The sequence below is a fragment of the Flavobacterium sp. RNTU_13 genome (assembly GCF_046614455.1).
In the GTDB taxonomy this organism is placed as follows: Bacteria; Bacteroidota; Bacteroidia; order Flavobacteriales; family Flavobacteriaceae; genus Flavobacterium.
Map to the genome: position 1 here is coordinate 230,687 of NZ_JBKJHB010000005.1, position 43,400 is coordinate 274,086.

General features: G+C 40.6%; 36 protein-coding genes and 1 tRNA gene (1 of these 37 cut by a window edge). 11 read left to right on the forward strand and 26 right to left on the reverse strand.

Features of this window, described 5'->3' with window-relative positions:
- The 3 genes in view from leuC to leuB are tightly spaced (each overlapping or abutting the next) and all read left to right on the forward strand, a layout consistent with a single transcriptional unit that may run on beyond the window.
- On the forward strand, nt 1-1,177 hold the 3' portion of the coding sequence (gene leuC / locus ACLI08_RS13105; RefSeq protein ID WP_411428949.1) for a 3-isopropylmalate dehydratase large subunit. It extends 206 nt beyond the left edge of the window; only the last 1,177 of its 1,383 coding nucleotides appear in the window; the start codon falls outside the window, past its left edge; the stop codon is at nt 1,175-1,177.
- Nucleotides 1,177-1,764, forward strand: coding sequence for a 3-isopropylmalate dehydratase small subunit (leuD, locus tag ACLI08_RS13110; RefSeq protein ID WP_411428950.1), 588 nt, complete (start codon nt 1,177-1,179; stop codon nt 1,762-1,764). Before leuC ends, leuD begins: the two co-directional genes overlap by 1 nt.
- Nucleotides 1,761-2,879 (forward strand): 3-isopropylmalate dehydrogenase, encoded by a 1,119-nt coding sequence (gene leuB / locus ACLI08_RS13115; protein ID WP_411428951.1) that lies wholly within the window; start codon nt 1,761-1,763, stop codon nt 2,877-2,879. The genes leuD and leuB overlap by 4 nt, the downstream gene beginning before the upstream one ends.
- Before the next feature lie 58 nt (nt 2,880-2,937).
- On the opposite strand, the gene ACLI08_RS13120 is transcribed toward leuB, so the two are convergent.
- The 3 genes from ACLI08_RS13120 to ACLI08_RS13130 form a co-directional block, all read right to left on the reverse strand.
- A complete protein-coding gene (locus ACLI08_RS13120) occupies nt 2,938-3,783 on the reverse strand; it encodes a flagellar motor protein MotB (RefSeq protein WP_411428952.1) in 846 nt (281 codons plus the stop codon).
- A 63-nt stretch (nt 3,784-3,846) separates the two neighbouring features.
- Nucleotides 3,847-4,854 carry a glycosyltransferase gene (locus ACLI08_RS13125; RefSeq protein WP_411428953.1) on the reverse strand — a complete coding sequence of 336 codons (1,008 nt, stop codon included), beginning with the start codon at nt 4,852-4,854 and terminating at the stop codon, nt 3,847-3,849.
- The gene (locus ACLI08_RS13130; protein ID WP_411428954.1) at nt 4,847-5,302 is read right to left on the reverse strand and encodes a type I restriction enzyme HsdR N-terminal domain-containing protein; all 456 of its coding nucleotides are present in this window, start codon (nt 5,300-5,302) and stop codon (nt 4,847-4,849) included. Before ACLI08_RS13130 ends, ACLI08_RS13125 begins: the two co-directional genes overlap by 8 nt.
- A 45-nt stretch (nt 5,303-5,347) precedes the next feature.
- Between ACLI08_RS13130 and holA the strand changes: the two genes are divergently transcribed.
- The 3 genes from holA to ACLI08_RS13145 are packed head-to-tail and all read left to right on the forward strand — an operon-like array spanning nt 5,348 to nt 7,206.
- Nucleotides 5,348-6,346 (forward strand): DNA polymerase III subunit delta, encoded by a 999-nt coding sequence (holA, locus tag ACLI08_RS13135; RefSeq protein WP_411428955.1) that lies wholly within the window; start codon nt 5,348-5,350, stop codon nt 6,344-6,346.
- Between the two features lie 27 nt (nt 6,347-6,373).
- Nucleotides 6,374-6,793 carry an NUDIX domain-containing protein gene (locus ACLI08_RS13140; RefSeq protein WP_411428956.1) on the forward strand — a complete coding sequence of 140 codons (420 nt, stop codon included), beginning with the start codon at nt 6,374-6,376 and terminating at the stop codon, nt 6,791-6,793.
- Nucleotides 6,790-7,206, forward strand: a complete 417-nt coding sequence (locus tag ACLI08_RS13145) for an acyl-CoA thioesterase (protein WP_411428957.1) — start codon at nt 6,790-6,792, stop codon at nt 7,204-7,206. The genes ACLI08_RS13140 and ACLI08_RS13145 overlap by 4 nt, the downstream gene beginning before the upstream one ends.
- 125 nt (nt 7,207-7,331) lie before the next feature.
- Here the strand turns inward: ACLI08_RS13145 and ACLI08_RS13150 are convergent.
- A tRNA-Met gene (locus ACLI08_RS13150) sits at nt 7,332-7,405 on the reverse strand.
- 161 nt (nt 7,406-7,566) lie between these two features.
- Here ACLI08_RS13150 and ACLI08_RS13155 point away from each other — a divergent pair.
- On the forward strand, nt 7,567-7,959 hold the full coding sequence (locus ACLI08_RS13155) for an START-like domain-containing protein (RefSeq protein ID WP_411428958.1): 393 nt from the start codon (nt 7,567-7,569) through the stop codon (nt 7,957-7,959).
- A gap of 54 nt (nt 7,960-8,013) precedes the next feature.
- The gene (locus ACLI08_RS13160) at nt 8,014-8,853 is read left to right on the forward strand and encodes an aminotransferase class IV (RefSeq protein WP_411428959.1); all 840 of its coding nucleotides are present in this window, start codon (nt 8,014-8,016) and stop codon (nt 8,851-8,853) included.
- 11 nt (nt 8,854-8,864) lie between these two features.
- Here the strand turns inward: ACLI08_RS13160 and ACLI08_RS13165 are convergent, their stop codons facing one another.
- From ACLI08_RS13165 to ACLI08_RS13185, 5 genes are all read right to left on the reverse strand, one after another.
- The gene (locus ACLI08_RS13165; protein ID WP_411428960.1) at nt 8,865-9,425 is read right to left on the reverse strand and encodes a YqgE/AlgH family protein; all 561 of its coding nucleotides are present in this window, start codon (nt 9,423-9,425) and stop codon (nt 8,865-8,867) included.
- A 115-nt stretch (nt 9,426-9,540) separates the two neighbouring features.
- The gene (locus tag ACLI08_RS13170) at nt 9,541-9,816 is read right to left on the reverse strand and encodes an HU family DNA-binding protein (protein ID WP_411428961.1); all 276 of its coding nucleotides are present in this window, start codon (nt 9,814-9,816) and stop codon (nt 9,541-9,543) included.
- Between the two features lie 192 nt (nt 9,817-10,008).
- Nucleotides 10,009-10,956: a methionyl-tRNA formyltransferase gene (gene fmt / locus ACLI08_RS13175; protein ID WP_411428962.1), complete on the reverse strand. Its 948-nt coding sequence runs from the start codon at nt 10,954-10,956 to the stop codon at nt 10,009-10,011.
- Nucleotides 10,953-12,848, reverse strand: coding sequence for an ATP-dependent DNA helicase RecQ (locus ACLI08_RS13180; protein WP_411428963.1), 1,896 nt, complete (start codon nt 12,846-12,848; stop codon nt 10,953-10,955). The genes fmt and ACLI08_RS13180 overlap by 4 nt, the downstream gene beginning before the upstream one ends.
- Before the next feature lies 1 nt (nt 12,849).
- Nucleotides 12,850-13,389 (reverse strand): AAA family ATPase, encoded by a 540-nt coding sequence (locus ACLI08_RS13185; protein ID WP_411428964.1) that lies wholly within the window; start codon nt 13,387-13,389, stop codon nt 12,850-12,852.
- A gap of 211 nt (nt 13,390-13,600) precedes the next feature.
- Between ACLI08_RS13185 and ACLI08_RS13190 the strand changes: the two genes are divergently transcribed.
- Nucleotides 13,601-13,771, forward strand: coding sequence for a hypothetical protein (locus tag ACLI08_RS13190; protein WP_411428965.1), 171 nt, complete (start codon nt 13,601-13,603; stop codon nt 13,769-13,771).
- A gap of 148 nt (nt 13,772-13,919) precedes the next feature.
- Here the strand turns inward: ACLI08_RS13190 and ACLI08_RS13195 are convergent, their stop codons facing one another.
- From ACLI08_RS13195 to ACLI08_RS13245, 11 genes are all read right to left on the reverse strand, one after another.
- Nucleotides 13,920-14,570, reverse strand: a complete 651-nt coding sequence (locus ACLI08_RS13195; protein WP_411428966.1) for a flavin reductase family protein — start codon at nt 14,568-14,570, stop codon at nt 13,920-13,922.
- A gap of 15 nt (nt 14,571-14,585) precedes the next feature.
- Entirely contained in the window at nt 14,586-15,002 is a 417-nt protein-coding gene (locus ACLI08_RS13200; protein WP_411428967.1) for a DUF2452 domain-containing protein, read from the reverse strand.
- Nucleotides 15,003-15,154: 152 nt separating this feature from the next.
- Complete coding sequence (locus ACLI08_RS13205) at nt 15,155-16,528, reverse strand: exonuclease domain-containing protein (protein WP_411428968.1); 1,374 nt, start codon at nt 16,526-16,528, stop codon at nt 15,155-15,157.
- 479 nt (nt 16,529-17,007) lie between these two features.
- Nucleotides 17,008-17,910, reverse strand: coding sequence for a carbohydrate kinase family protein (locus ACLI08_RS13210; protein ID WP_411428969.1), 903 nt, complete (start codon nt 17,908-17,910; stop codon nt 17,008-17,010).
- Between the two features lie 11 nt (nt 17,911-17,921).
- Entirely contained in the window at nt 17,922-19,472 is a 1,551-nt protein-coding gene (locus ACLI08_RS13215) for a GH32 C-terminal domain-containing protein (protein ID WP_411428970.1), read from the reverse strand.
- A 7-nt stretch (nt 19,473-19,479) separates the two neighbouring features.
- Nucleotides 19,480-20,868: a DUF4960 domain-containing protein gene (locus ACLI08_RS13220; protein WP_411428971.1), complete on the reverse strand. Its 1,389-nt coding sequence runs from the start codon at nt 20,866-20,868 to the stop codon at nt 19,480-19,482.
- A gap of 17 nt (nt 20,869-20,885) precedes the next feature.
- Complete coding sequence (locus tag ACLI08_RS13225) at nt 20,886-22,580, reverse strand: RagB/SusD family nutrient uptake outer membrane protein (protein WP_411428972.1); 1,695 nt, start codon at nt 22,578-22,580, stop codon at nt 20,886-20,888.
- An 11-nt stretch (nt 22,581-22,591) separates the two neighbouring features.
- Nucleotides 22,592-25,690 (reverse strand): SusC/RagA family TonB-linked outer membrane protein, encoded by a 3,099-nt coding sequence (locus ACLI08_RS13230; protein WP_411428973.1) that lies wholly within the window; start codon nt 25,688-25,690, stop codon nt 22,592-22,594.
- Nucleotides 25,691-25,715: 25 nt separating this feature from the next.
- Nucleotides 25,716-27,284: a glycoside hydrolase family 32 protein gene (locus tag ACLI08_RS13235; protein ID WP_411428974.1), complete on the reverse strand. Its 1,569-nt coding sequence runs from the start codon at nt 27,282-27,284 to the stop codon at nt 25,716-25,718.
- Nucleotides 27,247-28,614 carry a sugar porter family MFS transporter gene (locus ACLI08_RS13240; RefSeq protein ID WP_411428975.1) on the reverse strand — a complete coding sequence of 456 codons (1,368 nt, stop codon included), beginning with the start codon at nt 28,612-28,614 and terminating at the stop codon, nt 27,247-27,249. The genes ACLI08_RS13235 and ACLI08_RS13240 overlap by 38 nt, the downstream gene beginning before the upstream one ends.
- A 237-nt stretch (nt 28,615-28,851) precedes the next feature.
- Entirely contained in the window at nt 28,852-31,578 is a 2,727-nt protein-coding gene (locus tag ACLI08_RS13245; RefSeq protein WP_411428976.1) for a substrate-binding domain-containing protein, read from the reverse strand.
- A 400-nt stretch (nt 31,579-31,978) separates the two neighbouring features.
- Between ACLI08_RS13245 and ACLI08_RS13250 the strand changes: the two genes are divergently transcribed.
- Entirely contained in the window at nt 31,979-33,169 is a 1,191-nt protein-coding gene (locus ACLI08_RS13250) for a T9SS type A sorting domain-containing protein (protein WP_411428977.1), read from the forward strand.
- A gap of 367 nt (nt 33,170-33,536) precedes the next feature.
- Here the strand turns inward: ACLI08_RS13250 and ACLI08_RS13255 are convergent, their stop codons facing one another.
- From ACLI08_RS13255 to ACLI08_RS13270, 4 genes are all read right to left on the reverse strand, one after another.
- On the reverse strand, nt 33,537-36,365 hold the full coding sequence (locus tag ACLI08_RS13255; RefSeq protein ID WP_411428978.1) for a type I restriction endonuclease subunit R: 2,829 nt from the start codon (nt 36,363-36,365) through the stop codon (nt 33,537-33,539).
- Nucleotides 36,366-36,369: 4 nt separating this feature from the next.
- Nucleotides 36,370-37,662, reverse strand: a complete 1,293-nt coding sequence (locus tag ACLI08_RS13260; protein ID WP_411428979.1) for a pentapeptide repeat-containing protein — start codon at nt 37,660-37,662, stop codon at nt 36,370-36,372.
- Nucleotides 37,663-37,748: 86 nt separating this feature from the next.
- Nucleotides 37,749-38,924: a restriction endonuclease subunit S gene (locus ACLI08_RS13265; RefSeq protein ID WP_411428980.1), complete on the reverse strand. Its 1,176-nt coding sequence runs from the start codon at nt 38,922-38,924 to the stop codon at nt 37,749-37,751.
- Between the two features lie 2 nt (nt 38,925-38,926).
- Nucleotides 38,927-40,489 (reverse strand): type I restriction-modification system subunit M, encoded by a 1,563-nt coding sequence (locus tag ACLI08_RS13270; protein ID WP_411428981.1) that lies wholly within the window; start codon nt 40,487-40,489, stop codon nt 38,927-38,929.
- 190 nt (nt 40,490-40,679) lie between these two features.
- Between ACLI08_RS13270 and ACLI08_RS13275 the strand changes: the two genes are divergently transcribed.
- Complete coding sequence (locus tag ACLI08_RS13275) at nt 40,680-40,820, forward strand: hypothetical protein (protein WP_411428982.1); 141 nt, start codon at nt 40,680-40,682, stop codon at nt 40,818-40,820.
- Between the two features lie 665 nt (nt 40,821-41,485).
- Here the strand turns inward: ACLI08_RS13275 and ACLI08_RS13280 are convergent.
- Together ACLI08_RS13280 and ACLI08_RS13285 are read right to left on the reverse strand one after the other, a co-directional pair.
- A complete protein-coding gene (locus tag ACLI08_RS13280; RefSeq protein WP_411428983.1) occupies nt 41,486-41,833 on the reverse strand; it encodes a hypothetical protein in 348 nt (115 codons plus the stop codon).
- A gap of 777 nt (nt 41,834-42,610) precedes the next feature.
- On the reverse strand, nt 42,611-43,400 hold a 790-nt coding region (locus ACLI08_RS13285), incomplete at its 5' end, for a T9SS type A sorting domain-containing protein (RefSeq protein ID WP_411428984.1).

The window sequence follows — 43,400 nt, forward strand, 5'->3', positions numbered from 1 at the left end:
CCAGCACCTGCCTATAAAGGATGAAATGTCGCGCAAGCAGATAGAGGAACTTACCATAAACTGTAATAAACACAACATTACGTTTTATGGACTTGGGCACAGGTATAACGGCATTGTACACGTTATAGCGCCGGAGCTTGGCATAACGCAGCCGGGCATGACCATAGTGTGCGGCGACAGCCATACCTCTACACACGGTGCATTTGGTACCATTGCCTTTGGTATAGGTACCAGCCAGGTAGCGCAGGTATTTGCCAGTCAGTGCCTGTTACTAGAGAAGCCAAAGTCACTACGTGTTAATGTAAACGGCACGCTTAAAAAAGGAGTTAGCCCTAAAGATGTTATTCTATATATCATTGCTAAACTGGGTACCAATAGCGGTACAGGCTATTTCTGCGAGTATGCCGGCAATGTGTTTGAGGAAATGTCGATGGAAGGCCGTATGACCGTGTGCAACATGAGTATAGAAATGGGTGCGCGCGGAGGATTAATTGCCCCTGACGATACTACGTATGCTTATGTGCAGGGACGTGAATTTGCCCCGAAAGGTGAGGAGTTTGAAAAGAAAAAAGCCTACTGGAATAGCCTTAGTACCGATGAGGGCGCCGTGTTTGACCAGGAATATTTCATCGCTGCCGAAGAAATAGGCCCTATGATTACCTACGGTACTAATCCTGGAATGGGTATAAGAATTACCGATGCCATTCCGCAGAGTGTAGATGCTTCGTCTGATAAAGCACTTGCTTACATGGGCTTTACCGGTAAAAACACGCTGATAGGCCAACCCATTAACTATGTATTCATAGGCAGTTGTACCAATTCACGCATTGAAGATTTCCGTGCGGTGGCAGATTATATAAAGGGTAAAACAAAGGCAGATAACATTACGGCACTTATAGTGCCGGGCTCACAGCAGGTGGTAAAGCAAATTGAAGAGGAAGGACTTACTGAAATATTTGCCGAAGCCGGTTTTGAAATACGTGAGCCGGGTTGTTCGGCTTGCCTTGCTATGAATGAAGACAAGATACCTGCCGGCGAGTACTGTGTTAGTACCAGCAACCGTAACTTTGAGGGCAGGCAGGGACCGGGCGCACGTACTATTTTGGCGAGCCCGCTAACAGCCGCTGCCATAGCTATAGAAGGTAAAATTATTGATTATACCCCAAATCTTAATTAATGGAAAAGTTTGTTAGTTACTCCGATACGGTTGTGCCAATTAATATTGCTGATGTAGACACCGACCAGATTATCCCGGCCCGTTTCTTAAAGTCAACAGACAAGGCAGGTTTTGGAGATAACCTGTTTCGCGACTGGCGTTATGATAAAGATAATAACCCGAATCCTGATTTTACCCTTAATAACCCTATTTACAAGGGTACTATACTGGTTGCCGGAAATAATTTTGGTTGCGGTAGCAGCCGCGAACACGCTGCGTGGGCACTTTCGGGTTACGGATTTAAGGTGATTGTGTCGAGCTATTTTGCCGACATATTTAAAGGGAATAGCCTCAATAACGGTCTGCTGCCGGTACAGGTAAGCCCAGATTTTTTAACCGCTGTTTTTGCTGCTGTTGCAGAAGATGCTGCTACGCCTGTAACGGTAAACCTTGAGGAGCAAACGATTAGCTTTGGAGGTTACAGCGAGCATTTTGATATAGACCCTTATAAGAAACTATGTCTGCTTAATGGTTATGATGATATAGATTTCCTGGTAAGCAGGCTGGATGCGATAACTGAATTTGAACAGAAAAACGCCGAATTATGATACTTAAAATTGCTGTATTGCCCGGAGACGGTATAGGCCCGGAAGTTACTAAAGAAGCCATAAAGGCGTTAAACGCTGTGGCAAAAAAATACGACCATACCTTTGAATATGAGGAAGCGCCTGTGGGTGCCGTTGCTATAGATACCTTTAATGATCCGCTGCCACCACATACCCTTGCGCTCTGTAAAACTACCGATGCATTACTGTTTGGTGCAATAGGCCATCCTAAGTATGATAATGACCCTACAGCGCCGGTAAGGCCAGAACAAGGCTTGTTAAGGCTACGTAAGGAGTTGGGACTGTTTGCTAATATCCGCCCTACAACCATATACCCTAAACTGGTAAACCAGTCGCCGCTGCGTCCGGAGCGCGTTGCCGGTGTAGACCTTACCATTTACCGCGAACTTACGGGTGGGATTTATTTCGGTGAAAAACAACTGAGCGATGATAAAACCCAGGCATCTGACTTATGTAGCTACAGCCAGGAAGAGGTGGAGTGTATAGCCCATATGGCGTTTCGTGCGGCACAAAAACGACGTAAAAAACTTACACTGGTAGATAAGGCTAACGTGCTGGAAACATCGCGGTTGTGGAGAAGGGTAGTGGCCGAAATTGGGAGCACTACCTATCCTGATGTTGCGCTTGATTTTTTATTTGTAGATAATGCAGCAATGCAATTGATACTAAATCCTACCCAGTTTGATGTAATGCTTACTGAAAATATGTTTGGCGATATATTGTCTGACGAGGCTAGTGTGCTGGGGGGGAGTATCGGCCTGGCGGCATCTGCTTCGGTGGGTAAAGTGCATTCAATGTTTGAGCCTATTCACGGGTCGTATCCCCAAGCTGCCGGTAAAGGCATTGCTAATCCCGTAGCATCTATATTATCTGCAGCCTTACTGCTGGAGCATTTTAATATGTATCATGAAGCAGGGCTTATAAAAGAGGCCGTGTCTTACAGTATAGAAAAGGGTGTAAGTACCCCGGATATTGTGGCAAACAGCATATACACCACACAAGACGTGGGGAATTTTGTGGAAAGCTATATCCTTAAAAAAGAAATACCGGCCCCTGTTTTAGACAATAAAACCATTGGTAAATCTACCATTATATAAAATAACAAAGCCGCTCCAAAATGGGCGGCTTTGTTGTATAATAGAAAATAGCAACAGATTATTTCTGAGTACCTTGTTGCTGGTTTTTCATTTCTTTTTCAATCATATCATAAAACTGATCGATTTTAGGCAGTACAAGAATCCTTGTCCTCCTGTTTGTAGCGCGGTTTTCCGGGGTATCGTTTGCTACCAGCGGCACATATTCGCCACGGCCAGATGCTACAAGGCGCTTAGGATCTATACCAAAATCAGACTGAAGGATGCGTACAATAGAGGTAGCACGTTTAACAGAAAGATCCCAGTTGTCTTGTAATACAGGGTTTTTAATAGGCACATTGTCTGTGTGGCCTTCTACCATACATTCAAAATCAGGCTTGTCCTGAACTATTTTAGCTACTTTTCCTAAGATAGTTTTAGCCCTGTCTGTAACCTGGTAGCTACCGCTTTTAAACAACAGTTTATCGGCAAGCGAAATGTATACAACACCTTTGTCTACGTTTACTTCAATATCAGGGTCGTTAACGCCTACTGCACGTTTAATGCTTGTTACAAGCGCCAGCGTTACAGAGTCTTTACGGGTAAGAGCGTCTTGTAAACGGGTAATTTTAAGGTCTTTTTCCTTTAAGCTTTCCAGCGATTTCTCAAGGTTGGCAGCTCCTTTAGAGCTAAGGGTTGTCATGTTAGACGCTGTGTTTATAAGGTCTGAGTTCGACTTTTTCAGATAATCAACCTGGCTGTTCAGCTGGTCTTTTTCAGATAAACACATATTAAGTTTCATTGTTGCTGCATTTAGCAGGTCCTGAATTTCCTTATTTTTCGCTTCCAGGGCGGCGATTTTCTTTTTGCTGCCGCACGATGTAAGCGTAAGGGCTGCTAATGAAAGTGTCAGGATGGCTCTTCTCATATCTAACCGGTTTAAAATTTTAACAAAAGTAGTACTTAAATGCTAAATAGTACGCTAACGGTGCTATAAAGTATTGTTAATAGGTTCTTCAAAAATCTTGCCGTTTTTAAGAAAATACTTAATAACTATGCTATCTGTTTTATAGTAATGGCGCTTTTGGTTTGATTCTCTTTTCTTTAAGAAATAAAATAACTTCGCGTAAAAAAAGTAGTGCGCTTTTAATATCGCTAAAAAATGTTTAGGCTCGCCCTGAGCTAAAAAGCGCATACCTGCAATACCGTCTAACACAAGCCTTGCAAATAATACAGGGAATAACTTTGCAGTAGGCAAGTTTTTAAGTAGCATCCACAGCGAGTTACGGAAATTTAAAAACGTTTTACGCGGGTTAGCCGTACTTAATGTGGCGCCGCCAACATGATAAATTACCGATTCTGGACAAAATACTGCCTTGTAGCCTTTATTAAAAGCCCTCCAGCACAGGTCTATTTCTTCCTGGTGTGCAAAGAAATCCTCATCAAACCCGCCTAACTCTCTGTAAACGTTTTTCCGTATGAAAAAGCAGGCACCCGACGCCCAGAAAATTTCGGCAGTTTGGTTATACTGGCCATGGTCTTTTTCAATGGTCTCAAAAATGCGACCCCTGCAAAACGGATAGCCGTACTTGTCTATAAATCCACCTGCTGCACCTGCGTATTCAAACATGGATTTGTTTTTATAGTCCAATATTTTAGGTTGCACTATACCTGTTTCAGCATCAGCATTAAAGAGTGCAAGGGCAGGTTTCAGCCAGTTTTCTGTTACCTCTACATCGCTGTTTACTAATACGTATATATCTTCTTCAACAAGTTTTAATGCTTCGTTATACCCTTTGGCAAACCCGTAGTTACCGCTATTTACAATCAGCTTTACGCTTGGGTAGTTTTGCTCTAAAAACGCTACAGAGTCATCGGTACTGGCGTTGTCTGCCACGTAAACAGTAGCGTTTGCAGAGTGTGCTATTACAGAGGGTAAAAATTCTTCAAGCAGTGCTTTGCCGTTCCAGTTAAGTATTACAACAGCTGTTTTATTCATATTGTGCAGTGTATGGAGGTATGTCCCTCAAAAAAATGTAGCGTTCGGCCTCATTATCCATTTGGCAAAAGTAGTGATTCAATCCGTTTGTAACCATAAGATAGCCGGAGTTAAGTGTCATGTTATAACGGGCTATCTGGTCAAAAGTTGCCTGGCTTATAGCTACAGAGGGTGCTTTACATTCTACAATAAGCAGTATGGTTCCGTTTGGGCGGTACACCACTATATCGTAGCGTTTATTCATGCCGTTTACTTTAACTACTTTTTCTACGTTTACATGCGATTTCGGGAAGTTTTTTGCTTTAAGTAAAAAGTGTACCACGTGCTGCCTTACCCATTCTTCGGGGGTAAGAATGATAAACTTTTTACGGATTTCGTCGAAAATCGCTACTTTATTTTCCGTATTTTTGAAACGGAAAGCGTATTCCGGAAAGTTCAGCTTTTGCATGGCGCAAAGGTAGTATTTTCAATCATATATCAATATACAGGCACGGTGGACGAAGTTACAAGAATTGTAAATGACATAAAGCAGGGCAATATAAAGCCCTTTTACTTCCTTATGGGCGAGGAGCCCTACTACATAGACAAACTTACAGAATACATAGAACAGAACATACTTGCCGAAGAGGAAAAAGGATTTAACCAAATGGTGCTCTACGGTAAAGATGTTACGGTAGAAGATGTAGTGGCTAACGCCAAACGATACCCCATGATGGCAGACCGCCAGGTGGTTATTGTTAAAGAAGCACAGGAGCTTTCGCGTACCATAGAAAAGTTTGAAAGCTATTTTGAAAACCCACAGCCTACTACAGTGCTTGTTATAGCCTACAAATACAAAACGCTGGATAAGCGTAAAAAAGTAACTAAGGTAGCTGAGAAAAAAGGGCTTGTTTTTGAAAGTAAGAAGCTGTACGAAAACCAGGTAGGCGACTGGATAAAACGCGTACTTTCGGGCCGGCAATATGCTATCGACCCTAAGGCTGCCGCTATGCTGGTGGAGTTCCTGGGCACAGATTTAAGTAAAATAAACAACGAACTGGAAAAACTGGCTATTATTCTGCCAAAAGGCAGTACCATAACCCCACAGCATATAGAGGAAAATATAGGTATAAGCAAAGATTATAATGTGTTTGAGCTCCGCAAGGCCATAGGTGAGCGCGACCAGTTAAAGGCATATAAGATAGCGGCATATTTTGCCCAAAACCCTAAAGACAATCCATTAGTTATGACGGTGGGCCTGGTGTTTGGTTTCTTTACGCAACTGCTGCAATATCATGGACTAAAAGACAAAAACCAGGCAGCAAAAGTGCTTAAGGTAAACCCTTATTTTATTAAGGATTATGAAATTGCTGCCCGAAACTACCCCATGCGAAAGGTAAGTGCCATAGTTGCCGCTTTGCGCGATGTTGATGTTAAAAGCAAAGGGGTAGGGGCTAATTCGCTCCCGGCAGACGACCTGCTGAAGGAAATGCTTGTAAAGATTTTTAATTAAGATAAATCGTTGTTGACAGAGAGATATATGTGGACATCAAAAATATTTGTTACGGTAGATGCTGTAGTTTTCAGACAAGCTGAGACCGGGTATGAGTTACTGCTTATTAAACGCCTGAAAGACCCGGATAAGGGTAAATGGGCGCTTCCGGGTGGGTTTGTTGATGAGAATGAAGATTTACCCGATGCTGCAAAGCGCGAGCTTTTAGAAGAAACAGGTGTAGTTATAGAGCAAATGGAACAACTGGGGGCTTTTGGTAAACCCGGGCGCGATCCTCGGCACCATACGGTTTCTGTAGTGTATGCAGGCTTTGCGCCGGGCGGAACAGAAGCAACAGGGGCCGATGATGCAGAGGAAGCGAAATGGTTTTCTGTTAAAGACCTGCCGTTGTTAGCATTTGACCATGATGATATAGTAAATTTGGCAATAGAAAAATATAAATTATGAGATTTCATACGCGCAAGTGGGTAAAGCCTGAAGACTTAAACCCAAACGGTACTTTGTTTGGTGGCAGGCTTTTAGAGTGGATTGACGAAGAAGCTGCTTTATACTCTATTATTCAACTGGAAAACCAGCGGATTGTAACCAAGCACATGAGTGAAATTAACTTTATGGCATCGGCAAAGCAGGGCGATATTGTAGAGATAGGTATAGATGTGGTAAGGTTTGGGCGCACCTCATTAAGTCTTAGGTGTGAAGTGCGTAACAAAATGACCCAGGAGAAGATTATCACGGTAGATAATATTACTATGGTAAATCTAGACAGTTTCGGCAGGCCGTCGGCGCATGGTAAAACGCAGATTGAATATGTAGACGACCGCATAGAACAACGCAGAAAGGAACAGCAAAAGCAGGATTAGATTGGTGTACATTTTTTACAGATGTACGATCAATAACTAAACAGTTGCATTTTTAGATCTATAAATACTTATATTATACCATAAAGAAAAAGGCTTTCAGATTTCTCTGAAAGCCTTTGTTTTTGTAGCGAAGACGGGAGTTGAACCCGTGACCTCAGGGTTATGAATCCTGCGCTCTAACCGACTGAGCTACCTCGCCATTTTTTCGGTTATTCAGTCAGCATATTTGCTTCCTGATTGCGGGTGCAAATATAGAACAATATTCTTTTTCTCCAAACATATTTTTCAAGAAAAATTTATTTTTTGAAATGTTTTTTTTTGTATGTTAATTATTATATATTTCCGAAAATTTAGATGACAATGGACGAAAAAATAAAATACGAAATCGAATTTCCTATAACTTCATCGCCACAACTACTTTATCAATATATATCTACGCCTTCGGGTCTCTCAGAATGGTTTGCAGATAATGTAAACTCAAGAGGAGAATTTTTTACTTTTATATGGAATGACAGCGAAGAAAAGGCACGCCTTTCTTCTAAAAAAACCGGAGAAAAAGTAAAATTCAGATGGGTAGATGATAATAATAAAGACGGTGAGTACTTCTTTGAAATGAAAATACTTGTAGATGAAATTACTAAAGACGTATCGTTACTGGTAACTGATTTTGCACTTCAAAACGATGTGGAAGAATCTAAACAGTTATGGGAAAACCAAATATCAGATCTTAAACATGTTTTAGGCTCTGTATAGGTAAAAGAATATTTATAGCGTATATTTGCCCTGAATTTTTTCAGGGCTTTTTTTATGGTAAATTACAACGGAAATATTGTACCAACAACAGGTTTAAGCTTAGAGGCTAACAGAGGATTTTTGTACGGCGACGCGATTTTTGATACCCTTAAGGTACTAGATGGCAAAGTGCTGTTTTCTGAAGATCACTACTTCCGTTTAATGGCTTCCCTGCGCATTGTACGTATGGAAATACCGTTGTATTTTACACTGGAATATATGGAAACCGAGGTGCTTAGTATTGTTGCTGCACTTAATCTTTCGGCATCGGCAAGAGTGCGTATCACTTTTTTCAGAAAGCCGGGCGGTAAGTATACGCCTGAAACAAACGAAACGGAGTTCGTCATTACTGCAGAACCCCTAGAAACGCTATTGTATGCGGTAAATGAATCTGAGTACGAAGTAGAACTTTATAAAGACTTTTATATTACTAAACAGCTTGTTTCTACGATTAAAACTACCAACAGGATACTCAATACCACAGCGGCAATATTTGCGTCTGAAAACGGCTATAACAGCTGCCTGATGGTTAATGATGATAAAAATGTTATTGAGGCAATACAGGGTAATGTATTTATGCTTACAGGGAATAGGCTGGTAACGCCCCCTGTTTCTGATGGATGCCTTAACGGTATAATGAGGAAACAGCTGATAGAAATAGCTAAGAAAATAGAAGGTATAGAATTTGTAGAGGCATCTATATCTCCGTTTGACCTTCAAAAAGCAGATGAAATTTTTATTACCAATGTAATCACAGGTATACAGCCGGTTACGCGTTACCGTAAAAAAACGTATAAATCAGACCTGTCTAAAGAATTGGTAAAGCGCCTTAACGCAAAAGTGAGGCTGGGATAATACCCTTTATTTTAGTTTAAAGAAGGATTTTCCGGCGCGTTACCCCATATTACATACTCTCCGCCAAGTTCCATTATTTTTTCTTTCCAGAAAGAAGAGCTTGATTTACCTATAATATCGCTTTTGTAACCGTTTGGTGTTACAATCCAGGCATTATCCTGAAGTTCCGCTTCAAGCTGTTGTGCAGACCATCCGCTATACCCTAAAAAGAACCTGATGTTGTTTTTAGACAGGCTTCCGGCATTTATAAGCGCTTTAGCACTTTCAAAATCGCCACCCCAGTATATACCGTTGGAGATTTCAATACTGTCGGTTATAAGATCAGGGACATTGTGTATAAAGTACAGGTTATCCTGCTCTACAGGCCCACCATTGTATATTTTAAAGTGTGCGTTAACCTCTGGCAGAAGGTCATTTATTGTGTATTCAAGAGGTTTGTTAAGAATGAAACCTACAGATCCTTCTTTCCCATGGTCTGCAAGTAACACAACCGAGCGATTAAAAGAAAGGTCTCCGAGCCCAGATGGCTCAGCTATAAGCAAATGGCCTTTTTGAGGTTTTATTGAAATCATGCTCTTACATTTTGGTTTGAATTTAACAAAAAAAAACCAATTTGTAAAATAATAATGCTGTTAAATAAAAAAAGCTCTCCTGGTGGAAAGCTTTTTCTATAATTTTTTGGTCAGTTTATCCGTTTACGTGAGAATCAAGTTCTGCTCCCGGTTTAAACTTAACAACATTTTTTGCTGCGATGCTGATCGTTTTACCGGTCTGAGGGTTTCTACCTTCCCTTGCTGCCCTGGCAGATACAGAGAATGAGCCGAATCCTACAAGAGACACCCTGCCTCCGCCTTTAAGACTATCGCTAACGTGAGACACGAATGATTCAAGAGCCTTCTTCGCTGCGCCTTTAGAAATACCTGCGTCAGCAGCAATCGCGTCGATTAATTCTGATTTGTTCATAATAAAATGTAATTAATTGTTTGGTTAAAAATTATCTTTTTTCCAATTCCTGTTCTACAAATTTAGCAGGATTTAGATACCAAGCAACTAATTTATAACATTTTGGTTTTAATTGTTAATAACTTTTGCCAGAATGTTAATAATCATACTTGTTTTATTCGGAATCCCTAATTCTACAGGGATTTTTAGGGATTAATAAGCCCTAGCTTCGGGTGTAAAGGTAAGACCGTTAAGCAATTCCGATGCGTTCATCCTGCGCTTGCCCGGCATTTGCAGGCTTTTTAATGTAATAAAACCATCTGTAGTGAAAACTTTTATCTGTTTACCCTCCACAACCAGCATACCGGTATGGTGTGTATGGGAAACCGGGGTAAATTCCGTTTCGTACACTTTTACATTCCATTCCTCACCTTTGTCTGATATGTAAGTCCACGCGGCAGGGTAGGGCGATAGCCCCCGTATTTGATTAAAAATAGTTGCCCCGGGTTTTGTCCAGTCTATTTTGCAGTTGTCTTTATTTAGTTTATACGCCGTTTTTATATCTTCATCCTGTGGTTGAATCGTAGTAACCACATTACCGGCCTCAATCAGCGTCAGGGTCTTTACAACGGCATCTTTACCCAGTTCCATAAGCCTGTCGTGTAACTCGCCGGCAGTTTCGTCGGGCTTTATTTCAGTTTCTTCTTTCAGTATCATGGCTCCGGTATCAATTTTATCGTCTATAAAAAACGTGGTAACCCCGGTGCGTTGTTCTCCGTTTATTATAGCCCAGTTAATAGGTGCCGCGCCCCTGTATTGCGGCAACAACGATGCATGCAGGTTAAACGTGCCCAGAGCCGGCATTTTCCATACTGCTTCAGGAAGCATGCGGAACGCCACCACAACCTGCAGGTTTGCTCCCATTGCTTTAAGCTCGGCCAAAAACGGCTCGTCTTTTAAATTGGTAGGTTGTAAAATTTTAAGATCTTTTTCCAGCGCATATTCTTTAACGGCACTGAATTTTATTTTTTGGCCACGGCCTGCCGGCTTATCAGGTGCAGTTATAACGGCGGCGATGTCATAATTACGCTGATATATAGCATCGAGTATACCTACGGCAAAGTCGGGCGTACCCATAAAAATTATCTTAAGCTTGTTCATGGTACAAGGGTATATTTATTATTAGTGTTAATGGCAATTTTTCCGGCATTTAAAAGCAACTGTAACGCCATTATTGTTTGCTCAGACGATAGTCCCAATGCATATTGGATTTCCTGCGAAGTTAATGGGTTTCTGCTTAACAGTTGTATAATTTTGGCAGTTACGTCGGGCGAATTATCTTTATTTTTCTTTTGTGTAATGCAATACGAGCAAATCCCACAATCCTTAGAATCGGTTTCGTCAAAGTACTCCAGTAAGATTCTGCTTTTACATTTTTGATTATCGGTTACGTACGAGATAACCCTTTCAAATCGCATTTTTTTAAGGTTATTTTGTTGCTCTAAAAATTTTGATATGCGGTTTATAGTCCTGTCGTCTTCCCTGATTTCGTTAAATACTATGGTGCTGTCATTACCCGTCATGCGCAGCGAAATTGCCCCGTAGGCGTGCAGTTTGTTTAAAATTTCAATCAGCTTTTCTGTTGTTATTTTTGCTTTGGTTGCAACACTGTTGCTATTAATAGCTGTTTCGTTATCAAAAATGCCTGTATACGTGCGTAAAAGCACTAAAATAGCGGCTTCATCGGCAGGATTAAGGCTATTATAACGGATGACTTCTTTACTGGAAATAAGGAACTGTACGTACGCTTTTTCTGTAAATTCCTGGCTTAGGGTTAATACTCCTTGCCGGTCTAAAAACTGCAATGCATTAAACGCTGTTACTGAGGGGAAGTTGTATTTTTTGCAGAAGTCGGTAAAATTAAACGGATATGCCTGCTCCGTACCTTCGCCATAGGCAATCTGGAAAAAGGCGTTCAGCTTTTTGTACACCTGTGACAGAAAAGTTTTGTCTGGCAACCCGTCCAGAAACTGTGCATTAGCCATTGCAATATCGGTGTGATGCAGTAAAACCGTGGCAAAACTTTTGGCACCGTTTCGGCCCGCCCTGCCGGCTTCCTGGTAGTAGCTTTCAAGGTTCTCGGGTAGCTGGATGTGGGTAACGGTTTTTACGTTAGGTTTATCTATACCCATGCCAAAGGCATTTGTCGCCACCATTACAGGGAGCTTTTCCGAAACCCAGGCTTCCATATTGGCCTTTTTTTCGCGCTGTTTTAAGCCTCCATGGTAGTATGTTGCTCCAAATCCCATGCTGGTAAGTTGGCGCGATACATCATTACAGGCTTTGCGGTTTCTTACGTAAACAATTGCAGGCCCGGAATTTTTTGTTAGTATTTGTGCAAGGCGACCAAGTTTGTCTTCGCACTCAAACACCATATAGGCAATGTTTTCGCGGGCAAACGACTTTTTAAATACCGCCGGGCTGCGCAGGGACAGTAGGTTTATAATATCTTCCTGAACCTGTAACGTTGCCGATGCTGTTAAAGCAATAAAGGGAATTTTTGGGAAATGTGTTTTTAGGTTGGATATCTTTAAGTAGGCAGGCCTGAAATCATGTCCCCATTGCGATACGCAGTGCGCTTCGTCTATCGCAATAAGATTAATGGGCAGCTCTTTGATACGGTCTGTAATCCACTCATTTTGCAGTCTTTCCGGCGAAAGATATAGAAACTTATAGCCGCCAAACTTACAATTATCCAGTTCATTACTTATTTCTTCAAAAGGCATAGCCCCGGTAAGCGCTACGGCTTTGATACCTTTATGTTTCAGGTTTTTCACCTGGTCGTCCATAAGGGCAACCAGTGGAGAAATTACAAGGCATAAACCTTCCTGCATGAGTGCCGGCACCTGAAAGCAAACAGACTTTCCGCCACCGGTAGGGAGTAGGGCAAAGGTATCATTGCCCTGTAATACAGACGCTATTATTTCTGCCTGAGGATACCTAAAGCTATCGTGCTGCCAATGTGTTTTAAGTATCTGTAAAGCTTCCTGCATATTATCGGGCAAGTTCCTCTAAAATAAACATAATCCTGTTTTCAGGAGTATCTTTAGGTACCTCTATTAAATCGTAGCCATAATTACGGTAGGTTTCCTGTAAATGGAGTGCAATAAGCTTCGCCTGCTCGTAATTTTCATATCGGGCATCGTCTGCGGTATAGATTTCTTCCCAGGGCGGCAAAAAGAAAATTTTATGGTATACGTGTTCTTTACACGCCTGGTCAAAAAACGGTGGATAAGCGTCACCTATGTAATGCATATAGGCTAAAACGTCAGGAATTCCCCGGTCTATAAAAACAATATCAGCATCTTCGGCTGCGGCGTCTTTAAATTGCTTTTTCCGGCCTTCAAGCAGCAACTCGCTAAAAAGTAAAGGCCTCTCCAGGAACAGTTGTTCTATTCCCTGTTTTCGCGCTTCCAGGGTTACTTCCCTTGAGATTTCAGGGTAGCATAAGTACCCTTTCTCTGTAAGTTTATCTATTAGTGTGGTTTTTCCGCTCCCCGGACCCCCAATCAGTACAACTATTTGTTTAGCCACTTTTGTTTCAAATAATAAACGGCAAAGGTAACCAAACCATATAAATTTCAAAAACAGCGATAAAACATTATTTCCCGACAGTGGAAAGGTGAATAAAATGCAATAAATGTTAATTTTTGGGTTAAAATGAGTTGTGTTTTGTTTTTATTATTGCAGATAACAGAAAAAATATTAACTTTATAGAAGAATATAATGATTAATGAAGTAAGCTATGAAAAAACTACTAACCTACGCCGGATTTGATTCTGTAGTGAACGAACGTTACAATAAAAAACGATACGCTCATTACCGTTCTTTTAAAACAAAAGATACATTAATAATGTATATACAAATTGCTGTTGCACTTATTGTAAGCGCACGCTTGTTGTATATTTTGCTGTAGGGAAATACCTATAGAAATACTAAAGGGAATGTTGATTAATCAATGTTCCCTTTTTTAGTATAAAAAACTGCTGAAATTCCGTACGGGAGCAGTAGTTTACTGAAATGATAAAGATATGGCGTAGCCTAAGATCTAAGTTGCTGATAAATTACTTATTAAGCAATGATATAATTGGCTTATCTGGTTTTGCATAACTAAGCCTGTCTAATTGCACGGTTTTGTGATAACTGTCTAACCCAGAACAGGTTATTGAGTTTGCCTTTTCCAGGTCTATAAAACCGTCATGGGAAAGGCAGTTTTCCGGTACAAAAACTTCGATGATTTCACCAATAACCATTGTGGTGTTATTAATAAGTAAGTCTACTTTTTCTTTGAATGCCACCCCTAACTGTATATTACTTTCCAGTACAAAAGGCGCTAAAAAGCCATTTTTATATTCTTTGGTTAGGCCTGTAACATCAAATTCGGAAATTTCTTTATCGTATCGGGCTGATGTTTGATGTGCTTGTTTGTAAATGGTTTCGTTAATGTGGTTAACGGTATAAAATCCGGTATTCAGGATATTCCTCATGGTGTCGCGCTCGGGTGGGCTTGGCCGAAAAATCATTCCTATAAGAGGCGGATGGGCACCAATATGAAAAAACGAGCTAAAAACAGAGAGATTGGTGCTACCTGAGGCATCAGCTGTACCTACCAATGCCACACTTTTAAAGCCGCCCAAGCTGTTAATAAAATGAACCCGAAACTGTTTTTCCATTTGTATCAGGTCGGCGCTTTTAAAGTTTATTTTCGTTTCCATATGTGGCAAAGTTTGTTATATAATATTGCTTTCGTGGTGTAACAATATCCATTTTCTATCACTATTAAGCTTAAAGGTGCCTAAATATTCTCTATTCCATTCACCTGGAGCAATTAAAGAAAGGAAATGAGTGCCATCTGTATCTTTATACAGGTGGTATATTTCTCCTACAACCGGCTCAAAAGAAAATTTGGCGTTGTATAGCAATTCATTCCAGCGAAATTCTTCTATCAGATTTTGGTATTGTGCCTTCAACTCATTAAACTTACTTTCCAGTTCCTTGTTTACACGATTTATTCCGGTAGTTTTCCATCCCGAAAGGTCGTCAGTCTTAATCACCGGAGCGCCCACATTGGTTGCATACGGTAAAAGTCGGGCGTTGTATCCGTGCTCATCAGAAAATACAATATTGTCAGGTTTTTCCGTTTTCATAGGCTATTGCAAATATGTGCTGTGTATTTTTTGTTTAATGTTTTTTCTTAAAAGTTAAACAAAAGTAGTTGTTTTTTATCTAACTTTTGTATTTAGAGCATAAATATTGAGTTAAGATGCTATTTGAGGTTGATAGTTTTAAAAACATATGTCTACAAATGTGTGTTTTGTAGGTAAACCTTCCTTGGGTATTTAAGTACATAGGCATTAATAAGTTGCATAATGTACCCGTTGCCGGAATAAGGTGTAATGTACTCTTTTAGTTCAGATATTTCAGTTATATTGACATCGTTGCTGATGTATCCCATACCGTAAAATTGACCTTTTTCTACCCACACGCAACTCCGTTCTTCATTATTTCTACCCTTATCTACAATGGCATAGGTGGTACGCGATGATTCAATGAAGTGCAACGCGTTATTTACCGCCTCGTTATGGTAAGTTACAGGAGGTAATTCTTTGATACTCCTAATCACGACACCTTCTGAGGTAGTTCCATAATGCACAAACCGATGATCAATATTAAAATCGCCGGCAAGTTTTAAAAGCATATTTACCCCTTCGTGCAGCGAGTGAAACTTTTCTATGTAACCCTGGTACGCTGAAATCTTTCCTATTGCCAAATATTTATATCCGTTACGTGCTTCATAACTATACAATCCAAATTTCGGCTCAAACTTTTTCAGTGCCCTGTTGTGTATGGGCCAAAGTTTTTTTATCTCGCAGCATTCTAATAACAAAGCCATAAACTCTGATGCACAAATTTCAAATGAAATTCCGTAAATATCACGCAAAAAGTTTTGCCGCTGTGCTGTAACGGCGTGGCCTGTAAAATGCTGCGCCACTCTCTTTTTAATATTCTTTGCTTTGCCCACGTACACCACTCTCTTATCTTTACTATAAAAATAATACACACCGGGCTTACTTGGTAGTGCGTCAAAATCTTCCGGCGGCAGGTTAGGCGGCAAGCGTTGATCTTGCGCATTTTTTTTTATCATTGTTTCGATTAACCCATGGGTGTCACATTCAAGTAGTTGCGATAGTAATGCAGCAGTAGCATCAGCGTCTGCACCGGCACGATGGGCACGCGATAAGGATATATTTAATGAACGACATAATTTACCAAGACTGTAAGAAGGTAGCCCTGGCATAATTTTTCGCGTTGCCCTTACGGTACACAGCTTGTGTTTTGCTGTCCACTTTATTCCTGCCCTTTCCAGTTCATGGCGCACAAATGAATGATCAAAGTTTACGTTATGGGCTACAAACACGCGTCCTGATAATAAGTCGTATACTTTTTTTGCAATGTGTTCAAATACGGGAGCATTTCTAACCATATCATTAGTGATTCCTGTGAGTGCAAAAATGGGCAGCGGGATTTCTTTCTGCGGATTAACCAGTGTTTCAAACCGCTCTAAAACTGTATTACCATCATGTATTATTATGGCAATTTCTGTAATACGACTGCCCCCGGCGTTCCCCCCGGTGGTTTCTATATCTACAATGGCGTACTGTATATTTTTCATATTAAAGTTCTTGCAGTTAGTACGCTTTTAAATACAATCCTGTTATTTGTTTATTCGAAAATAACTTCCTTAAAAAGTGGTCTAAGAGGTAAGTAAAGTTATTTAAACTTGTACTTGATTTGTTACTCAAATATGCTATTAATCAGCTCCTAAAAACAAGGATTACCTAAAAGTTACTGTGCAATTTTACTGGTTTTAATTTCAAATACCATGCCTTAAAATGTTAGAGGCGGTTGGATGTTTTTTGTACTAACCTTAAGTTTAAATATAAAGTTACTACTACTTGCATAATATGGTTTTAGAGTTTTTTCAGCGTATTAGAATTCCCTGAAACTGTGAATGATTTTGTAAAATACTTATTTGATGTAACCTGCATGGGCTAAAATTATTCGCTGATAGATTTTTCAATTACATAAAAAAGCTGCCTCAAAGAGGCAGCTTTCCTAAAAAAACCAAACTTTAACTATATCCAACCCAATTTAAGGTACACTTAAAGTCAACTCTTCAATTTGTTCGGCGCTAATCTCCGGATTTGCACCTGCTGATGATGCTACGAGAGCCCCCATGGCACAGGCATAGTTTAGCGCAATTTGCGGTGTTTCGTTTGCCAGTAGTTTCATTATCAGCGTAGCCAAAAAAGAGTCGCCGGCACCTACTGTATCTACAACATTAACTTTGTAGCCACTATTATTATAACTTTCCCCGTTCCACAATAAGGTAGCTCCATGCTTGCCCTTTGTAACACATATAGCTTTAACGCCCGTTTTATGGGCAATAAATTCTATGTTATCTTCCAGTAGGGGAGTTTGCGAGCCCAAACTGCGTGCAATTTCTATAAGCTCTTCATCGTTAAATTTAATGAAGTCGGCTTTTTTCATCAGTTGTAAAATGGTTTCCGTACTATAGTGTGGCGGACGCAGATTAACGTCGAATACCTTATACACGTTAAGTTCCAGCAATTGTAACAGGCTGGATTTTGAAACATTGTCCCTGCACGCAAGGCTTCCATAGATAAGTACATCTGCCGCGTTAACTATATTGTTAACTTCAGCGTTAAGGGATATTTTATCCCATGCCGATGGGTAACTTATTTCGTAGCTTGCACTGCCTCGTTCATTTACATATACCTGCACTAAGCCCGTAGGATAATTTTCTACCGTGATGATTCCTGAAGTAACAAGGCCTTTTCGGGTAACATACTCTATGATGTCTTCCCCGTCCTGATCGTTACCAATGGCACTGATCATGGCCGCCTCGCAACCCAGGCTCTGCATGCGTAATGCAAGGTTTAACGGTGCTCCACCTATTTTTTTACCATCGGCAAATACATCCCAAAGCACTTCTCCAAAAGATACCGCCTTTATTTTTTTACTAATACTCATTTTTGTGTGTTTTATGGTTTTTTAATTTCGAGTGCACCAAACGTAGCTTCAGCTCCACCGGTTACAAGAAGTCCCCAGCTTTGCTGATCGCGTCCGTAAATCCGGTTGCTCAGTACAGTTTTGCCATCTACATAAAGTTCGCAGATACTGCCATCCACAACCATATTTATATTGTGTGCATTGCCTTGTGTAATGGTAAGGGGAACTCGGGTTACCATATCGCCGTTACTGTTGTAGGCTGCTATGCGATTTTGTTGCGGCTCAAACATAATTTTGTACTGTGCACTGTTGCTTACATTGAAAAAGAAACCTGCAGAGCCCGATGTACTGTTTAATGTAAGTTGCGCAGTGGCTTTCATTTTTTTGCCTGACGATGCAAAAGTGGCTATAGCATTACTACTTAAAGCATTTAAGGTAAACGTAGTACTGTTTTGGCTTACATTACCCGATGTATTTTGTACAGTAATAGCCGCCGATTGGGTAAACAATTGATTTACTGCATCAGGGGCTTTTAGTCCAAGAGTACCATCTGCATTCTGTACTATTTCGTGTACTACAAGGTTACCTGCCCACTCTTTGCCGCCGGCATCATTTTCCGGAGCCTTACGGGCAGTCCACCCCAAAGCATAACGCTTATTTCCATCTGATGCAGTTTTGGCAGCGTAGTAGTATTCCCCATCCAGCATATCGTTTGACGGTTTTGTCCATGGGCCGTTTATTGAAGTAGCCATTCTGTAATGGGTACCTTTACTATTACTCCAGTTTTCACTAAAGGTAAGGTACCAGTAACTGCCCATTTTAAAAACATCGGCACACTCCATCATAAGATAGTTGTCTTCTGCTGTTGTGGTGTATAACGGCCCCTCGGGCGTCCAGTTGCCGGTTGTAGGATCAGCCGATGTAAATTTAAGCAAAACTGCTTTCCGTGATGGATCGGTCTGCGTGCTTACCAGCATCCAGTATTTACCGTCATCCGGGTTTTTAAATACTTGTGGATCACGAAAATCATAATTATAATAACCTGATGGGGCTGTCATCTTAAAAGAGCTTTGTTTGGTCCAGTGGACCCTGTCTGTACTTGTAGCGAGCAATACGCTTTCACGCGGGTTGTTGGCTATATAAGAAGCAATTTCGTTGTGCCCGGTGTAGTAAAAATAATACGTGTTACCTATTTTAATCATAGAGCCGGTACCTACGCCAAAATCAGGCTCGTTCTGTTCTCCGTATGGTATCATTTGGCCTTTGTAATCAAAATGAGCCAGGTCTGTTGTGGAGTACTCGTGTATGTCGTGGAAACCCTTACCGGCAGGCTTATTTATTGCATCATGCAAAAAGTATACATGAAACGTACCATCCTCATAAAAAGGCATGGGGTCTCCGGTATAACCGGCGCTAAAGTACGGATTGGTACCACCCATCCATTGCGATGGTGGGGTAGGGTATATGCTGCTTATTGCGCTTTCTCCGCCCATTATGGAGCCTCCAATGTATTTGTCGTCGCTATTGCAGGACATCAGCACTATAGCCATTGCAGGTAACAGGTATATATGTTTTATATTCATAGCAGTATTAGTTGTTTATAAGGTAATTGATGCTGTTTTGCGTTAGGGTTTTAATATTGTTTATATAAGCATTTGGCTGGCTTGGGTTACCGTTATTGTCAGCTTCATTATACCAGTCGTATGCTCCAAAAGCAATAATTACCACATTTTTATCTGTATCGCCCCATTCTGCTATACCTACACGGCCGTTAAGGCCTGTATCCCATGCTTCGCTAGCTAGGTTAACACCACCCGTTTGGGAGCGCCATCCGGCACCATCGCCATAACCTCCCCATTCCGGTAAAAACCACCAAGCGGTATGGTTAAGCCTGAAGGTGCCGTTTTGTAAAAGGTTTGCTTTATTACCGTCATACGTTTCAAGATTTTGAAAAATAGGGTGGCTTTCGTGGCCCGCAAAGGTAATCCCCCACGAGTTTGCCGTATCTATTCCGCCATTAGGTGGAAAATCGCCAAAAACATTATTCGGTCCTTTGCCTGAAGGCACTATGCCTAATGCATCTACATATTGGGTGGCAAAAGTAGTAAGGAACAGATTGCCTCCATTAGCCCTATAAGTACGCAACGCTGCTGTTACAGTAGGGTTTAGTGCTATTGATGGGAGATTCTGAGCGCTGTCGTAGTGCCACCAGATAACATCTATATCTGTAAGGCTGGTGCCCGAGTTAATTTGTGCAAATGAAAGATACTGCGCTCCCGGATAAGTAGCAAAAAGCCAGTCGCAGGCAGTTTTTTCGTCCATGTTTGTTATGGCCTCACGTGTTGCGGCAGTTCCTAGAAAAGCTACTTTTAGCCCTTCAACAGGTACCGTTACGCTAGCCGTATAGATAACAGATGTATTTGCAGTACTTACGGTAAACGCCACAGGATTTGTAAAATCTATGGTACTCCCTGAGGCCGGTGAAATACTTACACCTTCACTGAGTTCTATAACGGGTTGCAGTGCTGTCAGGTCCGTACCCGGAGGTAACGTAAGCAATATAGTGCGTGAGGTATTGTTTATAGTAGCCGCAACATCATTAATTTTAAAACTAATAATGGGGGAGGCTACTGATACGGTGACCTTATAATTTTTATACAGGTTACCATTTACCACCCTGAAATTTACCGGTTGTGAAAAATCTAAAGGCTGGCTAAAGTCTATATTTATACTAGCACCCGAAGGTAATCCTACGTCAGCAGTTTGGTTAGTAAGGCTACTTCCGTAAGGTAATATTACGCTTATAGCACCGGTACTTTGGTTAATATTCCCTTCAGTGCCGGCTATACTAAATGAAGTTACGCTTACCGGCACATTGGTTTCAAACCCCGTGTTGTCAAATCCATCCTCACATGAGAAAAGTGTGACAAAGAGTAGCAACAATGCGGCTATGAATCCTAATTTATATATTTTTTTCATAATGTTTTCTTTTGTGGTTAGTAACCCGGATTTTGGTGGTATACCCCCTGGCTAAAATTAATCTGCGCCAGTGGTATAGGGCAATATTCTTCCTTGTTACGGTCAAAATAGGCATCGTTATAGTACGCGCGTTTTGATTTTTCGCCGGCATAATAGGTATTCATTACCTCATCAGCAATACCCCAACGCACCAAATCAAAGAAGCGGCTGCCCTCCATAGCAAATTCCAGCCTGCGCTCCCAACGTAGTGCCTGCCTTGCAAAATCTTGAGTCCAGGTACAGTTTTGGCCGTTAATATAGGGGCTAATATTCGTATTTGTAGCGTAGCCTGATATTAAGCCGGTACTGTTTGCAGCACGGTTACGTACCTGGTTTATGAGTGGTAGCGCCTGGTCTTGCTGCCCCGTCTCTATAAGTGCTTCTGCCCTCATAAGTAATACATCGGCATAGCGTATCTGTATGCGGTTTTTAGCATTGCCGTAAAAAGGGTCTATGTTTACCGTACAGTTACACCCTACAGGAACGTTTTCTTTTAAAGACGCTGTATATCCGTATGTAGAAGGCGATCTGTTCCATGCCTCAACGTACGTGTACTCAGGGTCGTATTTCCAGGGTAATCCCGGTAGTGCTACGGTATGGTACAAACGTGGGTCTACGTTGTTATTATCTAACGCGTGATAATCCAGGTCTGTGTTATTAAAAGAATCAAACATTGGTAACCCGTTTGCTGTTGTTTTGTAGGCATTCATAAGGTTTTGGCTCGGCTTATGAAAATCACAGCAGCCAAGGCCTTGCGGTAAACTAAGCACATCTCCGTAATTAAGCCTGCCATAAAGCGTGCCATCGTCCTTGCTGAACTGGATGGAGAATATACTTTCTGGTCCGTTTTCATACTGCCCCGGAAGAAAGTTATTGGCAAAATCGGGTTCAAGGCTGGCTTTACCCAGCACCTGTCCCGTAGCTTCAATAACCTGCTGCATGTGCTGCTGGTTAACGCCCGTTACATTATAGTTTTCGTCTTGGGTATAAGCCTGATAAAGGCGCACTTTAGCTAAGTAAGCGTAAGCAGCCGTTTTATTAGCGCGCCCCACCTGTGTCTGTGTTTCGGGTAGCAGTGCTGCAGCATCTTCAAAGTTTTTGGCTATAGCTTCCCATAGCTCTTCGTTGTTCAGGTCTGTATTACTTATGCTGGAATATTGTTCGGCAGGGATGTCTTCTGTAATGTAAGGAATGTTCCTGTACAGTATTTTCAGCATAAAATAAAAATGGCCCCTTATAAATTTCATCTCCCCTATGCGTTGCTGCTTTAGTGGATATTGAGATTCGTTTAGTTGTTCCAGTGCCTTTAAGGCTTTGTTGCATCTTGAAATACCTACGTAATGCTGGTACCACAAGGCATCTAACTCGCCGAAATCAGGACGGATATTATTAGATATTTCAAAGAAGTGAAAATCCTGTATATCATTGGTACCGCTGCCGCCCTTGTAAGCGTCATCACTCCTTACATTTCCGTAAGGCCATAAGCTAAACGGAGTATCGTAATGGTCGTTTCCTAATGCCGAGTAGGCGGCGGTAACAAACCCGTCAACATTTTGTGGGGTAACCAGTTGTTCTTCATCCAGCACGCCACGTGGGCTGTTGTCCAGGAAATCGGTACAGGAAGCTGTAAGCATAAGGCCAAGAAGGCTGGCCATGTATATAGTTTTTTTCATGATGATTTTAGTTAAAGAGATACATTAATACCTACTGTAAACGTCATAGGAAGGGGATAGCCAAAAGCAGGGCTTTCAGGGTCTACCCCGGTAAAATTTTTACTGTTTATAATTAACAGGTTTTGCCCGCTTACGTACAGCCTGCAATTTTCAAGGCTGTATTTCTCGGCTATAGATTTTGGTACGGTATAACCCAGCTGCAATACGCGTAATTTAAGGTAGCTGCCATTTTCTACGTAGTAGGTGCTAAACCTGCTTTCGGCATTACGATCTACGGTTGTAAGAGCCGGTATAGATGAGTTGGGGTTGTCTACACTCCACGCATTAAGAAGTCGTGTACCTTTATTAGACCCTACGTCGTCTACACTCCAAAAGTCAGTTTGGTATTTTTTGCTGTTAATTACATCTACATTCCCTATGCCATCCCAAAACGTTGTGAAATCAAAGTTTTTATAGCTAAGGGCTACATTTATACCGTATTGAAAACCGGGGTTGGGGTTACCTATCCACGTTCGGTCTTTGTTATCTATAATCCCGTCTCCGTTAAGGTCTTTGTAGCGTATGCGCCCCAGTCCTTTACCGGGCTGGTCTGCGTAGTTGTCCACTTCATCCTGGGTTCGGAAAAGCCCGTCTGCTACGTAGCCGTACATTGAGTTAATTGGCCTTCCTAAAATATTGTCGTCTAATCCGTTTCCTCCGTAGTTGTTTCTTACTGCAGCCGGTAGCTTGGTAATCTTGTTTCGGTTAGCAGAAAAGTTGCCTGTTATTTCATATTTAAATCCGCTATCGGTTTGGTTACGGTAAGTAAGCAGTGCTTCCCAGCCGCGGTTTTCCATACTGGCACCGTTTACCCAACGGTTACCACCTTCGCCTATGGCACCCAGATAAGGCGGTTGTACCAGTATGTCGCTTGTTTTCTTCATATAATAATCTACAGATCCGCTTAGCTTTTGATTAAAGAATCCGAAATCAAGCCCTATATCAGTTTGTGTAGTGGTTTCCCATTTCAGGTTGTCGTTTCCGGTTTGTGTAGCAATATACCCCGATGGCAGCAGCCCGTTATTGTTACCGTTAATATCATACGCAGTTCCGTAAGATGTGGCCCATGTAGGGCTGCCCCCTGCGTAGTTAGCAAGAAATAAGGAATATACAGCGTTATTACTGATTTCCTGATTACCGGTTTGTCCCCAGCTGGCACGCAGTTTAAGATCAGATACCGGTGTATTTTCTATGTTTTTAAGGAAATTTTCTTCGCTGATACGCCATCCCGCAGATACGGCAGGGAAGGTACCAAAACGGTTGTTTTTTCCGAATCGAGATGAACCATCACGGCGCACAGTAGCCGAAGCCAGGTAGCGCCCCGCATAATCATAATCAAGTTTGCCGAAATAAGACAACAGTTTATAACGTGTAGAAGTACCACTGGTAAACGATTCACCCGTACCTGCATCAGGATACATATAATCAGGAGTTTCTACAACAAAGTCATTTTTCCGAAGCGTTGTATTGTCAAAGGTATCGCTGTACATTTCGTTACCGGCAAGGATGTTAAAGTGATTTTTGCCCAAGTCAAAATTGTAGGTGGCTGTATTACTCCACGTCCATTTGTCGCTTACGCTTTGGTCTATTGTTACCGATGTTTGGTTGTTTTGTAAATATCCTGATTTGTAACTGCGCTGTAGGGTACGTTTATTGTAATACCCGTAATCAATTCCGAAGCTGGATTTTACATGTAGGTTTTTAATTACCTCAAGATCAGCAAAGGCATTGCCAAATAAACGGATGTATTTGTATGGATTGTCTTTATTGTATTCTAAAAGACGCACCGGGTTTTGGCGGTCATTCATTCCCCCTACGGGGCCACCCCAGCCGGCACCGTCTACCGTGTGTACGGGTATAATAGGTAAGGCCCTCAGGGCAGGGTCTAATACACCGGGGTCTGTTACCTCGCGGGTACGGTTCATACTAAAGTTTTCCCCTATGGTAAGCCTGTCGTTAAAGTATTTGTATGAACTGTTCATACGGGCAGAAATACGTGTAAACTCGGTAGTTTTTACGATCCCCTCATTGTTATAGTAATTTAATGAGAACACGTAGTTTCCTTTTTCTGATCCGTTAGATACAGACAAGTCATAACTTTGGGCAATTCCCGTGCGGGATATAGCGTCGTACCAGTCTGTATTTGATGATTTTATGGTTTGTGCAGCATCCAGGTATTCAGGAACTAACACTTTATTAAGTGTGGGGCGGCCGTTTGCTACGCTCCAGTCAAATCTATAGCTTAGGTTATTGTTGTTTGGGTCTATGCCATCATTAACGTTGGCCTGCCACAATGCCTGCCCGAATTGTTCTGCATTTAAAACCTTAGTCCTGTTAGCATAAGATGAAATCGATGTGTACTGATCAAAATTGATACGCATACGGCCATTTTTACCTTTTTTAGTGGTTATGATTATTACACCGTTGCTGGCCCGTGACCCGTAAATACTTGCCGAGGCAGCATCTTTAAGTACCTGTATGGTTTCAATATCATTTGGGTTAAGTTCGTGCATGCCTGATTTTGTAGGCACACCATCTATTACCAGTAGGGGAGCGGTGTTATTAAGCGTACCTACACCCCGAATTACAATACCGGTATTACCCCCGCTGGGAGACCCGTCTGTACTTACGCGTACACCGGGAACGCGACCTTGTAATGATTGTACTACATTAGGTTGTTTTTGCTTATTGGCTTCTGCCATATCTACCACTGCTACTGCGCCGGTTATGTCTGCCTTTTTTTGGCTGGAATAGCCGGTAACCACTATCGTTTCCAGTTCGGTTTGGTCTTGCTTCAGAGTAATATTGATTTGTGGAGCCGCTGCAATCGTTTGCGGTTGATAGCCGACAAAACTTATGGTAAGCTGGCTTGTTGACGGCACATTTTTAAGGGTAAATGTACCGTCGATATCTGTTGTTGTTCCTGCCGATGTACCACTTATGATTACCGACGCACCCGGAAGAGGCATATTGTCTTCGGCAGATAGCACAGTTCCTTTTACTTCTATTCCTTGGGCTGTGGCCAGCAAAGGAAACCATAAGCAGAGGAAAAAAATAATGTTACATTTCATATTTAGTTTGGTTAAAGGTTATAGCCTATTTAAAATCAAGTTGATTGATAGTAAGATTGTCTATTTCAAAATTCTGGTTGCTCTCTATACTTAGTCTGGTAAAAGGGCTTTTAGTATAAAATATTTCTGTTAGTACTTTTTGCCCGTCATTATAAAACAGCTCTATAGACGTTTTGTCAAGTAAAAATCTTAGTTTGGTTTTCTTTTGCAAGCCCTCGAGTTTAGCTTTAGAACCCCATGCGGTAAATTTGTGGAACCCCGTGGCATTACTTGATTTAGAACGGTCTACAAAAAGTTCTTCTTTTGTGTTATCTATGCCAAAGCGAAGTTCATCACCATCTTCGTTAGATAGTACTAGTGTATACATACCTTTTTTTAGTTGACTCATTGTTAGACTGATGTCAGCTTTAGTAAAGTCGATCTTATTTTTAGTTAGTATATCAGCACTTTTTTTAACCGAAATTTTTTTCTGTACTTCAGTGTTAACAATATAGTTTTCAAGGTTTTTAACCGGTATAGTAGTAATCTTGTAACCCTGGTTGTCTTTTACAAGTTCCAGTTCTCTAACCACTGTGTTTGCACCACGCCAGGTTTGTGTAGGTACCACATTAGCGTAGTCCCAGTTTGTCATCCAGCCTATGAGGTATCGCTTGTATTGTTCGTCCGGAGTTCCACCCCAGGTTACTGCCGCATAGTTGTCGCGTCCGTAATCAAGCCATGCCGCTTTTTCTGTACTCAGGGTTTGGGCAAAGGTTTTGTCCAGCGTGAAATGTTTACCGTCAAAATCGCCGATAAAATACTGAGTTCCGCTACCTCCATTCGCCCCACCGGGATTAAGGCTTTGCAGTAGTACCCATTTTATTTCATTAGTACCTTTTACTTTTAACGGAAAGAAATCCGGACATTCCCACACGCCTCCATGTGCTCCCACGCCCAAACCGAAATCAGAAAGGTATTTCCAGTCTTTAAGGTTTTCAGATGCGTAAAATTGTGCTTTGTCTTGCGCGGCGAGTACCAGTATCCAGCGGTTGTTAATCCAGTCGCGGTTTACTTTAGGATCACGGAAGTCTCTTATTCCCGGATTTTTTATTATTGGGTTTCCTTCATCATATTTTGTCCATGTTTGCCCGTTATCTATGGAATAGGCAAGCCCCTGCGATTCTACATCTATCTTACCGGCTTTCTCTTTTACGGGATCGTGGTAGGTAAAAATGGCTACGGCAGGCGCTTTGCCGTTCTGCCCAAGTAGACTACTGTTTTGCGTATCGTATGCGGCACTGCCGGAGAATATGTAACCAAAACGATCAGGGTAGAGGGCTATGGGTTGTTCTTCCCATTTTACAAGATCTTTACTTGTGGCATGCCCCCAGTGCATAGGGCCCCATGTGTTTCCGTAAGGCCAATACTGAAAATACAAGTGATATACCCCCTCGGCATAAAACAGCCCGTTTGGGTCGTTCATCCAGTTGTTTTTTGGTGTAAAATGATAGTTTGACCTATATAAGGTTTCTTCGTTTTTAGCTTCCTGGGCAACAGCATTGCCCGTAAAATAAAGACTAGCTAGCCCGTACAGTAGAAGTTTTTTCGTATTCATTTTTATGACTTTGTCGGTTTTTATTGTGTGTTAATTCCCCACTGAGTTCTTCAAGTGATTTTCCTTTTGTTTCAGGCATAAGGAACATTACAAAAAGTAGCTGGAAAACCATCATTATGGTAAATATCAGGAAAACTACCGCAGGCCCTATGGCTGTAAAAAGCACTGGCACCATAGAAGGGATAATGGCGGCCAGTACCCAGTGTACTGAACTGCCAAATGCCTGGCCCGAAGCACGTATATGGTTAGGGAAGATTTCGGAAATAAATACCCATATTACGGCACCCTGGCCTATGGCGTGGGCGGCTATAAAGAGGAACAGGAACCCCGGCACTGCCATGCCGCCCCAACCAAAATAAAATGCTGCCGAAACTAAGCCTAATGATATAATATACCCTACAGAACCGATGTACATTAGTAACCTGCGGCCAAACTTATCTATAAGGGCTACGCCGATAAGGGTAAATATCAGGTTGATAATACCAATACCAATACTGCTTAATAGGGCAGTGTTGGCTCCCAGACCGGCTTCCTGAAAAATGCGCGGTGCGTAATACAGGAAAGCGTTAATACCCGAAAATTGGTTAAAAAAAGCTATCAAAAAAGCCAGTAGCACAGGAAATCGGTATTTTTTCGAAAACAGGGTTTCGTGAGCAGCATCTTGCTCCTGGTTTTGCTCCAGCATCAGGGTTTGTATATTTGCCTTTGGGTCTATTAGGGTGAGTACTTTGCGTGCTTCGTCGTATCGTAATTTTGAAAGCAGCCAGCGCGGGCTCTTTGGCACAGTTAGCATTAACAAGGTATAAATAGCTGCCGGGACAGCTTGTATACCCAGCATCCAGCGCCACGCGTTTTGGCCTATATCCTTTAAAAAATAGTTTGAAACAAATGCTATTAAGATACCCAATACAATATTAAACTGATACAAGGCTACAAGACGCCCTCTTTTTTCTGCAGGGGCAATTTCAGATACATAGGCCGGTGCTGCTATGGTAGAAGCGCCTACGCCCAGACCACCCAAAAAACGAAATGCAGCAAACATATAAGGCTCGTTTGCCATGGCTGAGCCTATGGCGGATATAAAGTAAAGTACCCCTATCCACAAAAGCGTATTTTTGCGTCCTATTGCGTTTGTAGGTATACCTCCAAAAATGGCGCCTACTACGGTACCCCACAAGGCCATACCCATAACTACAGTACCGTGAAACGCGTCTGAAGAGTGCCAAAGCTTTTGAAGTTGTTGGTCAGCGCCGGATATTACCACTGTGTCAAACCCGAATAGGAAACCGGCAAGGGCTGCAATAACCGACCAGATAATAATTTTGTTCATTGGTTGAAAAATTTAGTTAATCTGATGGCTAAAGTAGCTTTAAACACAATTGAGCTTCTGCGCTGATGTTACAATGATGTAACGTTTAACGATATTAAGACAGGCTTATGGTTTATTTTTATGAAAATCAAAACGTTATGCTTACGAAAACATTTTCATCTAAATCGTTGTAGTTATACTGATGTTACATATAGTATAAAAATGTTACTTATTTATACTTCGATATAGTACCTGATATTATCCGTTAGTTTTAAAATCTTTAGGAGATATACCATATTTATTTTTAAACGCTGTTGAAAAATAATTTGGTGACGAATATCCTAAGGCATACGCTACTTCGCTAACGTTAATATTTCCGCTTTTTAGCATCTCTGATGCACGTTCCAATTTTATGTTACTAATATGGTCGCTTATGTTAATGCCAAGTATTGCCTTTACTTTGCGGTACAGCTGAACGCGGGAAACGAGCATTTTTTCGGCAAGTTCTTCAACGGAAAATTTAGGGTCATCTATATTGTCTGAAATAAAGGCATTCATTTTTGAAATAAAGTCCTGCTCTAAATTTCCAAAACGCGTATCTGCGTCTACCTTGTAAATATTATTGATATAGTAGTATCTGAGTTTTTCGCGGTTAAACAACAGGTTCTCTAGGCTGCGTTGCAGCACCGATAAGCTGAATGGTTTGGTTAAGTAACTGTCTACGCCAGACTGTAGCCCTTTTATCATAGACTCTTTATTGCTCAATGCTGTTAGCATTAAAATAGGGATGTGTGAAGTACGCAGGTCTTTTTTAAGAACCCTGCTTATTTCAAAGCCATCTGTACCCTGAAGGTTTATATCGCATATAATGATATCGGGAATGTTTTGCAATGCAAGCGTTACTGCGTCAGATCCGTCGCTGGTGGTTACCTGGTAGTCACTCCCCAGTTTACTGCCCAGGAAGTTCACGAGATCAGGATGGTCTTCTATAATCAGAAGGCTGTATTTTTCGTCTGTGCCGTTTTTTGCAGGAACGGTAACGATTTCCTGCTCAGACAACAGGAAGTCCTGAAGTTGCAGTGCACTGTTTTTAAGCTCTTCTTCATGCCTGTTTATTTCAGAAACAGATAAATGACCGGTACCTTTTTGTAAAGACAAAATAAACGCGGTGCCATGCATGGATTTTACTTCAAGTTCGCCCTTATGAAGCAACACAAATTCACGCGCAAGGTTTAACCCTATTCCGGAACTGTTTTTAGTATTGTTAGATGCTTTAAAGAACGGATTGAAGACCTGAGAAAGTTCGGCTTCAGGTATTCCTATACCCGAATCACGGAAGGTAATCTTTACATGAGAGGTGGTCTCTTTAATTAAAATACTAATCTTTCCGTTATCTGGTGTAAACTTAAACGCGTTAGATAACAGGTTAAAGTACACCTTATCCATAAGCCCCCTGTCTATAAAAACGTCAGTGCCGCGGTTGTCGCATATTATCGTAAAATCTATATTACGCCGGGCAGCCTCTGCTTTAAAATTAGTCATTAACGCCAGTGTAAAATCATAAATATTGGTGCGTGAGGCAAGCAGGGTAAACTTACGCTCTTCTATTTTCCTGAAATCAAGCAATTGGTTTATAAGGCGTAGTAAACGGTTAGAATTGGCATATATAAGTTTCATTTCTTCCATTAAACGTGTGCCTTTTATCTTGTCATTTTCAATAAGCGATTCGGCATAACTTATAATTAAAGTTAGCGGTGTTTTAAACTCATGGCTTAGCCCCGTAAAAAAACTAAACTTAGCTTCATTGTTCCTCCTTGCTTGCTCGGCCATGGTTTCCAGTTCTGTATTTTGCCTGGTCACGGTGTTATTAAACGCTTCCAGTTGCCGTTTCTTCTTCTTTAGCGATACCGTGCTGTAAATACTGTACACCGCAAGGCCTAGTATAGTAACGAGGAAAAAACTCAGTAAGCGAACCAAATGTTTTTGCGAGCTAAATTCTTCTTCCTGAACCTTTATGGCATTAAGTTGTCCTTCAATAGTTTTTTGCTGCTGGTCTACCTTATCCATTTGGTTTTCAATAATTTCAGCGTTATTTTGATCGACCACAATGGTATTCAGAATATTGTTTTTGGCAAAAGGTTCTCTTTTGTACACCGTCATGGCTAGCTTTACAGCTTCGTTACCACCATTAGGATACAATATTGTTGCAACTAATATACCGTCTTTAACCAGTTGTATACCGCCATTAGGTGTATTAAGGGCGTCTACACCTATAATTTTTATGCTCTTTTCCAATCCGAGTTCTTTAGCGGCCTCGTAAGCACCAAGCGCCATACGGTCATTATGCGCGAAAACATAATCTACGTTTTTGTTTATTAAAAGAAGTTGCTTTAACTGGCTTTTTGCCGATGGTAGTTCCCAGTTCCCCCTTATCCTGTCAGTTATATTGATTCGCGCATTTTGGTCTGATAACTGCTTAAAGCCCAGACTGCGTTCGTATGCCGGAGAGGAGGCATTGGCTCCGGTTATTTCAATTACATTTACCTTTTTTGTAGTATTTGCTAGTATGTATTTTGCTGCATTACGCCCCACTTCTATATTGTCTGCTCCTATAAAGGCGGTAAAATCTTCGTTATCGGTTTTACGGTCTACTGCTATAACAGGTATACCCTTGTCCAGTGCTTTTTTTATAATTGCATCTAGTGGTTTTGCTTCTATTGGCGATACAAGTATAACATCTACGCCCTTAGTAATCAACTGCTCTATGTCCTTTATTTGTTCATTCACATTGTTATGGGCATCTTCTATTACAAGTTGCATTTCCGGGTGCAACGACGCCTCCACAATCATCGACTGGTTCATTTGCCTCCGCCATTCATCGGTAGTCATGGCCTGCGAAAACCCTATGAGAATTTTCTTCTTCCCGTCAGTTTGCGTGCAGCTTACCGTACTTGCTATCAATACGGCAAATAACAGTACAGACATTATTTTATATAAAGCTTTGTGGTTTAATGAGTGGTAAAACATAAATTGTAAAGGATAAAGAAGCTTTGCGGTTTTTGTGGAAGTGAGTAAACAAAAATACGAGTATTTTTTTTCGAATTTAATAATTATGAATTTGATACCGATTTTTAAATAATATGTTCTGTTTAAAGTTGCTCTAACGTTTGATTTTGTTGTATCATTATCATACCTGCATGATACATAATTAAATCTATTTCGTTTTCGTTAATTTTAAAATGTTAGTTTTTTTGGTGATTTACAGTTGTTTATGTTTTAAGTCTCTTTTTTATCTCAATCAATTAAACTTTTGTTCAAAAATCAGACTGTTTAAACCTGATTCGGGATATAAATTGCCTTGATTTTTAACCAATAACTGTAAAATATGAAAGGAAAATTACTTTTGTTTTTCGCACTGATGTGCGTTTCGTTTGCTAAGGCACAACATCCTTCAGTAGGTATACTAGGTGCTGCAACGAGTTTAGGATGGAGTGGTAACCAGCCTGATATAGCTATGGAAACCACAGATGGTGTACATTACACATTAAATAATATGCCGCTGTACGGTGGTGGCTTAAAGTTTAGGCAGGATAATAGCTGGCCGCTAAACTGGGGAAGTACCGAGTGGCCTTCCGGTATCGGCGTACAGGATCAGGGAGGTATGGACGTACCTGTGCAGGTAGGGGTGTATGATATTACATTTAATCTGGAGACCAAAGCCTACAGCTTTACCTATAAGTTTCCTGTGATTGGTATTCGCGGCGCTGCTACAGCTGTAGACTGGGGAAGTGTTAATGGAGATATTTTATTTAATACGTCTGATGGCGTGGTATATACCATTAACAATCTGTCCCTTAATAATGGAGGATTAAAATTCAGGCAGGATAACGACTGGCCGAATAACTGGGGCGGAGATACATGGCCTTCGGGAACAGGTATTTTTAATCAGGATGGGGTAGATGTACAGGCTGTACAGGGAATTTATAATGTTACCTTTAACCGCACTACTTTAGAGTACAGCTTTGTCCAGATTTTCCCATCAGTGGGGGTATTAGGAAGTGCCACAACTGTGGGGTGGGATGGGCCGGATATAGACATGGAAACCACAGATGGAATAATTTACACTTTAAACAATACCGTTTTAACTGATGGGGGACTTAAATTTAGGCTAGATGATCAATGGCCTAACAATTGGGGCGGTACAGCATGGCCATCAGGCACAGCAATATTTAACCAAAATGGGGTAGATATACCTTGTACAGCAGGAACATATAATATTTCGTTTAACCTTAACACACTGACTTATAATTTTGAGGTGGTAACAGCTGGTGTAACCAATGTAAAGAAAGACGGTATTTCTCTTTTACCTAACCCGGCATCTGATATAATAACATTATCATACAAAAATATTAATGCTGGCGCTGTAGCATTTTATGATGTCAGTGGTAAATGTGTTATGGCCTCTGATTTTCAGCAGCAAAACTCCTTTAATGTTTCTGGTTTTGCACCGGGTATTTACATTGTAAAAATTACTACTTCTAAAGGCAGTTATAACGTTAAGTTTATTAAAAACTAGCGCTTCACATCATGATAGTTTTTCCAAACCTGTGTCTTTGAGGCACAGGTTTTTGTTTTTTATATAAACGTTATCAACCGGATTGCATCTAAATTATATTTAAATGTAGGTTTTTTCCATAAACATCATATTTATCCTTGTTTACAGAAAATCATAAACAAAAGCAGTGTTTTCACAGATTAAAGAACGTCAACGCGGCTTATGTTTTTTTAAAAATACTCGAACATTTGGCTAGTATTCATTTTTAAGCGAAGAAAAGCGACTCGAAATGCATGTTTTTAGCGGTATTCTTTCCGTAGAAGTTAATTGCCTACATTTAAGGGACAAATAATTTACTCCATTCAATTATAGTACCTCTGATTCCCTTCTACATACCCTCTATAAACGTTTCTACAAAGTCTACTATTTTATCTAAAATACGATGGGTAATGGTGGCTCGGTCTTTTAAACCCGGCCTTTGGTTCATTACCTCTATAATATCTTCGCGTAACGGTTGTTTTTGTGTAAACAAATACTTGCCTACCAACACCTGTAATTTATCAAAGTTGAGGTTTTCGTCTGTGGCAAGGTGCTCTATGGCACGTAGCTTTTCTAAATTCCAGTAGGTTTCAAACTGGTCTGTAAGCGTGGTGCTGTCTTCTATATACGGCAGGTTTTGCAGTATAAATTTTTCTATAAGTTCCTTTTTGCTGCGTAGCCTGGTATCACCAGCCATAATATCGGCAATGGTTTTCTGCTGCTTTTCGCGGTCGGATTTGCTGGTAGCTTCTTGAAGTTTTACCAGCAGGTTAAGAATATACACTACGTTAATCTCGTCGCGGTGTATAAGCTCCAGTTCAAAATCTATGTCGTTCAGTATAGAAATCTTTTCTTTATCGTTCTTAACCACATCTCGAATGTCAAGGTACTTGCCTTTGTAGTCTTCAAAATCCTGCTCTGTAATGGGCAAATCATCAAACGTAAATTCGGTAAAAGTACCCAGCACGTTTTTAAGGCGCATTAGTTCCCTAAACGCCGTAACAAACTCCAGTATTTCGGCCTCGCTGGGCAGGTCGTTCACGCTGTTTACCGTTGGGGCTATTTCCAGTAGTTTTTCTACTGCCTTTTCAAAATCGGCTATGTAGTTTTCGTAGGGTTTAAGCACAATAACCTCAACGGCATCTTTATTGGCAAATAGCTCTATAGCTTTATCTGTGGCCTCTTTAAGATTACGGAAACAAACTACATTACCCTGCGACTTTACTTCGTTTAAAATACGGTTTGTGCGCGAATACGCCTGTATAAGGCCGTGGTATTTCAGGTTTTTATCTACGTAAATGGTGTTTAATGTTTTGCTGTCAAACCCGGTAAGAAACATATTTACCACCAGCAGTATATCTACCTGTTTTTGTTTTACGCGTTTTGCAATGTCGTTATAGTACAGGTAAAACTCGTTAGTGGTGTAATTACTGCCAAACATACCGTTATAATCGGCTATGTAGCTTTCCAGCTTTTCGCGTGGGTGTATTTTGCAGTATTGCGGCTCAGGTTCGCCCAGGAATTTTAAATTTTCCTCCTCTATAAACCCATCGGCATCCTCTAAATCGGGGTTTGCCTCGTACGAGAAAATAGTGGCAATTTTTAAATCGTGCTTACCCTCTTGTTTTTTGGCTTTAAGCAGGTCGTAATATTGGGTAAGCATACTTACATCCTGAACGCAAAACATAGCCGTAAATGCCCTGTTGTGCGTTTTACGGGCATGATTGGCTATTATGTAATCGGCTACGGCGTTTAGCCTTTGCGGGGCTTCCATAACCTCGGCGCGGTCTATGTCTTCTATATCTATATCGTCTATGCCCTCTTTGCCTCTAAAGGTGCGAATATACTCTATGCTAAATTTTAGTACGTTTTGGTCTTTAATAGCATCGGTAATCACGTATTTGTGCAGGCAGTCTTCAAAAAGGTCTTTAGTAGTGCGCTTGCCGTGGTCGTTTTTGGCGGCATTGTCTGCAAAAATAGGCGTGCCGGTAAACCCAAACATTTGCGCATTAGTAAAGTACTCTTTTATACGCTTGTGGGTATCGCCAAACTGGCTGCGGTGGCACTCGTCAAAAATAAACACTATGCGCTTATCCTTTAGCTTGCCCATAAGGGTAGCGTGCTTTTCTTTAAGTACGGCGGTGTTTAGTTTTTGTATGGTGGTAACTATGAGCTTGGTGTCGTTACTAAACTGCTTAACCAGTGCGCCGGTGTTTGTGGTGCTGTCTACGCTGCCATCGCTAAAAGAGTTAAACTCCTTTATGGTTTGGTAATCCAGGTCTTTGCGGTCTACTACAAACACTACCTTGTGCACCTCATCCAGGTTAGTGAGGATTTGGGCGGCCTTAAATGAGGTAAGCGTTTTACCCGAACCCGTGGTATGCCAAATATAACCCGCCTTTGTAGTGGTTTTTACCCGGTCTACTATAGCCTCTACCGCATAGTACTGATAGGGGCGCAGTGCCATAAGCATCTTGGCCGACTCATTTAGCACTATGTATTTGGTTATCATTTTGCTGAGCTGGCACGGCTCTAAAAACACATTGGCGAAATCCTGTAGCTGGGTAATAAGGCTGTTATCGGGGTTTGCCCAAAAGAAGGTTTGCTTAAAGCTGCGCTGGTTTAGCGGGGCATTAGCATAGTACTTGGTATTTACCCCGTTGCTGATAACAAATAGCTGTACGTAGCCAAAAAGCCCGCTGCCGGTGTGGTAGCTGTGCCCCTCATAACGCCCGGTTTGGTTAAAGGCTTCCTTTAGTTCCAGGCCGCGGCGTTTCAGTTCTATTTGTACCAGGGGCAGGCCGTTTACCAGTATGGTTACATCATAACGGTTTTTGTACATACCCTCCATAGTAATCTGGTGGGTAACCTGATACTGGTTTTGGCACCAGTGTACCTGGTTTACCAGCTCCAGGTAGCCGGTATCGCCGTTGTCTTTAGTATAGGCAACTTTATCGCGCAGGGTTTTTGCTTTTTCAAAAATATTACCCTTAGCCAGGTGGTTTAGTACCTGCTTAAACTCTGCCGGGCTAAGGGTGGTATGGTTATGCAGCTCCAGTTGGGTTTTAAGGTTGGCTATAAGCTGGTCTTCGTCTTTTATGGTTACCTTTTTATAGCCCAAGCCTACCAGCTGGGTTACTAAGTTTTCTTCTAAAATGTATTCGGGTTGTTTGGTCATTGGTTTACTTATATTTTCTAAAAGCCTGGATAAACTGATAAATACCGTAACCTACAAAGGTTTTTCCTAAGAAGTCAAACAAATAAAACCATGCGCTTGACTTTGTTGGTTCTTCAATGTAATCAAATTTATGTATTGGATTTAGATATTCCATATATAATTTAAAGCCTTTGGAAAAATCCCACTCAGAAATTCTGCAAAATCCTACAAAATAGAATCTATCAGTTAACAGTAAAGAGCAATAAAAGAAAATCCAACCAACGATTATTATAAAAAAGAAAGCCCTGCCATATGAATTGCCGTGGTCATTTGACCATTTGTTAAGCCAAAGATTAAATCTTTCAAAACGATTGTTTGACCAGTTTTTTAGTTTACCCCACCAATTAAGGCTACTATTATTCTTAAATGTCTTCAGCTCATTTCTATAGATTTCCTTCTCGATGGCTTTATATTTTAAAGATTCCGATAGATTCTTTTGCGATTCTAAAATATCTTTTAAAATCCTAAATGTTTCTCTTTTATTTTTTATTGGTATAATAGCCAATTCAGAAACTGCTTTCTCATATTCATCCTCATCCGTAAAGTATTTTACATCTTTATAATCTTCTAAATTAAATTCAAAAAGCCCAAGTTTGCCTGGCATAATTGCTAAAGAAAAATCAAACCCCTTTTCCGCTTTCGTACCCCTTAGAAGCATTAATTTTTCATTACGCGTGTAAGTGAACAGCACATTTTCCTTGAATGTAGCAGCAGAAAATACTACAGTATTTAAAAAGTCGGTTTTGTAGAATATTGTGGGTTTATGAAAGGTAGCCCTCCAAAAATCGACTAATTCATTAAATGTTGTATTTCTGAAATTAGCTTGGCTTTCAAATTCTGATTCCCAAAATTTTACTTTTCCGCTTAGTATTGCATTTTCTGCATTAAACTCACCTTTAAATTTACACTTGCTAAACGTTAATACTCCCTTGTAACCATTGAGTATTGTGCCTTTTTCAAAAATACAGTTGTCATAAAAACTCAATTTTTTATCGTGTGAATTTATCTGAACGTCTTCCTCAAATATACATCGATGAAAGTCAAATTCGTATTTTTTTAATTTACCTTCAATTTTAAAACTTTCCAATGCATTAGCCGCCTCCTGACTTAGTGGAAAACTGAAATTGTACTTAAATCTATATTTTTTACCATTCTCTCCGAGCGTTATTTTATATGTCGCAGTTCGGTCACGATTAACCCTAATGTAATTGCTAATTTCAAGCAGTAAATCTTTTTCGTTTGAAATAGTAACTTCCATGATTATCACCTTTAAAAATAAATTTAATACTTCAAAAACAAACTACGGATACGTATTTATACCTGTTTTTACCTACAGGTAAAAACCTACACAAACATTTGCTGCAACAGCCCTTTTTTAAACCCTTTGGCGGCAGCAACCTGCGCGCTTACCGCAGCTATCTTGGCATCTATAGCCGTAAGAAACTCCGCTATCTTGGTTTGTTCTGCGAGGGAGGGGAAGGGAATTTTGAACCTTTTTAATTCACTTCCATTTATTGAATTAATTGTTGCTCCTAAGTTTTTATCAATCTCTTTTCTATAGTTATCGGTATCGAAATAGTGAAAAATATATTTATTAAAATCGCTTCTATACACGGTCATAAAGGCTCCGAAAGCTAAACCTTCATTTTCTTTATTAATTATTGCATTTTTTCCAATTAGGTTTTTACTTCCATTTCTAACGCATATTAAAATGTCATTCTCTACAATAGGGTTGTATTTGCCGCTTTCAACAGATACATAAACATTATCAGTAAAGGTTAGGGTTCTGTCTTTAATGTTTGAAGACCTTAATACTAAAATTCCGTTTTCATTTATATTCTCAGGGCTATAAGTTAGACCGTTTACTACTTTTCCAACCTCCCCCAATTCCTTTTCTTCCCACTCCGGAAAATCCTTACCCCCATCATCCTTAAAGCGTATTTGCTGGCTAAAGAGTTTTTGCATCATGCCTTTTTTGTACTGCTCCAGCAGGGTTTTCTTTTGCTGTAGCTGCTCCAGCTTTTTATCTGCCGCCGATAAAAACGAGGCTATCTTTTGCTGCTCCGGTAGGGTGGGGAGTTTAAAGAAGATGTTTTTACAAACATCTTGATTTAACTTAGGTTGTGCTGTTCCGGTATTGTACTTTGTATAATCAATCCTTTCTAATACTTGAGTTAAAAAATCAATATTTGCTTTCGTGTTAGGTTTAATAACATGAGCATGGTTGTTAATCCAGCATTTTCCAGTTACCTTAAAAGCTAGCGGCAAATTGCGAGATAAAATATTTTCGCCATCTTCTCCAAGTAAAATAATTTCTTCATCAAAAATAAAGTCATTTACATAATCGATAATACCTGAGGCGCCATAGTAGGGATAAATACCTTTTATGTTATTTCTGTCAGATTGTTTAATTGGCCTTCTTCTTCCGTCTAAAAAGTTAGACACATCCCCTAACTTCTTTTCCTCCCACGCCCCGCTAAACTCCGGGAAGCGCAACTTTGGTGTAGTGTGCTGTGCCATAGTTAAAACGGTGTTGGTAGGTTTAGTTCTTTACAAAAGGCGGCTATCTGGGCATCGGTGGCTGCCATGCTTTCTTCCAGCGCGTGCAGCTGGGTGGCTATAGCGGCTATGTCTATTTGTTCTTCTTCTTCAAAGGTGTTTACATAGCGCGGTATGTTCAGGTTGTAGTCGTTTGCGGCTACTTCGTCTAACGTAGCCACGTGGCTGTATTTGTCTATAACGGCGCGGTTGCGGTAGGTGGTAAGTATCTTATCTATATGGTCTTCGGTAAGGCGGTTTTGGTTGCCCACTTTTTCGTATCCCTGGCTGGCATCTATAAACAGTATGTTATCGGGCTGGGTGCGGCACTTGCTTATAACCAGTATGCAGGTGGGTATGCCGGTACCGTAAAATATATTTGCCGGCAGGCCTATAACGGCATCCAGGTAGTTTAGCTTTTTTATAAGGTATTCGCGTATGGTGCCCTCTGCCGCGCCCCTAAACAGTACGCCGTGGGGCAGTACGCACGCCATAGTACCGTTATCGGCAAGGTGGTATACCATGTGCTGCACAAAGGCAAAATCGGCCTTGCTGCCGGGTGCCAGTTTTCCGTACTGGCTAAAACGCTCGTCGGTTTCGTTTAGCGGGTTGTCTTTGCCTTTCCACTTAGCGCTAAAGGGCGGGTTTGCCACTATGGCCTCAAAACGTTTTTCGGTATGGTGTGGGTTTTCCAGGGTATCGTCCTGCCTTATGTCAAAACGGCTAAAGTGTACATCGTGCAGTATCATGTTCATGCGCGCCAGGTTGTAAGTGGTGCGGTTTAGCTCCTGCCCGTAAAACTCCTCTACATCGGCCTCGCGTGCCACACGCAGTAGTAACGAGCCGCTGCCACAGGTAGGGTCGTACACGCTGCGCAGGCGTGCCTTGCCTGCCGTAACTATACCGGCAAGCACCTTGCTTACCTGCTGCGGGGTATAAAATTCGCCTGCCTTTTTACCGGCTCCGCTGGCAAACTGGGCTATAAGGTACTCGTAGGCATCGCCCAGCACATCGCTGTTTGCGTTGCCCAACTCAAAGTCTATTTTGCTAAGGTGCCCCAGTATTTTGCTTATCAGCTTGTTTCGCGCTTCTACGCTGCGCCCCAGCTTGGTGCTGTTGAGGTCAAGGTCTTCAAAGAGCTTGTTAAAGTCGTCTTCGCTATCGGTGCCCATAGTGCTTTGCTCTATACTGTTTAGTATGCCTTTAAGGTCTTCCAGTATAAAGTCGCTTTCGTGCTCAGTATTGGCGTTACCCTTTTGGGCTATGGCATCAAAGAGTTCGCCGGGTTTAAGGTAGTAGCCCAGGTGCAGCAGGCTTTCTTCCTTAATGGCGGCAAGGTCTTCGGCATCGGTTACCAGGGTGTAGTCTTTTACGGTTTCGGTTTCCAGCAGCTTGTTAGCAAACAGCAGTTGTTTTTCACTCAGGTACTTATAAAATATAAAGCCCAGTATGTAATCCCTAAATTCGTCGGCATCCATTTTGCCGCGTAGTTCGTTTGCTATGTTCCAAAGCTGCGTTTCCAGCAGCCGTTTTTGTTCTTCGCTCATGTGTTTTGTGTTTGTACTTTAGGGTAATATTGGTGGGTGGTTATTGGTTTTTTGTTTTAAACATTAAATTTTGTTCAAATAACAGGGAGTAAATATAAGAAAACCGATAGAAAGTGTAAATGTAATACTGGGTAGTTTTCGAGTTGTTTTATTTGATAATTTAGGGGTGATAATTTAAAATTTTAATATTATGCCAAACAACCACCAGGCCGATATTAGCAATGCTAATTCGGGCACATCAGGCTTTAACGCAACGTACCAGCAGGCGCAAGATAACCATGCGAACCAGCTGAACCCGAACCATCCAAGTTATCAGGGTAAGAAAAAGTAGTTGAGTTAAAAAAAGTAAACGGCTTATGTGTAGTACACGTAAGCCGTTTGTTATTCGCTAAAATTTCAGTTTAATCTTATCGGCAGCCTTTTGTAGTTTTATTTCTGTTATTGGATTTGTTGTTTTAAGTAGGTTACTTTCCGATGCAGAAATTAGCAAATCACTATTTATAGGCTTTTCCTTAACCTGGGGGTACAACTGGCGTACAGGCTTGAACCAAGAATCACAAAAACAGACAAACAAAACGCTGTTTTCAGAGGTTTGTAAGGACGCCAAAACGGATTATGTTTTCATAAGTTAACGGATATTTTGGTATAAAGTAATTTTGAAGTTTAATTGAGTTTAACTTAAGTAAAAGTTCTGTTGAGTGTCTTAAATTGTCTTCCGGTGCAATTTTCTTAACTTCTCGGAGCAACTTTTTCTACTGCATAAAATTGCGTCGGCAATATACCTTTAATTTTGTGCATTTTTGTAAATTTTGATGGTGCAGGGATAAAAATAAAAAACCTGAAAAGCTGTAACTTGCAGGTTTTATGTGATTTAACTAGCTTTGTTCGAAAATAAAGCCCTGTAGTGGTGGTCCTTACTGAACAATTTTGGAACCATTTCAAATCGGAGTTACATGATTTAAATAGCTGAATCCCGAATATTTAATATTAACCATACTACTTCAGAAAATTTTTCCACTCTACAAGAATATTGATAAATTCTTGTAGTGGAAGTGTTAAACTTGGCTCTAAATCAGTATTGTTACTTATTAGATATACATTTTCCTCATCACACTCAAATGTACCCGCAGTAACACCGATAGATATTGTACCATGTTTATCGGAAAAAACTTGTTCGAAAGTTTTTTGGTTATTCTGCACTAGTTTAATTTCAGAAACCGTGTCTTCAATTGTTTTAATATCACTGAGATCAGATAAGAAGTACGATAACATTATGTATTTGTCGCTTGTAGGTCTATTTTCTTTACCAACTATCGGATGAGTATAAAATTCAATTTTTTTCATTGGAGCCAAAATACACCAGATTCAGAGATTACGTTCACGTTTTAACTTAAAAAGTTTAATTTTCGCCTCATGTTCTTCCTGCTGTTTTGGAGTCATCAAATCCCACTTTATCGCATCTATCTTCTCCTGATTATCATAATATTCATCAAATAGTTTTTTATTCTTTTTTTAGTAAAGGTCAAGTTCTTTATCTGTCTTAAATACTTTGAAGGCAATAGGTTTCAAGAATTCATTTCGCTCTGTTAATACCTTTAATTGATTGTTGCTATCCATTATTTCTCCCTTAAAATTATTTCAAGGATTGTTTCACCTCTTTTAACAGGATGCTTTACTCTGCCAACGTTCTCAACTACAAATTTTGTACCTGATTTAAAAAGAACTTCCATTTCATGAGTTACTAAGCTGCCCTGTTCAACTAATTTCTATAAAGGACTTTTATCTCCCTTACTACGATTTGAATGGCTGTATTAATAATCTTCTAATACGTAGGCGGGATTAATTTTTACTTGTTTTGGATTAAGTTTTATTGTTTCAAAACTAACAAAGCAACCCGAATGTTTCCTTATTTTATATATCAAAATTTTACTACAGTATGAAAATAGAGAGTTTATACTGCAAATACTGAAACAAAATGCGTGTAACAATACCGTCTGCAAAACAAATTTAGACATCCTTTGTTTTGTTTCTTCTGTAAACAAAACTATCAACTTGAATCTAATAGAATAATAACTCAAAAAAAATACGGCTATCCTTTTCGGATAGCCGTATGTGAAGTAATTATTTTTTAATGAATTTAGCATGCATTCCTGAATCAGAGTTTACAATATAAACTCCAGAACTCAAATTGCTTACTTTAATACTGTTTTCACCTAATTTAAGTCTTTGGTGTATTATCGTCTTGCCCGTCATATCTGTAATAACAATATCCAAAGTTTCGTTAGTATCTATAAATAATACATCAGAAGTAGGATTAGGATATAATTTCCAATTACTCTTTACAACGGGTTTTATACCCAAACCGCTTATTACTGTACATTCAGATGTTGCCGAGCATCCATTTTCCGTAATTATCACGGAATAAGAACCATTTTCCATAGCAACGTAAAAGAAATCCGTTTCGCCGGCTATTGGTTGATTATTAGCACAATCAATCCATTGGTATGTGGCGCCTAATGACGATGTAGTGGCTGTTATAGTATTAGAAAATACAGTTACGGCAGTATCTATTGAGGTAACTTCAACCGTCATATTAGCTGCAGTGGCACACTGACCCGCATTTGGTGTAAATGTATAGGTGGTAGTGGCAGTACTATTTACAGCCGGACTCCAAGTTCCTGTAATGCCGTTTGTAGACGTAACAGGCAGTGTAAATGAAGTTCCGCTACATATTGGTGCAATTTGCGTAAATGTTGGCACTATATTGTTGCCTACTGTAACTGTCATGGTTGTAGTTGTAGCACACTGACCCTCATTTGGTGTAAATGTATATGTGGTAGTGGCAGTATTATTTACAGCCGGACTCCATGTTCCTGTAATGCCGTTTGTAGACGTAGCAGGCAGTGTAAAT

Coding starts and splice junctions, on each gene's coding strand:
- leuD (WP_411428950.1), top strand. CDS start 1,177: ATGGAAAAGTTTGTTAGTTACTCCGATACGGTTGTGCCAATTAATATT.
- leuB (WP_411428951.1), top strand. CDS start 1,761: ATGATACTTAAAATTGCTGTATTGCCCGGAGACGGTATAGGCCCGGAA.
- ACLI08_RS13120 (WP_411428952.1), bottom strand. CDS start 3,783: ATGAGAAGAGCCATCCTGACACTTTCATTAGCAGCCCTTACGCTTACA.
- ACLI08_RS13125 (WP_411428953.1), bottom strand. CDS start 4,854: ATGAATAAAACAGCTGTTGTAATACTTAACTGGAACGGCAAAGCACTG.
- ACLI08_RS13130 (WP_411428954.1), bottom strand. CDS start 5,302: ATGCAAAAGCTGAACTTTCCGGAATACGCTTTCCGTTTCAAAAATACG.
- ACLI08_RS13140 (WP_411428956.1), top strand. CDS start 6,374: ATGTGGACATCAAAAATATTTGTTACGGTAGATGCTGTAGTTTTCAGA.
- ACLI08_RS13145 (WP_411428957.1), top strand. CDS start 6,790: ATGAGATTTCATACGCGCAAGTGGGTAAAGCCTGAAGACTTAAACCCA.
- ACLI08_RS13155 (WP_411428958.1), top strand. CDS start 7,567: ATGGACGAAAAAATAAAATACGAAATCGAATTTCCTATAACTTCATCG.
- ACLI08_RS13160 (WP_411428959.1), top strand. CDS start 8,014: ATGGTAAATTACAACGGAAATATTGTACCAACAACAGGTTTAAGCTTA.
- ACLI08_RS13165 (WP_411428960.1), bottom strand. CDS start 9,425: ATGATTTCAATAAAACCTCAAAAAGGCCATTTGCTTATAGCTGAGCCA.
- ACLI08_RS13170 (WP_411428961.1), bottom strand. CDS start 9,816: ATGAACAAATCAGAATTAATCGACGCGATTGCTGCTGACGCAGGTATT.
- fmt (WP_411428962.1), bottom strand. CDS start 10,956: ATGAACAAGCTTAAGATAATTTTTATGGGTACGCCCGACTTTGCCGTA.
- ACLI08_RS13180 (WP_411428963.1), bottom strand. CDS start 12,848: ATGCAGGAAGCTTTACAGATACTTAAAACACATTGGCAGCACGATAGC.
- ACLI08_RS13190 (WP_411428965.1), top strand. CDS start 13,601: ATGAAAAAACTACTAACCTACGCCGGATTTGATTCTGTAGTGAACGAA.
- ACLI08_RS13195 (WP_411428966.1), bottom strand. CDS start 14,570: ATGGAAACGAAAATAAACTTTAAAAGCGCCGACCTGATACAAATGGAA.
- ACLI08_RS13200 (WP_411428967.1), bottom strand. CDS start 15,002: ATGAAAACGGAAAAACCTGACAATATTGTATTTTCTGATGAGCACGGA.
- ACLI08_RS13205 (WP_411428968.1), bottom strand. CDS start 16,528: ATGAAAAATATACAGTACGCCATTGTAGATATAGAAACCACCGGGGGG.
- ACLI08_RS13210 (WP_411428969.1), bottom strand. CDS start 17,910: ATGAGTATTAGTAAAAAAATAAAGGCGGTATCTTTTGGAGAAGTGCTT.
- ACLI08_RS13215 (WP_411428970.1), bottom strand. CDS start 19,472: ATGAATATAAAACATATATACCTGTTACCTGCAATGGCTATAGTGCTG.
- ACLI08_RS13220 (WP_411428971.1), bottom strand. CDS start 20,868: ATGAAAAAAATATATAAATTAGGATTCATAGCCGCATTGTTGCTACTC.
- ACLI08_RS13225 (WP_411428972.1), bottom strand. CDS start 22,580: ATGAAAAAAACTATATACATGGCCAGCCTTCTTGGCCTTATGCTTACA.
- ACLI08_RS13230 (WP_411428973.1), bottom strand. CDS start 25,690: ATGAAATGTAACATTATTTTTTTCCTCTGCTTATGGTTTCCTTTGCTG.
- ACLI08_RS13235 (WP_411428974.1), bottom strand. CDS start 27,284: ATGAATACGAAAAAACTTCTACTGTACGGGCTAGCTAGTCTTTATTTT.
- ACLI08_RS13240 (WP_411428975.1), bottom strand. CDS start 28,614: ATGAACAAAATTATTATCTGGTCGGTTATTGCAGCCCTTGCCGGTTTC.
- ACLI08_RS13245 (WP_411428976.1), bottom strand. CDS start 31,578: ATGTCTGTACTGTTATTTGCCGTATTGATAGCAAGTACGGTAAGCTGC.
- ACLI08_RS13250 (WP_411428977.1), top strand. CDS start 31,979: ATGAAAGGAAAATTACTTTTGTTTTTCGCACTGATGTGCGTTTCGTTT.
- ACLI08_RS13255 (WP_411428978.1), bottom strand. CDS start 36,365: ATGACCAAACAACCCGAATACATTTTAGAAGAAAACTTAGTAACCCAG.
- ACLI08_RS13260 (WP_411428979.1), bottom strand. CDS start 37,662: ATGGAAGTTACTATTTCAAACGAAAAAGATTTACTGCTTGAAATTAGC.
- ACLI08_RS13265 (WP_411428980.1), bottom strand. CDS start 38,924: ATGGCACAGCACACTACACCAAAGTTGCGCTTCCCGGAGTTTAGCGGG.
- ACLI08_RS13270 (WP_411428981.1), bottom strand. CDS start 40,489: ATGAGCGAAGAACAAAAACGGCTGCTGGAAACGCAGCTTTGGAACATA.
- ACLI08_RS13275 (WP_411428982.1), top strand. CDS start 40,680: ATGCCAAACAACCACCAGGCCGATATTAGCAATGCTAATTCGGGCACA.
- ACLI08_RS13280 (WP_411428983.1), bottom strand. CDS start 41,833: ATGAAAAAAATTGAATTTTATACTCATCCGATAGTTGGTAAAGAAAAT.